34 protein-coding genes, 1 tRNA gene and 1 pseudogene are annotated in these 42675 nt (G+C 72.3%); 21 read left to right on the top strand and 15 right to left on the bottom strand.

Annotation, left to right across the window (positions count from 1 at the left end; all coding sequences use genetic code 11):
• Positions 1–84, top strand: a pseudogene (locus ACGF5U_RS31515) (IS5/IS1182 family transposase); the annotation flags it as partial.
• A 91-nt stretch (positions 85–175) separates the two neighbouring features.
• On the opposite strand, the gene ACGF5U_RS31510 reads toward ACGF5U_RS31515, so the two are convergent.
• The 4 genes from ACGF5U_RS31510 to ACGF5U_RS31495 form a co-directional block, all read right to left on the bottom strand.
• A tRNA-OTHER gene (locus ACGF5U_RS31510) sits at positions 176–278 on the bottom strand.
• Positions 279–580: 302 nt separating this feature from the next.
• Positions 581–952 carry a hypothetical protein gene (locus ACGF5U_RS31505; RefSeq protein WP_392818960.1) on the bottom strand — a complete coding sequence of 124 codons (372 nt, stop codon included), beginning with the start codon at positions 950–952 and terminating at the stop codon, positions 581–583.
• A 26-nt stretch (positions 953–978) separates the two neighbouring features.
• Positions 979–1173 (bottom strand): hypothetical protein, encoded by a 195-nt coding sequence (locus ACGF5U_RS31500; RefSeq protein WP_392718616.1) that lies wholly within the window; start codon positions 1171–1173, stop codon positions 979–981.
• The gene (locus ACGF5U_RS31495) at positions 1170–1382 is read right to left on the bottom strand and encodes a hypothetical protein (protein ID WP_392718614.1); all 213 of its coding nucleotides are present in this window, start codon (positions 1380–1382) and stop codon (positions 1170–1172) included. The genes ACGF5U_RS31500 and ACGF5U_RS31495 overlap by 4 nt, the downstream gene beginning before the upstream one ends.
• A 157-nt stretch (positions 1383–1539) precedes the next feature.
• On the opposite strand from ACGF5U_RS31495, the gene ACGF5U_RS31490 reads away from it, so the two are divergent.
• From ACGF5U_RS31490 to ACGF5U_RS31480, 3 genes are all read left to right on the top strand, one after another.
• Complete coding sequence (locus tag ACGF5U_RS31490; RefSeq protein WP_392718612.1) at positions 1540–2646, top strand: helix-turn-helix domain-containing protein; 1107 nt, start codon at positions 1540–1542, stop codon at positions 2644–2646.
• Positions 2647–3460: 814 nt separating this feature from the next.
• Entirely contained in the window at positions 3461–4009 is a 549-nt protein-coding gene (locus ACGF5U_RS31485) for a CchlQ (protein WP_392718610.1), read from the top strand.
• Between the two features lie 279 nt (positions 4010–4288).
• Positions 4289–4936, top strand: coding sequence for a hypothetical protein (locus tag ACGF5U_RS31480; RefSeq protein WP_392718608.1), 648 nt, complete (start codon positions 4289–4291; stop codon positions 4934–4936).
• A gap of 106 nt (positions 4937–5042) precedes the next feature.
• On the opposite strand, the gene ACGF5U_RS31475 is transcribed toward ACGF5U_RS31480, so the two are convergent.
• Positions 5043–6350 carry an LCP family protein gene (locus ACGF5U_RS31475; protein WP_392718606.1) on the bottom strand — a complete coding sequence of 436 codons (1308 nt, stop codon included), beginning with the start codon at positions 6348–6350 and terminating at the stop codon, positions 5043–5045.
• A gap of 129 nt (positions 6351–6479) precedes the next feature.
• Between ACGF5U_RS31475 and ACGF5U_RS31470 the strand changes: the two genes are divergently transcribed.
• Positions 6480–7013, top strand: a complete 534-nt coding sequence (locus ACGF5U_RS31470; protein WP_392718604.1) for an acyl-CoA thioesterase — start codon at positions 6480–6482, stop codon at positions 7011–7013.
• 320 nt (positions 7014–7333) lie between these two features.
• Here ACGF5U_RS31470 and ACGF5U_RS31465 read toward each other — a convergent pair whose 3' ends face one another.
• Complete coding sequence (locus ACGF5U_RS31465; RefSeq protein ID WP_392718602.1) at positions 7334–8701, bottom strand: LCP family protein; 1368 nt, start codon at positions 8699–8701, stop codon at positions 7334–7336.
• 330 nt (positions 8702–9031) lie between these two features.
• Here ACGF5U_RS31465 and ACGF5U_RS31460 point away from each other — a divergent pair, with 330 nt between their 5' ends.
• Positions 9032–10048 carry a glycosyltransferase family 2 protein gene (locus ACGF5U_RS31460; RefSeq protein WP_392718600.1) on the top strand — a complete coding sequence of 339 codons (1017 nt, stop codon included), beginning with the start codon at positions 9032–9034 and terminating at the stop codon, positions 10046–10048.
• Between the two features lie 169 nt (positions 10049–10217).
• Here ACGF5U_RS31460 and ACGF5U_RS31455 read toward each other — a convergent pair whose 3' ends face one another.
• The 4 genes from ACGF5U_RS31455 to ACGF5U_RS31440 all read right to left on the bottom strand — a co-directional run bounded on the left by ACGF5U_RS31455 (position 10218) and on the right by ACGF5U_RS31440 (position 16520).
• On the bottom strand, positions 10218–12053 hold the full coding sequence (locus tag ACGF5U_RS31455; RefSeq protein ID WP_392718598.1) for an LCP family protein: 1836 nt from the start codon (positions 12051–12053) through the stop codon (positions 10218–10220).
• A gap of 30 nt (positions 12054–12083) precedes the next feature.
• Positions 12084–13871 (bottom strand): LCP family protein, encoded by a 1788-nt coding sequence (locus ACGF5U_RS31450; protein ID WP_392718624.1) that lies wholly within the window; start codon positions 13869–13871, stop codon positions 12084–12086.
• A 236-nt stretch (positions 13872–14107) separates the two neighbouring features.
• Positions 14108–15589 (bottom strand): LCP family protein, encoded by a 1482-nt coding sequence (locus tag ACGF5U_RS31445; protein WP_392718596.1) that lies wholly within the window; start codon positions 15587–15589, stop codon positions 14108–14110.
• Between the two features lie 175 nt (positions 15590–15764).
• Positions 15765–16520: a TIGR03089 family protein gene (locus tag ACGF5U_RS31440; protein WP_392718594.1), complete on the bottom strand. Its 756-nt coding sequence runs from the start codon at positions 16518–16520 to the stop codon at positions 15765–15767.
• A gap of 126 nt (positions 16521–16646) precedes the next feature.
• Between ACGF5U_RS31440 and ACGF5U_RS31435 the strand changes: the two genes are divergently transcribed.
• The 3 genes from ACGF5U_RS31435 to ACGF5U_RS31425 all read left to right on the top strand — a co-directional run bounded on the left by ACGF5U_RS31435 (position 16647) and on the right by ACGF5U_RS31425 (position 20620).
• Entirely contained in the window at positions 16647–18164 is a 1518-nt protein-coding gene (locus ACGF5U_RS31435; RefSeq protein ID WP_392718592.1) for a peptidoglycan recognition protein, read from the top strand.
• A gap of 112 nt (positions 18165–18276) precedes the next feature.
• The gene (locus ACGF5U_RS31430) at positions 18277–19359 is read left to right on the top strand and encodes a sugar phosphate nucleotidyltransferase (RefSeq protein WP_392718590.1); all 1083 of its coding nucleotides are present in this window, start codon (positions 18277–18279) and stop codon (positions 19357–19359) included.
• A gap of 172 nt (positions 19360–19531) precedes the next feature.
• Entirely contained in the window at positions 19532–20620 is a 1089-nt protein-coding gene (locus ACGF5U_RS31425) for a DNA-3-methyladenine glycosylase 2 family protein (protein WP_392718588.1), read from the top strand.
• Between the two features lie 93 nt (positions 20621–20713).
• Here the strand turns inward: ACGF5U_RS31425 and ACGF5U_RS31420 are convergent, their stop codons facing one another.
• Genes ACGF5U_RS31420 through ACGF5U_RS31410 form a run of 3 tightly spaced genes read right to left on the bottom strand, consistent with a single transcriptional unit; the run spans position 20714 to position 23650 of the window.
• On the bottom strand, positions 20714–22120 hold the full coding sequence (locus ACGF5U_RS31420) for a coenzyme F420-0:L-glutamate ligase (protein ID WP_392718586.1): 1407 nt from the start codon (positions 22118–22120) through the stop codon (positions 20714–20716).
• Complete coding sequence (gene cofD, locus ACGF5U_RS31415; RefSeq protein WP_392718584.1) at positions 22117–23073, bottom strand: 2-phospho-L-lactate transferase; 957 nt, start codon at positions 23071–23073, stop codon at positions 22117–22119. Before cofD ends, ACGF5U_RS31420 begins: the two co-directional genes overlap by 4 nt.
• A 31-nt stretch (positions 23074–23104) precedes the next feature.
• Positions 23105–23650, bottom strand: coding sequence for a cysteine dioxygenase (locus ACGF5U_RS31410; RefSeq protein ID WP_392718582.1), 546 nt, complete (start codon positions 23648–23650; stop codon positions 23105–23107).
• A 709-nt stretch (positions 23651–24359) separates the two neighbouring features.
• On the opposite strand from ACGF5U_RS31410, the gene ACGF5U_RS31405 reads away from it, so the two are divergent.
• The 3 genes from ACGF5U_RS31405 to ACGF5U_RS31395 all read left to right on the top strand — a co-directional run bounded on the left by ACGF5U_RS31405 (position 24360) and on the right by ACGF5U_RS31395 (position 30525).
• Positions 24360–24623: a WhiB family transcriptional regulator gene (locus ACGF5U_RS31405; RefSeq protein ID WP_023588371.1), complete on the top strand. Its 264-nt coding sequence runs from the start codon at positions 24360–24362 to the stop codon at positions 24621–24623.
• A 398-nt stretch (positions 24624–25021) separates the two neighbouring features.
• Entirely contained in the window at positions 25022–28942 is a 3921-nt protein-coding gene (locus ACGF5U_RS31400) for a glycosyltransferase (protein ID WP_392718579.1), read from the top strand.
• Positions 28939–30525 carry a DUF5719 family protein gene (locus ACGF5U_RS31395; RefSeq protein ID WP_392718577.1) on the top strand — a complete coding sequence of 529 codons (1587 nt, stop codon included), beginning with the start codon at positions 28939–28941 and terminating at the stop codon, positions 30523–30525. Before ACGF5U_RS31400 ends, ACGF5U_RS31395 begins: the two co-directional genes overlap by 4 nt.
• A gap of 156 nt (positions 30526–30681) precedes the next feature.
• On the opposite strand, the gene ACGF5U_RS31390 is transcribed toward ACGF5U_RS31395, so the two are convergent.
• Complete coding sequence (locus ACGF5U_RS31390) at positions 30682–31131, bottom strand: metallopeptidase family protein (protein ID WP_392718622.1); 450 nt, start codon at positions 31129–31131, stop codon at positions 30682–30684.
• A 275-nt stretch (positions 31132–31406) separates the two neighbouring features.
• Here ACGF5U_RS31390 and ACGF5U_RS31385 point away from each other — a divergent pair, with 275 nt between their 5' ends.
• The 8 genes from ACGF5U_RS31385 to ACGF5U_RS31350 all read left to right on the top strand — a co-directional run bounded on the left by ACGF5U_RS31385 (position 31407) and on the right by ACGF5U_RS31350 (position 40136).
• Positions 31407–31835 carry a DUF3499 domain-containing protein gene (locus ACGF5U_RS31385; RefSeq protein WP_392718575.1) on the top strand — a complete coding sequence of 143 codons (429 nt, stop codon included), beginning with the start codon at positions 31407–31409 and terminating at the stop codon, positions 31833–31835.
• Positions 31836–32069: 234 nt separating this feature from the next.
• Complete coding sequence (locus ACGF5U_RS31380) at positions 32070–33434, top strand: phosphomannomutase/phosphoglucomutase (protein WP_392718573.1); 1365 nt, start codon at positions 32070–32072, stop codon at positions 33432–33434.
• A 211-nt stretch (positions 33435–33645) separates the two neighbouring features.
• A complete protein-coding gene (locus ACGF5U_RS31375) occupies positions 33646–33828 on the top strand; it encodes a Trm112 family protein (protein ID WP_392718571.1) in 183 nt (60 codons plus the stop codon).
• A gap of 130 nt (positions 33829–33958) precedes the next feature.
• A complete protein-coding gene (locus ACGF5U_RS31370) occupies positions 33959–35092 on the top strand; it encodes an SIS domain-containing protein (RefSeq protein ID WP_392718569.1) in 1134 nt (377 codons plus the stop codon).
• A gap of 214 nt (positions 35093–35306) precedes the next feature.
• Positions 35307–36473: a mannose-6-phosphate isomerase, class I gene (manA, locus tag ACGF5U_RS31365; RefSeq protein ID WP_392718567.1), complete on the top strand. Its 1167-nt coding sequence runs from the start codon at positions 35307–35309 to the stop codon at positions 36471–36473.
• Between the two features lie 81 nt (positions 36474–36554).
• A complete protein-coding gene (locus tag ACGF5U_RS31360; protein ID WP_392718564.1) occupies positions 36555–37526 on the top strand; it encodes a cation diffusion facilitator family transporter in 972 nt (323 codons plus the stop codon).
• Positions 37527–37864: 338 nt separating this feature from the next.
• Positions 37865–39322 (top strand): adenosylhomocysteinase, encoded by a 1458-nt coding sequence (gene ahcY, locus ACGF5U_RS31355; protein ID WP_392718562.1) that lies wholly within the window; start codon positions 37865–37867, stop codon positions 39320–39322.
• A gap of 199 nt (positions 39323–39521) precedes the next feature.
• Entirely contained in the window at positions 39522–40136 is a 615-nt protein-coding gene (locus tag ACGF5U_RS31350) for a hypothetical protein (RefSeq protein ID WP_392718560.1), read from the top strand.
• 81 nt (positions 40137–40217) lie between these two features.
• Here ACGF5U_RS31350 and ACGF5U_RS31345 read toward each other — a convergent pair whose 3' ends face one another.
• Positions 40218–41207 (bottom strand): RDD family protein, encoded by a 990-nt coding sequence (locus ACGF5U_RS31345; RefSeq protein WP_392718620.1) that lies wholly within the window; start codon positions 41205–41207, stop codon positions 40218–40220.
• A gap of 119 nt (positions 41208–41326) precedes the next feature.
• Here ACGF5U_RS31345 and ACGF5U_RS31340 point away from each other — a divergent pair, with 119 nt between their 5' ends.
• Positions 41327–42334: a stage II sporulation protein M gene (locus ACGF5U_RS31340; protein WP_392718558.1), complete on the top strand. Its 1008-nt coding sequence runs from the start codon at positions 41327–41329 to the stop codon at positions 42332–42334.
• The last annotated feature ends 341 nt before the right edge of the window (positions 42335–42675 follow it).

The following is a 42675-nucleotide window of genomic DNA, read 5'->3' as shown; positions in this document are numbered from 1 at the left end:
CGGATCTTCCGCAGGTCCCGCTGCAGCCCCAACCGCATGACGTCAATCGCCAAGGCCGTCCTCACCCTGGAGTTGCAACGCTGAAGAAGCTCAGTAAGGCCAGTGCGTCTCGCATGTGCGTGCCTCCGCTTTTTGTTGGAAACCCTTAGCCGATTGGTCGTTGGCCATGGGGCAGTGCCCTCGCCCGGATTCGAACCGGGTCCTCCTGCGCCCCTCCGAAAGGAATGCAAAACTGAGGGTCGCCTTGTTGGTGCTCTGCCGAAATGAGCTACGGGGGCAAACCGGGTTGGAGTCTGGGTTCTAGCGGGCGGACGTGAATACGGCGGCCAGTGCGACGCCGATGCCGAGGCACACCGCGAACGCGTACAGGAGGCCGGTAAAGCGGCCGATCGCGCGCCGTACGCGTTTGCCTACCGCCATAGCGTCGGTTGCACCTTTCCGCCCTCACACCGAGGGCAATCGACCTTGCGGGTGAAGCGGCATTCGGAGCACCCCTTGAAGCCCCAACAGGCGTAACACCACACCCGGTTGTGGCCTGCGCATAGGCCGCAGTACAGAATCCGTTTCGGGCGCTCGGCGCTCATTGCGGCTGAGCGGACCGGGCGGGGCGGTACACCGTGCGCGTGCCGGTCGGCATGACCCACGGGCGGGGCCAGTCGGCCAGGTGCAGCACCCTGCCGCCCGCCCCGGCGGCACGCATGTCACGTACCTCGTAGGCGTTGCCGTCCTCCAGCCGCACCCAGTCGCCGACCATCACGGCATAGGGGGTGGCCGTGACGGGGATCAGGTGCCCCGGAAGCGGACGCGCCGGCGGGGGCGCCACCTGCACCCGCACGCATTTGTCGGCGACGGCCCGCCAGGTGTAGCCGTTGGGCGCCTGCAACTCCAGGACCCCGCCGCCCATGGCCATGCGCCAGACGGTCCCCTCGCGGCGCCGGAAGGTGTCCTTCACGGTGTCCCCAACTTCGAACCTGGTGGTCACTGTGTCCCCTCCCTGTCGCTCCCCCGGCGGTGGGGGTGGTTGCCGATCTGCTCGTTGAGGCCCTGCACCGTGACGTGGCTGCCGCGCGACCGTCCCCGCGCCGCCGCCAAGGCGCCGCACGTCGTGCATCCGGGCACCGGCACCGGTTCGAGGGCGGGCGTCACCGGGACCGTGGCGAGCGTGCCGTTCATCGGCCCGCCGCCCGTCCGGTGTAGAGCTGCCGCAGAAGACCCCGGTGCGCCGCCTCCAGGACCGGGCGCGTCGGCTCCCCGAGGGCGGGGAAGTGCTCCGGACGGAACCTCCAGAACTCGCCCGCGAGGAACGCGGCCGAGACCTCCCGCAACTGGGCGTCGGCCCCCCTCTGCGGGTCGGCGGACGGCACGGCGGCCGGATCATCCATGTCGGGGTCCTTCGCTGCGGCGGTGTTGCCTTCTACCGGAATGGGGGGATCGTCTCGCGGCGTCATGGCGCGACCTAGTGGCAGCGTTAGGGGCAAGTCAGCCCCGAACTGGTGTACTTGACGGCGATGGTGGCAGATGTAGGGGCAAGATGGGCTCATGGCCATCGGGGTATTGATCAAGGACCTACGCGAAGCGCGAGGATGGTCCCAGGGACGCCTGGCGGACGAGGTCAACGAGGCCTTCGGGACGAACCTCAACCGCGAGTACGTCAGCCGTTGGGAGCGTTCCAAAGTTGCACCGGGGGCCTTCTACCTCCGGTGCCTGTCGGCCGTCCTAGACGTGCCCCTAGCGGTTCTAGAGGGTGAAGTGAAGCGCCGTACATTTCTGTCTGACGTTGCAGCCACTGCCATAGCTCCGGTCGTTGCCTCCGACCTTCTCAGCGTCGGATTCGCTGCCAAGCTCCGTGGTGGTCCCTCACTGGACGACTGGGAAGGAAAGCTGGCGGAGTACGGCACCGAGTACATGAGTCTCGGTGCGGCCGACATTCAGCGCCGCGTATCGCGAGAACTCGTTATCGTCCAGCAGCAGCTAGACACACCCCGACTTTGGGCGGTGGCCTCCCGCCTCATGACCTTGTACGCGAAGACCGTCCCCGGTTCGGATGGAACCAAGGCGGTGAACTGGTATCGGCTTGCAGCCGAGGCCGCAGATCAGTCGGGCGACGAGGACGCCCGTGTCTGGGTGCGGGGGCGCGCGGCAATCGCTCTGGGCTACGAGGGCGCCGCCTTGGGGGTCGCTGATCTTCTTGCCGATCAGGCAATGGCGATCAGCGAGAAGCCGTCCCTCGGGCTGCTCAACGCCATCATGGGCAAGGCGCACGCCGCAGCCATCCGGGGGGATTCCAAGACCGCGCGGAGGCTCATGGACGACGGACGGAGGGTGTTCGACAAGGCAGGGTCGAGTGAACAGACCTCGGACTATGCCGTTCCCTGGTGGCGCATGAACGTGTTCGTCTCGCTGCTGGCCGCCCGCCTCGGCGACGAATCGACAGCGGTCGCAGCCCAGGAAGCCGCACGTCGGGAACTGCCGGATTCCTTGCCGAGATTCGCGACGCACCTTGAAATGCATCGAGGCTTGATGCTCGCGCGATCCGGGGACAAGCGTGGAGGAACTGCCTACGCTCGCGCGGCCTTGGACGCGCTGCCGCCCGAGAAGCACTCACTGACGCTGAGGCTTCTCATGGCCGAGGTCGAGCACTCCTGAACGGAAGGTGATCATGGGGGAATCCTGGGGAGGGCCCTTCCTGGAAGGTGTTTGTGCAGGTCAGGGCGATGCGTGCTGTAAAGCACCCAGATCTACGAAGGCACGAACCAGGTCCAGCGGATCGTGATGGCCAGGAACCTGCCGTAAGGCCCTGTGGTGATGCCCCCGGCGGCCCGCTCGCCGGGGGCATCACCGTACGCGCCACCGACCGGCGCGGGCGCACGCGCGAGTGCCGTCCGCCCGCCCCGATCACGTGGCCGCCTGCTGGTGCGGGGGCGCATGCCCGGCTGACCGGCCCTCGGCCAGGCACCGCGTCGTGAACGGCCCCCGGCGGCGACACCGCTGCGGGGCCGTCTCCGTACGCGCTACCGGCTGTGGCGGGCGCACACGCAGGTGATCGAGAAGAACGGCCGCTCGCCCGGGGGCGGGTCGGCCGACGCGTACACCTCCATGGGGTGGCAGAACGAGTGCTCACCCCACGGGCTCGTTCGTCACCGAGCAGTCCCCGGGGCGCGCGGCCCACGAGGGCGGCGAGTCGGACGGCTTACTCGCGAGGCGTACGCCCCGACCGCCGGGCCCCTGCGATCCGCGAGTTCACGGATCATGGCCGTGGCACCGGCCGCCGCCCCTGGCCCGGCCGCCCGGGGCATGGCCGCCCGGGGCATGGCCGCCCGGGGGCCCGTGGGGCGCCGGACGGCCGTGGCGGCGGGCGTGGTCGCGGGTGGGGAGAAGCGGGGGACTGCCTGTTCTTCGCGTGGACTCGCGGGTAGATTCCGGAGTTCGACGTCGTGATCACCGGGGGAGGGGTTGACGCGTGGAATGGGGGACGCTCGTCGCGACGGTCAGCGGTGGCTCCATCGCCCTGTGCGGGACGGTTCTGGCCGACTACCTACGCCATCGCCACGAGGTCGGCCGGGGAGAGGGGGAGCGGCGGAGGGCGGTGTACCTCGAGTTCATCACCGCCGCTGAGGCGTGCCACTCACGGTTGCGTCAGATCGCCCAGGACCCCGGCTCCGAAGCCGACCTGGAGGCGGCGACGCGGGCGGCGCTGAGCGATGCCGCCGTCTATGAGGCGCGCGAGCGGCTGTTCATCGAGGCGACCACCGCCGTCGCCGGTGCCGGGCAGGCGATGTTCGAGCGGCTCCGCGCACTGCAGCGTGCCGTCGCCGCGGGCGCCGGGCCGGCGTCGCCCGGCTTCCATGACGCCCACCACCCCTACATCGGCGCGGTCTGGGCCTACCGTGTCGCGGTGCGCCAGGAGTTGGAGGGCCAGTCCCTCTCGCCGACGGCCTTCGGATGGGACCGGTGGGACGGCACGGACCGGTGCGCGATGTGCCGAAGGGCGGTCGGCGCCGGGACGTGACGGCTGGATGGCGGACCGGCACGGTCGGCGATCCCTCGGACATGACCTCCCCGGCACGGTCGGCGATCCATCGGACATGACCTCCCCGGCACGGTCGGCGATCCATCGGACATGACCTCCCCGGGCACGGTCGGCCCCACCGGTCTTCCCCGGGCCCGGTCGGCACCACGCGCCCGGGCGGCCTCCCTGGTCGGCGCCTGCCCTGCCGGTGCCGGTCGGTTAGGCTGCGCTGCCGCCGGGATCCAGCCGGTGGGCCGAACCACCGCAGGGATGAGGAACATGAGCGCGGACCGTATGATCTCGGGCGTTCTCCGGCAGATCGCCACCGAGGACGTCGTGGAACTCAACGGCAGTTCCAGCTCCCCGGGCCGGGCCGCCGCCCTCGTTCACCTGGTCGAGCAGTACGGCTTCACCTACGGGGAGGCCCACCGGCACGGCCCCAACAAGTCGCTGCTCACCGTGTTCCTGTACCGCGACCCCGCCCCCGAGGCGCGCGCCCGCGAGGCGGCGACCATCGCCGCCTACCCGCAGGCGGGCAATGGCGGCGCCGCCCCCGGCCTGCGGCCCGGAACGCTGAAGCCGCTCCCCGAGGCGGAGGCGGCCGTCGCGCTCGCCAAGGACCGGATCGTTCTCGACGTGATGGCGGGGGCCGCCGAGCCGCGGCAGAAGGCGTTCGTGTGGGCCCTGATCGGCGTCGTCGCGGTCGTCATGCTGATCGCCGAGAAGTACCTCATGGCTCTCGGTACCGGTGCCGTCTTGAGCGCCCTCTTCGTGGTCGCCGTGAAGGTGGCCGAGGTCCGCCGCGGCCGGCTCGCCCAGCGGCTGGTGGCCGCCGGGCTCATCGCCGTACGGGACGAAGAGGGCAGGCAGCGGTTCCTGCGGCCCGGACAGCAACTGCCCGGCCACGCGAACCCGTTCGCCGGCTGACGGCGACGCCGCCGGGCCGACCGCCGCCGCCGCCGGGCCGACCGCCGCCCCCTACGGGCGGCGGCGTACCGGCGTACCGGCGTACCGGCGTACCGGCGTACCGGCGTCAGCGGTTGCTGGTGACGGTGACCTTCTCGTCGTTCTGGATCTGCTGCACCAGCTGCTTCACCTTGGCCTTGTCCCAGACCAGATTGCCGCCGCGGCTGCCGGAGATGGGCATGTTCATGGACGTGCCGTCGCCGCTGTTGACGCCCTTCATCGCGAAGAACATCTCGCCTAGGTCGAACAGCGACATCTCCTTGTCCACGATCAGCGTGTCCAGGCCCGCGCCCAGCGTCGGGTAGAGCTTGAAGGGGTTCATGACCGTGCCGGGCGTCGCCGCCTGGCTCGCCAGCGCCGCCAGGAACTTCTGCTGGTTCTTCGTGCGGGCCAGGTCCGACTCCGCGAAGGCGTACCGGGTACGGACGAAGGCCAGCGCCTGCTCGCCGTCGAGGGTCTGCTTGCCCGCCTGGAAGTCCGCGCCGGACTTCTTGTCCTTGAAGCCCTTCTCGATGTTCAGCTCGACGCCGCCGAGCGCGTCCACGATGTTGGCGAAGCCGGCGAACCCGATCTCCGCGTAGTGGTCGATGCGCAACCCCGTGTTGTGCTCGACGGTCCGTACCAGCAGCTCGGGGCCGTCCTCCGCGTACGCGGCGTTCAGCTTCACCCGCCGGCCCTTGGCCGGGAACGTCTTGCCGGACTCCGAGCCGACGAAGGACGGGATCTCCACGTCCGAGTCGCGCGGCAGCGAGATCATGGTGTTCCCGCTGGAGCAGGCGGCCAGGATCATCATCGAGTCGGTGCGCTTGCCGTCGGCGGAGCCGGTGTGCAGACGCTGCTTGTCCTCGGAGGTCAGGCCCTCACGGCTGTCCGAGCCGACGATCAGGTACGTCGTGCAGTCGCCCTCCTGCGGGCGTTCGATGACCTTGGCGAGATCCACCTCACGGCGCATCTTGCCGTCGGCCCAGAAGTACGTGCCGATCGTCGTGCCGAGGACGGCCACGACCAGGACGATCGAGCCGATCTTGATACGGCGGCGCCAGTCCGGGGCCTGCCCCGGGTTGTGCGGGGGCATCGGAGGCACCCCGCCGGGACCGCCCGGGGCACCGTGTCCGTAGCCGTCTCCGTAACCGCCGGGGCCGCCGGGCGCGGCGCCGCGCTGCCGGGGAGCGCCGTAGACCTGGCCCGTGTTGTAGCCGCTGTCGTAGGCCGGGGCGGACTGGCCGTAGGCGTCGTACCCCTGCGCGGGCTGCGGGGGGACCGCTTCGCGCCGCACGTGCGGCATCACCCGGTGGCCCTCGGGCTGGGCCCCGGCGCTGCCACGGCCGTGGCGCGGGTTGCGATCGTCGGACCATCCTTCAGGCCAGTCATTCATGCGGACCAGTGTGCCGCCCGCCCTGACACCCCTGACAGGGCGGGTGGAGGTTCGGGGCGGTGCTGTTGCCAACCTGATGCAATGGGCGCGCGCCCGGGTTCCGCGCAGGTGGGGCATATGGTGGAGGGCATGACAGATCAGGCCATGCTCGAGGGCAAGCCCACGGCGGCGTCCCGCACCACCCTCAGCCACATCATGACCGGCAGCGACACCAACCTCCTCGGTACGGTGCACGGCGGCGTGATCATGAAGCTGGTGGACGACGCCGCCGGGGCCGTCGCGGGCCGCCACTCCGGAGGCCCCGCCGTCACCGCGTCGATGGACGAGATGGTCTTCCTGGAGCCGGTCAGGGTCGGCGACCTCGTCCATGTGAAGGCCCAGGTCAACTGGACCGGCCGGTCCTCCATGGAGGTCGGCGTCCGGGTCCTGGCCGAGCGCTGGAACGAGTCGACGCCCGCCACCCAGGTCGGCTCGGCCTACCTGGTGTTCGCCGCGGTCGACGCCGACGGCAAGCCCCGTCCCGTACCGCCGGTCCTCCCGCAGACCGAGCAGGACAAGCGCCGCTACCAGGAGGCCCAGATCCGGCGCACGCACCGGCTGGCCCGCCGCCGGGCGATCCGCGAACTCCGCGAGAAGCGTGCCGCGGAGGGCATCAGCGACTGAGGGCCCCGCACGCGGCCGCACCGGGCGACATCCGCCGCGTCGCCCCGTACCCCGCCGCCCCGTGCCCCGCCGCACCCGCACCCGCCGCCGCGCCCCGCACCGGGCGGCACCCGCCCCGCGCCCGCCCGCGCCCTGTCGCCCTGCGTCCCGCCCCCGGCCGTACCGCCGCGCACCCCGCGCGCCGCACCGGGCGGCACCCGCCCCGCGCCCGCCCCGCCCCGCGCCCGCCCCGCGCCCGCCCCGCGCCCGCCCCGCGCCCGCCCGCACCCTGTCGCCCTGCGTCCCGCCCCCCGGCCGCACCCCGCCGCGCCGCCCCGTGGTCAGGGGCAGACGACCTGGTCGCCGGTGACCGCGCCGAACTCGCCCGGCGGCGGGGTGTCCGCGCGGACCGGCGCCACCGCCTTGAAGTCCGTGCCCGCCGTCACCTTCAGCGTCGGGCCCTGGCCCGGCACCGGGCGGAGTTCGCAGCCGGGCAGCGCCGTCGCCAGGGACCGCGCCGACCGGTCCCAGCGCGGGTCGAACGCCACGACGGTCCTCGTCACGTCCCGGCGGTCCGCGTTGAACGGCGTCCTCGTCGTCTGGAAGCCCGTCGCCCGCAGCGCCGCGTCGACCCGCGCGCCGAGCCCGGTCAGCAGCGTCCCGTTGTAGACCTGCACCCGGATCTGCCGCGGCGCGACCGGAACGGGTTTCTTCCGGGGGCCGGAATCCGGCCGCTGCGCCGCCAGCGGCTTGTCCTCGCGCAGCGCCCGGAACAGCTTCTCCGACTTCACCGGGTCCCACTTCACCGTCGAGCCGAGGTTCTTCACCTGGTGGCGGGTGTCGGCCAGCGGGACGGACGTGAACTCCGAGGACGCCGCGGTGAAACCGCGCATCGCCCTGGCCAGCGCCAGCATCTCGTCCGTGCCGAACGCCTCGTCGGCCCGTACCGAGCCCAGCATCGAGGACACGACCTGCCGGAACCGCACCGGGTTGAGCAGGACCCCGTTGCTGGTCGCCCGGTCGATCAGGGCCGCGGTGAACCGCTGCTGGCGTTCCATCCGGCCCAGGTCGGACGCCCCGTCGACATGGCGTGACCGCACGTACTGCAGCGCCTGGCCGCCGTCGAGCTTGTGCGTGCCCGCCGGCAGGTCGAGCGCCGTGTACGGGTCCTTCATCGGGCGGGCGGTGCAGATGTCGACGCCCCCGACCGCGTCCACCGTCCGCATGAAGCTGGTGAAGTCGACCTCCAGATAGTGGTCGATCTTGACGCCGGTGACGTGCTCCACGGTCCGTACGGTGAGGTTCGGCCCGCCCTCGGCGTAGGCGGCGTTCAGCTTCACCGGGTGCGCGTCATGGCGCTCGCCGGTCGTGGCGTCGGTGTGCGGCGGGATCTCCGCGTAGCTGTCCCGGGGCAGGGACACGACACTGGCCCGCTTCCGGTCGGCGGAGACGTGCACCAGCATCATCGTGTCGGTGCAGTGGCAGGGAGCGCCGCCCAGCCGGTACTTGATCTTCTCCGCCATCGTGATCTTGTCGCGGCCGTCGGTGCCAACGAGCAGGATGTTGGTGCCATGGCCCGCCTTCGGGCGGTTCTTCATGTCCTTGAACGGGTCGACCCGGCTGATCCCGGTGTCCAGGCTCGTCATCACCGCGTGCCCGATCCCGCCCGCGCCCAGCACCAGCACCGACAGCGTCGTCGCCATCCGCATCCCCCACCGCGGCCGGGGCCTCGGCCGGGGCTGCGGCCGCGCGGCCGGCCGTCTCGCGCCGCTCCGGACGGGGGGCCGGGGAGCGGGGCGGGCGGGGCGGCTGCGGGGCGGCGTGGGCACGAAAGGACACCTCCGCGGGCGACTGGGGGAATCATGAGCACAGTAGGCCCATACGATCAGCGACGGCCCGTATCGCCCGGGCGGCGCGCACCGGTGTCCCCCGTTCGCGGTAACGTGGCGGGCGCACCGCCGTCTCCGGGGACGACACCCCTCGTAGCCCCGGGGCTCGCCGTCTTCCGGGGGACGACCCCCCGTACCCCCGAAGGAACCATGTCCACGCCACCGGTCTCAGTGATCATGCCGGTCCTCAACGAGGAGCGGCACCTGCGCGACGCGGTCCGTCACATCCTCCAGCAGGAGTACGACGGCGAGATGGAGGTGGTGATCGCCCTCGGCCCCTCCACGGACCGTACGGACGAGATCGCCGCCGAACTCGTACGGGAGGACGCGCGGGTCCACACCGTGCCGAACCCGACCGGTCGCACCCCCGCCGCGCTGAACGCCGCCATCAAGGCGTCGCGCCACCCGATCGTGGTGCGGGTCGACGGCCACGGCATGCTGTCGCCGAACTACATCGCGACGGCCGTGCGGCTCCTGGAGGAGACCGGCGCGCAGAACGTCGGCGGCATCATGCACGCCGAGGGCGAGAACGCCTGGGAGGAAGCGGTCGCGGCCGCGATGACCTCCCGCATCGGCGTCGGCAACGCGGCCTTCCACACGGGCGGCGAGGCCGGCCCCGCCGAGACCGTGTACCTGGGCGTGTTCCGCCGTGAGGCGCTGGAGCGACAGGGCGGCTACAACGAGGAGTTCATCCGCGCCCAGGACTGGGAGCTGAACTTCCGCATCCGCGAGGCCGGCGGGCTCATCTGGTTCTCGCCCGAGCTGCGCGTCCAGTACCGGCCGCGCCCGTCCGTGCGGGCGCTGGCCAAGCAGTACAAGGACTACGGCCGCTGGCGCCATGTCGTCGCCCGCTACCACCAGGGCTCCATCAACCTCCGCTACCTGGCCCCGCCGACGGCCGTCTGCGCCATCGCCGCAGGGCTCGTGGTGGGCGCCGCGCTCAGCCCGCTCGGCTTCGTGATCCCGGGCGGCTACCTCGCCGCGATCGTCCTGGGCTCCGTCCCGGCCGGCCGGGGGCTGCCGCTGAAGGCCCGCGTCCGGATCCCGGTCGCGCTCGCCACGATGCACATGTCGTGGGGCTTCGGCTTCCTCACGAGCCCGCGCGCGCTCGCCCGGAAGGTCATCGCCAGCCGCCGCCCGGCCGTACTCGCGGAAGCCGACAACTGACGGCGACCGACTCCGTACGCGCGTCACACGGGCACGCGTCACACGGGCACGCGTCACACGGCACACGTCGCCACAAGCGGCTTCCGGGCGTGGCGCGTCGGCGCGGATACGTGGAGGAGCCGGGGGACATCACGTCCCCGGCCCCGCCACGTAAGGGCTGCCGCCACGTCTACCAGGTGAAGTCCGGGTGGACCTCCATGCACGCCCCGTCCTCGTCGGCGCGCAGCGCCTTCGCCGACTCGGGCGTCTTGGCGTCGGCCGTGGAACCCGCGGGCTTCGGGTAGCCGTCGCCCTCGCGCCAGTCCGCGCCCACGATCAGGGTGATCGCCGAGACGTCGGACGACTTCTTCACCGAACCGGCCGGAATCCCGAGGGCCTTGGCGACCGCACGCGCGTCACCCTCCAGGTCCGCGCTGGGGAACCAGACGACCGTCTTGGCCTGCGGGTTCTGGGTCCTGTCCGCCTTCGCCAGGGTGAAGCCCTTGCCGGTGAGCACCTCGGCGACCGCCGTGGCCCGGCCCATCACCCAGCCCGACTGGGCGGTGTACGTGCCGTTCTGCACCGAGACGGCGATCTCGGCGGCCGGTGCCGCCGGGTCCTTGGGCGTGGCGGACGGGGTGCGCTTCGACGCCTTGCCGTCCAGCGGAATGTCCTCGCGGATCATCTCGAAGAGCTGCTCGGCGTCGCCGGGCTGCGGCTCGACCTTCCCCTTGACGCGCGAGGAGTAGAAGTTCGGCATCGTCGTCATGGTGATGCGCTCGGTCGGCACGCTCTTGAGCTGCTCGGCCAGGTCGTACAGCTTCTTGATGGTGTCGATGCCGGTGTCGACGGTGAGCGCCTCGGTCGCCGCCTCCGCGAGCTTGCGCAGCTTGTTCGGGTCGGTGAGCTTGGTGTTGGCCCGCAGCTCGCGGACCATCGAGTTCATGTACATGTGCTGGGCCCGCGTACGCCCCAGGTCGCTGCCGTCACCGAAGCCGTACCGGGTGCGCAGCCACTGCAGCGCCTGCTCGCCCTTGACCGGGTGCGTGCCCTTGGGCAGCTTCAGACCCGAGCCCTGGCCCTTGCTGTTGCGGGAGTGGATGTTCTTGTCGACACAGACCGGTACGCCGCCGATGGCGTCGGCCATCGACACGACCCCCGCGAAGTCGATCATCATGAAGTGATCGATGGGGATGCCGGTCAGTTCGTACCAGGTGGCCACGGTGCAGCCGGGACCACCGCGCATCAGGGACTCGTTGGTCGGCGCGAACTGCCGCTCGTGGAACGTCTCGTTCGTCTTCGGGTCCTGGCACTCCGGGATCTTCAGCATCGTGTCGCGGGGCATGCTCACCACGGAGATGTTGCTGCGGTCGGCCGAGAGGTGGACCAGCATCTGCACATCCGCGAGCGGCGGCGAGTCGAACGTCTCCCGGGCGCCGCCGAGTTTCTGGTTCGCCTTGTTGTTCCGGGCGTCCGAGCCGATCAGCAGGATGTTCAGCGGCGTCTGGCCGGCCGCGTTCGCCTTGTGCTCGGCCATCCTGTTCTTGCCGAGGTTGAGCGGGTCCTTCTTGATGTTGCCGTTGAGGTGCTCGTAGTAGAGGTAGCCGGCTCCCGCCGTCCCGAGTATCAGCAGGGACAGTACGGAGGCACCCCAGCGGAGCACCCGCCGCTTGCCGCCCTTGGGCGCGTTGGCGCCCTTGCCGCGCCGACGGGAGCCGCCGCGCCGACGGCCTCCGCCGCCGGCCGCCGCGCGCCCCTCGGCCCGGGTCGCCGCGCGCCCCTCGGCCCGGGTCACCGCCCGCGCGCCTGTCCCCTCATCTGAACCCGCACCCGCACCCTCATCTGAACCCGCACCCGTACCTGAACCCGCGCCCGTTCCTGCACCTGCACCTGCACCTGAACCTGATGTCGCCGTGCCGCCGTCCAGGCTGTCGTCCCAGCCGAGTTCGGCGGCGGCGTCACGCGCATGCGGAACACCGCCTCGGGTGCTCTGGGTTCCCTCCCCACGCACGCTGCTTCGTCCCACCCCTGGTCTCCCCTGTTGTTCAGTCCCGCGTCATTGCGCGCAGACCTGCTTGTCCGCCTCTACCTTCTGCACACCCTCCGGCGCCTTCGCCGGTCCGGTGATGGGTACTCCCGCGCCCTTGAAGTCCTTGCCGAGCGTGAGTGTCATCGCCTGAAGCCCCTCGGCGTCCGAGGTCCCCTGCTTCAGCGCGGTCGCGGGCAGCCCCATCATGTCCGCGAGCGCGCGGGCCTGATCGGCCTGGTTCGGCGCGAACTCCAGCGTCGTCTTGGCGATCTTGTCCGGAGCGTTCGCCTTGTTCGTGGACTTCAGGACGCCCTGGTCGTTCTGGAGCCAGTTGATCGTCGACTGGGCCGCGCCCTGCTGGCCGCTGCCGTTGTAGACGTCGACCCGTACCTCGGACGCCTTGGCGCGCGGGCCCTTCAACAGGGCCGCCTGGGCGTTCTTGGCGTCCTTCTCCTTCTGCTTCACCTCGGTCAGCGAGATGTCGTTCTCCAGCATGCTGAAGAGCTGCGGCGCCTGTGTCGGGTGCGGTACGACGGTGACGGGCGTCGGCTCGTTCGGGTTGTCGATGACCGGAAGCGTCGTGAAGGTGATGTTCTTCATGTCGATCTTGCTGAGTTCCTCGGCAAGAGCGGTGAGCTTCTTGATGCTGCCTATACCGGAGTCGACGGTCAGCGCCTTCGTCACGGCGTCCGCCAGGTCGTACATCTTGGTCGGACTGGTCAGCGTCTCGTCGGACTTCATCTGCCGCAGCATGGAACTCATGAACTGCTGCTGGATCTTGATCCGGTCGAGGTCGCTCTTGTTGCCGAAGCTGGAGCGCGTCCTGACGAACGCGAGCGCCTGCTCGCCCTCGATGACGGACTCGCCGGCCGGCAGTTGAAGGTGCGACTTCTTGTCGTGCACGGGCTTGGCCAGGCAGACCTTGACGCCGCCGACCGCCGAGGAGAGCGTCTTGACCGCGTTGAAGTCGGCCATCATGAAGTGGTCGACGGTCAGCCCGGTCAGCTCGTGCACCGTCTTCATGGTGCAGCCCGGGTCACGGCCCGACTGGCCGAGGCTCGTGTTGAACCGGACGGCCCGCTCACCGGGGATGACCTTCTCGCCCTCCTCCGTCTTCGACGTGCACTCCGGGATGTCCGTGACCAGGTCGCGCGGGATGGACATCGCGGTCGCGTTCGTACGGTCCTTGGAGACGTGGAACAGGATCGTGGTGTCGGCGTGACCGGGGCTGTTCCTGTCGCCGTAGCCCTGGTTGCCGTCGCCGGTCCGCTTGTCCGTGCCGATCACCAGGATGTTGATCGGCTGGTCCTTCTTGAAGCCGGTGCTGCCTCCGGCGCCCGCCACGTCGACCGTGCTGATGTTGCCGTCGAGCGAGCTGTAGAGCGAGTACACGACGGCACCGGTGGCGACCAGCGCGAACGCCATGACGCCGCCGGTCCACAGCAGAACCTTCTTCTTACGGGACTTGCGAGGCTTGCGCTTACGGCGCCCGGGCGGTGCCTGCGCGGTCCCCGCCTGTGCCTCCTCCGGTGCTCCCGCCGCGCGACGCCTGCGCTGGCCCGGGACCTCGGCCGTACGGCGGCGCGATCCGGGCACGGACGGGGACGCGGCCGTCGACGTGGATGTGGCCGTCCTGGCCGCGGCCGACGTCCCCGTAACACCGGAGGTGGAGGTGCCGCGTGGGCCTGGGGTCCTGGCCGGTGGCTGCCCTGCGGAGTGGTCCAGTCGCAGTTCGTAATTGCCGGTCTGCGGGTTGAGCACCCACTGGTCGGCGGGGTCGATGTCGTCCGCCTGTCCACGGCTGTGCGCGTCCACGGTTGCTGAGTCCTCCGTCGGTGCCACGCGAGGCGCCTCTCCCCATCAGGCGCTCGGTTCTTCCATCCGTGAGTGCGCGACCAGACGGTCGCTAGCACCGGATCGCGTCACACTATCCGTCCAGTTCAGCGTGGGGCGACGTCCGTGACAAATTCCACGTACCTTACAACCGGGCATTCCGCGCAATAGGCATAGACTGCCGCCTCTTGGCACACTCTTTTCTCACATCTCACGCGCTACCGGCACGTCCCCCTGGCCGCGTTAGTGCCGGTGAACGTGGGGACGGCGGACGGACTGGAGGACGCCCCGCCGTCGAGGTCGTCCCTGCCGGACGGGCCGTTCGGCTCGTCCGGCCGTGCCGGCACGACGGCGACGGGGGCGTCCTGGCGGAGCCGCGCGAACAGTCGGTCCGCGGCCGGCCGCACCACCTCGTCCCGGTTCGGGTCCGCGCTGTACGGCCGCCTCGGCAGGGTCAGGAACTGCACCTTCTCCGTCGGTACGCTCCGCATCACCCGCGCCAGGTCGTACAGGTCCTTCAGCGAGTCGAGACCGGGATCGGTGGTGATGGACTTCGTCGCCGCGTCCAGCACCGGATAGAGCCGCGCCGGGTTCAGCAGTACGCCGTTGCTCTGCACCTTGTTGATCAGCGCGCCAAGGAACCGCTGCTGGCGGTCCATGCGCTCGGTGTCGCTGCCGTTGCCGAGCGACTTGCGGGCCCGTACGTAACCGAGGGCCTGCTCGCCGTTGAGCGTCTGCGCCCCCGCCTTCAGCCTGAGGTGGGCGTCCGGGTCGTCGATGGGCTCCTCGACGCACACCCGGACACCGCCGACGGCGTCCACCATGTCCTTGAACCCACGGAAGTCGATCACCATGTGATGGTCGATCCGGATGCCCGTCAGCTTCTCCACCGTACGGATCGTGCACGCCGTCCCGCCGGACTCGAACGCCCCGTTGAACTGGGCGAAGCGCGGGGCGCTGCGGGAACCGTCGGCGGTACGGCAGCGGGGGATGTGGACCATCAGGTCGCGCGGCACCGACACGGCCGTCGCGCTGCCCCGGTCCGCCGCGAGGTGCAGCAGGATCGTGGTGTCGGACCGCTGGGTGCCCTTGTCCCGCCCGTACTTGGTGTTGCCGTCCCCGGAGCGGGTGTCCGAGCCGATGAGGAGGATGTTCCGGGCGCCGGGCGCCAGCGCGGAGGGGCGCTCCTTCTCGTACCTGCGCAGCTCGTCGGCGGCGGTGGTGTCGGTGGTGATGTTGTCGTCGAGCTTCCGGTAGAGCCACCACCCGAGCCCGGCGGCCACCATCACGAGGAAGGCCGACCCGAACGCCGCCCAACGCAGCCACGGCCGCGAGCGGTTCAGGCGCGAGCGGCCTTGGCTTTCGCCCTCGTGCTCGCCGTCGCCTTCGTCTGTGCTTTCCCCTGTGCCCGCGCCCTCGGGTGCGGGGTCCTCGTCGGCTGACCGTACGGCTTCGTCCGCGTCCTCGGGGGTCTCGCCGTCCCCGGGGGGTTCGGCGACTGCGGCACCGTCACCGTCTCCGGAGGTGTCACCGTTGCCGGAGGTGGCACCGTCTCCGGAGGTGGCACCGTTCCCGGGGGTGTTGTCGTCTCCGGGGGCGTTGTCGGCGGGGGCCGGTTCCGGCCGGCCGGGCGCGGCGCTCGCTGCGGGGTCTCCGGCGGGGGGCTCCGGTTCCCCGGGAGTGCCGGCACTGTCCGTCACGTCTGAGTCCGTCCTTGAGGCGTCGGCGGCGCGCCCGGCGGCCGCCGCCCGTCGCGGGGGCGGACGGCTGAGCCCGGTGCTTGTGCTCAACGCCGATCATGTACCGGGGGCGGGCCCGCGACGTGGCGGACTCGGCGCGGGGTGCGCCGGACGGGTGGACTTGGGCCGCGGTGCGTCACACGGCCGTGTCCGTGACGCGTTCGCTCTCGACGCGCTTGGCCAGCCCGTCCGGGCCCAGCCGGTCGAGGTTCCGGCAGAGGACGACCGCGCCTCCGCCCGCGAGCGGGGCGTACAGCCCGGCCGACACGCCCTCCCAGGTGTCCCAGGCCAGCCCCGACAGCAGACGCGAACCGCTGGTCAGCCCGCGCCGCGCGGCGTCCTCGCGGGCCCGCGCGACGACCTGGGCGCCGGTCAGCTCCGTACCGCCGACCCGCAGTGCGGGCCCGTCGGGGTCGACCGGGACGTACGGGGCGAACCGGTCGCCCTGGGACGGCACCGCTACCGCGTAGTCGTCGTAGCCCGGGGGTGGCGCCGGCAGGAACCGGCGGCCGAGCGGGGCGAGGGACAGGGCGAGCCGTTCGCCGGAGCAGGCCAGACCGTCGTCGAGCCGGTCCGGGCCCGCGACCACATGGTCGGCGGATGCCGGGTCGCCGTCCAGGTCGGCGACCACGCCCACCGACGAGCAGGCGAGCAGCCATACGGCCGTCTGCCAGTGGGCGGGCAGCAGCAGGGCGAGCCGTTCGCCGGGCTCGGCGGACAGGCCGTCCTGGATGAGGTTGGCCGTCTTGGCCACCCAGTTGGCGAACGTGGCCACCGACAATTCGACGCGCTCTCCGGTGGCGTCGTCGTAGAAGGTGACCAAGGGGCGGGCCGGGTCCGCGGCGAGCGCGGATCGCAGCAGGTCGGCGGGGGTACGGTCGCTGGCGTTCACCCGCGCAAGGGTACGCGCGCGGGCTCGGCGGGGCTGTCCGTACCGGTGACCGGGTCCACCGGACGGACCGATGGACCGTCATTTTCCCAAGAGGCGCCTTACGCCTGGAATGTCCAGGATCTCGGTATGCGTGCTTCCCTTGCTTCCTCGATCGGTGTGGTGTGCGGCGCGGCACTCGTACTGCCGCTGGCCCGGCCCGCCGTCCCGGCCCCGACCCAAGTCACCGCATCCGCCACAGCCGCCACGGCCGTCACGGCCACCACTGCCCTCGACAGGGCCGATCGGGCGTTGCCCGGCTCCACCCAGTCCCTTCCGCTGGCCCCCCTGCCGCAGGACCGCTCGGCCGGGGGCGCGGCACAACGCGGCCTGCCCGAACGGGACGTCGAACCGTTCTCGCTGGTCGGCGTGGTGTGGGAGGACCCTGACGCGGAACTGCGCGGCACCGTCCAGGTGCGTACCCGGTCCACCGGCACGGCCACCTGGACCGGCTGGCAGGACCTGGAGGTCCACAACCACGAGCATGCCGCCGACCCCGGCACGCCGGAACGTACGTCCGGCCGGGTGCGCGGTGCCACCGCCCCGCTGTGGGTGGGGGATTCGAACGGCGTCGAGGTCCGCGTACGGAGCGCGGAACCCGCCTCGGAACGCGGCGCGGACGACCTCCCGCGCGGCCTGCGCGTGGAGTTGGTCGACCCGGGTGACGAGCCAGGGGGCACGGGTACGGGATCCGGCACGGGTACGGGATCCGGCACCGCCACCTCCACCGTGCCCGGCACCGGATCCGGGACGCCACCCGACAAAACCACTGAAACCAGCACGAACACGGGCACAGGCGCTGGAACCGCCACCGACACCGCGGCCGACACCGCCACCGACACCGCGGCCGACACCCCTCAAGGCGCCGGCGCCGTGCTCACCGCGGAGGAGTCCGCCACGTCCGCCGTCAACGCGGACCTGGCCGCACTCGGCGCGACCGAGATCCCGGAGCTGTCCAAGGCCGAGACGGAGGCCACCCTCGTCGGTTTCGCGAAGCCCTACATCGGGCCGAGGCCCGCCATCGTCACCCGCAAGGGCTGGGGCGCCGACGAGAAGCTGCGCGAGCGCGACTTCGTCTACACCAAGTCCGTCCAGGCGGCGTTCGTCCACCACAGCGCGACGGGGAACAACTACACCTGCGCTCAGGCGCCCTCCGTCCTTCGCGGTATTTACCGCTACCACGTGCAGAGCATGGGCTGGCGTGACTTCGGCTACAACTTCGCCGTCGACAAGTGCGGAAAGATCTACGAAGGCCGGGCAGGAGGCGTGGCCAAGCCGGTGCTCGGCGCGCACACGCTCGGTTTCAACACCAACAGCATGGGCGTGGCCGTGCTCGGCACGTACAGTTCCACCACCCCTCCCGCCGCGACCGTGACCGCTGTCGCGAAGCTCACGGCATGGAAACTCGGCCTGTACGGAATGGATCCCCGCGCGAAGACCACGCTGACCTCCGGCGGCGGCAACCTCTACAAGAAAGGCACCAAGGTTCAACTGAATGTCATCTCCGGGCACAGGGACGGTTTCGCCACCGAATGCCCTGGAGAACGCCTCTACACGAAGCTCGGAACCGCCCGGACCTCGTCCGCCAAATACCAGGGGAGACAGTGATCGGGGTGGCTGTACCGAACGATCTGCACAACGTCTGCATACACTGTCCGGTCGTATCGATCATATGAACTGATCTCCATCGACCGGCCCCAGCAGGAAGCAGAGACGACAGGTGACAGAAGCGATCCTCCTGGTCGGTGGCAAAGGCACCCGGCTGCGGCCGGTGACCGTCAACACCCCCAAACCGATGGTGCCCGCGGCCGGTGTCCCGTTCCTGACGCATCAGCTGGCCCGCGCCAGAGCGGCGGGCGTCGACCACATCGTGCTGGCGACCTCGTACCTCGCCGAGGTCTTCGAGCCCCACTTCGGTGACGGCTCATCGCTCGGACTGCACCTGGAGTACGTCACCGAACGGGAGCCCCTGGGCACCGGCGGAGCCATCCGCAACGTCGCCTCCCGGCTGCGCTCGGGACCGGACGAGCCGGTCCTCATCTTCAACGGCGACATCCTGACCGGCCTCGACATCCGCGCACTGGTCCGTACCCACGAGACGTCCGGTGCCGATGTGTCCCTGCACCTCACCCGGGTCGAGGACCCCAGGGCGTTCGGGCTCGTCCCGACCGACGGCACGGGCCGGGTCACCGCCTTCCTGGAGAAGCCGCAGACGCCCGAGGAGATCGTCACCGACCAGATCAACGCCGGCGCCTACGTCTTCCGCCGGTCCGTCATCGACACCATCCCCACGGGCCGCCCCGTCTCCGTCGAACGCGAGACCTTCCCCGATCTGCTGGCGGCCGGCGCGCACCTCCAGGGCATGGTCGACTCCACGTACTGGCTCGACCTCGGCACGCCGCAGGCGTTCGTCCGGGGCTCGGCCGACCTGGTGCTCGGCCGGGCCCCGTCGCCGGCCGTCCCCGGCCGCTGCGGCGACCGGCTGGTGCTGGAGGGCGCGACGGTCGCCCAGGACGCCAAGCTGACGGGCGGCACGGTCATCGGCGCCGGTGCGACCGTCGGCGAGGGCGCCAGGATCGACGGGAGCGCCGTGATGGCGGGCGCCGTCGTGGAGCCGGGCGCGGTGATCACCGACTCGCTCGTCGGCGAGGGTGCCCGGATCGGGGCGCGGACGATCCTGCACGACGCGGTCATCGGCGACGGCGCGCGGATCGGCGCCGACAACGAACTGCGCGGCGGCATACGGGTGTGGTGCGGCGCCTGCCTCCCGGACGGCGCCGTCCGCTTCTCCTCGGACCAGTAGGGGTGTCCTGCGGACCTGTAGGGGTGTCCTGCGGACCCGTCGGGTGCCCTGCGGACCGGTAGGGGCGCCGGTCATCGCGGGCTAGGCTGAATCCCGACCCACGCCCCTACTCCACGCCCCAGCCGCACGCGCCGAGCATCAGGCCCGCACCAGAGGAACCCGGACCGTACCCGTGGCAGGCCGCTACGCCCCTCGCCCCGCGCCCGACCGCGCCGCCGCGCGCGCCGGGCACCTCGGCGTACCCGCGTCCCGGCCCGCCCCCGGCCCCACCCCACCCTCCGCGACGGCCCCCGCCACGACCCCACCCTCCGCGACGGCCCCCGCCGCGACCTCTCCCGGCGCGGGCGCGCCGGGCCGGACCCGGGTCTGGACGCCGCCCTGGCCCCTGGACCTCGGGCTCACCCTCGGCGTGCTGCGGCGCGGCCCCGCCGACCCCACGTTCCGTACGGCACCCGACGGTTCCGTGTGGCGGGCCAGCCGCACGCCCGAGGGCCCCGGCACGCTGCGGGTCGCCCGGCGCGGCGGCACCGTCGAGGCGGAGGCGTGGGGGAGCGGCGCCGACTGGCTCCTGGAACGGCTGCCCGAGCTGCTGGGCGAACGGGACGACCCGGACGCCTTCACACCCCGCCACCGGCTGCTCGCCGTGACCCGGCACCGCCGTCCCGGCCTGCGGCTCGCCCGCACCGGCCTGGTGCTGGAGGCCCTGATCCCGTCCGTGCTGGAGCAGAAGGTCACGACGGACGAGGCGTACCGGGCGTGGCGGCTGCTGGTACGGAAGTACGGCGAGCCCGCGCCCGGCCCGGCCGCCGGACTGCGGCTGTACGTCATGCCCGAGCCGCGCGCCTGGGCGCTCGTACCGTCCTGGGAGTGGCACCGCGCGGGCGTCGACGCCAAACGGTCGGCGACGGTCCTGCGCGCCGTGCGGGTCGCGCGGCGGCTGGAGGAGGCCGCGGCCATGGAGCCGGAGGACGCCCAGCGGCGCCTGGAGCTGATCCCGGGCATCGGACCCTGGACGTCGGCCGAGGTGGTGCAGCGCAGCAACGGCGCCCCCGACGCAGTCACCGTCGGCGACTACCACCTGCCCGGCATCGTCGGCCACGCCCTCGCCGGGCGCCGGGACGCGGACGACACGGAGATGCTGGAGCTGCTGGAGCCGTACGCCGGGCAGCGTCACCGCGCCGCCCGGCTGATCCTGCTCAGCGGCCGAATCCCGCCGCGCCGCGCGCCCCGCATGACGCCCGGGAACATCGCGGCGCTCTAGGTGTATTGACCCGCGTCAACAACCTCGCGGGTCAATACACCTAGCCAAGGCCGGCCACGGTCACGGGCGCGGCCACCGCCCTCGCCCCGGGCTTCACCGCACCGTGACGAAGTCCTCCGGGTCCCGGCCCGGCCGCTCCTTCGGCGGCCGCGCCGCGCGGCCCACGGCGACCGCGCCCATCGGGTCCCAGTTCTCCGGCAGGTCCAGCACCTCCCGCACGACGTCGCGGCAGAACATCGTGGACGACACCCACGCCGAGCCGAGCCGCTCACCGGCCAGCGCGACCAGCAGGTTCTGCACCCCGGCGCCCGCGGCGACCACGAACATCTCCCGTTCGGCGGTGTCGCGCCGAGCGTCGCCGTAGTGGTGCGCGCCGTCCGTCACCAGGCACGGCACCACCAGGTACGGCGCGTTCCGCAGGACGTCGCCCCGCTTCACGCGGCGGGCGACGGCGTCCTCGCTCCTGCCGTCCCGGCGGAGATCGGCGATCCACGCCTCGCGCATGGCGTCCAGCAGCCGCTTGCGCGACTCCGCCGACTCCAGCAGGACGAACCGCCACGGCGTGGTGTGGTGCGGCGCGGGCGCCGTCAGCGCGGCGGCCACCGCCCGCCGTACCGCCCCCGGGTCCACGGGGTCGTCCGTGAACTCCCGGACGGTACGCCGCAGCGTCACGGCCTCCCGCACGGCCTCGGACGTACCCAGCCGGAACATGTCGTTCTCGGGCGCCCGCCGGATCAACGGCTGGACGCCCAGGTCCGCGCCGCCGTCCAGGTCACCGTCCGCGTCGCCGTCCGCGTCGCCGTTCCGGTCGTCGGCTCGGTCACCGCCCCGGTCGCCGGCCCCGAGCACCAGGTGCGGCAGCCCCCGGACGACGGCGAAGGGCAGCCCGGCCGCCTTGCCCTTCACCAGGTCACCGGCGGCGGCCAGTTCGTCGGCGCTCGCGACCACGGTCACGTTGAGCGGGTTGCCGTGGGCGTCGGTGCCGCCCCGCAGGTCGTCCAGGACGCGTACGCCCGCCGCGCCGACGGCGACGTCGGTCAGCCCGGAGCGCCACGGCCGGCCGAAGGTGTCGGTGATGACGACGCCCACGTCGACGCCGAGGCCGTCGCGCAGCCCGGCACGGATCGCCCGGGCCGACGCGTCCGGGTCCTCGGGGAGCAGCAGCACCGTCCCGGCGGGGGTGTTGGACGCGTCGACCCCGGCCGCGGCCATGATCAGGCCCTGTCGGTTCTCGACGATCCGGAGGGTCCCGCGCCGCGCCACCACCCGCACCGTCTCGGCGTCGATGGCCGCCTCACGGTCGTCTGCGGCGACGATCCGGCCCTCCGCCTTGCTGACGATCTTGGAGGTGACGAGCAGGACGTCTCCGTCCGCCAGTTCCGGCTCGGCGGCGGCGATCAGCTTGGCCAGGTCGTCGCCCGGCCGGACCTCGGGAACCCCGGCGGGCGCCCAGACCCGGTAGGCGGGCGACGGTCCCGCCGCGGTGGTGAAGGCGGTCACGCCCGGACCTCTTCGGCGAGCGTCAGCGCCTCACGCGCCATCGCCGCCGCCGCGTCGACGTCGGTCATCATCAGCGGTACGGCCCGGCAGCGGATGCCGGCCGCCTCGACCTCCGTGACCGCGCCCGCGTCGACCGTGTCCACCAGCCAGCCGTCCAGCAGCCCGGAGCCGTAGTGCCGGGCGACCGCGGCCGCCGTGGCCTCGACGCCCACCGCGGCGAGCACCTTGTCCGCCATGCCGCGCACCGGGGCGTCGCCGACGATCGGCGAGAGCCCCACGACGGGCACCCCGGCAGCGGCGACGGCCTCCCGGATGCCGGGCACCGCGAGGATGGTCCCGATGCTCACCACCGGGTTGGACGGCGGGAACAGCACCACGTCGGCGGCGGCGATCGCGTCCAGCACACCGGGTGCGGGCTTGGCCTGCTCGGCGCCGACCGGGACCACGGCGTGCGCGTCGACGGAGGCGCGGAGCCGCACCCAGTACTCCTGGAAGTGCACGGCCTTGCGCTCGCCGTCCACCTCGACGGCCACATGCGTCTCGACGCGGTCGTCGGACATCGGCAGCAGCCGCACGCCCGGCCGCCAGCGGGCGCACAGCGCCTCGGTCACGGCGCTCAGCGGATAGCCGGCGCCGAGCATCTGCGTACGGACGATGTGCGTGGCGAAGTCGCGGTCGCCGAGGCCGAACCACTCCGGCCCGACGCCGTAGGCGGCGAGCTCGCTCTTCACATGGAAGGTCTCGTCCGCCCGTCCCCAGCCCTGTTCCTCGTCGATGCCACCGCCGAGGGTGTACATCACCGTGTCCAGGTCCGGGCAGACCTTCAGCCCGAACAGATGGATGTCGTCACCGGTGTTGCCGATGACCGTGATGTCCGCGTCCGGCGCGGCCTGCTTGAGGCCGCGCAGGAAACGGGCACCGCCGATGCCGCCGGCCAGAACCACAATGCGCATGGAGACAGTCTGTCAGCCGAAGCCTGATCCTCTAAGGGGCGGTGGCCGGGGAGAGTTCCCGGGCAGCCGTGTGCGGGGCGTGCATCGGCATGTCGGTCAGGCCCGGGTAGTAGATGTGCAGGCTGACGGCCGGTTCGAGGGAGTCGTTGACGATGTCGTGCGCGAATCCGGGCGCGAGGATCCGGTGCGCGCCCCCGCGGAGCGTCCGTGCGCCCCTTTCCGTACGTTCCGTCAGTTCGCCCTGGAGGACGGTCAGTACGCCGGACGAGCGACCGTGGTCGTGGAGGCCCGTGCCCTGGCCGGGGACCCAGGACAGCAGCCAGACCTCGTAGCCCGGCCCCGTGCGCAGCCGGTGGTACCAGCGGGTCGTGGCGTCGTACTGGACGAGCGGCGCCCACTGGGCGCGGTCGGCGGCGATGGCGCGGGCGAGCCCGGCGAACTCGGCGACGGTGGTGGGGTGTGCCTTGGCGGGCTGGAGCAGGTGCTGGACGGCGAGGATGTCGCCGGCGATCTGGAGGTCGCTGTCACCGGTGGTGAGGGCGGGGGTGGGGGTGAGGGTGCGGCTGTCGCTGTTCATGGGGTGCGGTGGTTCCTCAGCAGGGAGCAAGCGCGGAAACGAGCAGTGCGGGGGATGTCGCGCGAGGCGGCGGACGGCGGCTTCGCGCGGGCGGGGCGCAGGGACGCGCGCCGGAGGGTCGCTGGAGCGCTAGGGCGTCAACAGCTGGAACAACAACAGCAACAGCGCGCCTGGACAGCGCTGCGGTACCCACGGGTGTGGGTCGCGGAGGGCGCTGTGGTCGCTGGCATGCCTTCAAAGGTGGCTGCCCACGGTCCCCTCTGTCAACCCAATGACCGGTTTGGTGGAATTGTTTCACCTCATCCGGTTACTGGGTCCGGAGAAAGGTTTGTGCACAGGCCGCTCGGGACACATGGCGCTGCATCCACCCGTGCAAACGTGGTCGCGGTCTCGTGACCTGACTGTGATCCGGGTCGCTTCGCCGGCTCGACCGCAACAAGATCGAAGTCGTGGACGTCCTCCTCTGTAGTTCGTGGCGTGAGCTGCCGAAAGAGAGGAGGTAGGGCTGAGGCCGTGCGATGTGTCTTGTTTTTGGTGATTTGAACACTTTCCGCATAGCCTTGGTTCCGCAGAGTGAATACCGGGCCCAATAGCAGATCTCGGCTTGACTGGCCCGGATCCACACACTTGTAATTTCACTCGTGTCGTTCGGCCGGAAATGCTGGAAACGGCGACATCACGGGGACGTAAAGACAGACGAGGGGCGCACATGACCGAGTTGTTCCAGGAACTGCTGGTCGAGGACGCGGACGAAGAACTCGGCTGGCAGGAGCGCGCGTTGTGCGCCCAGACCGATCCCGAGTCCTTCTTCCCCGAGAAGGGCGGATCCACCCGCGAGGCCAAGAAGGTCTGTCTCGCCTGCGAAGTCCGCTCGGAATGCCTCGAATACGCCCTGGCGAATGACGAAAGATTCGGTATCTGGGGTGGTCTGTCCGAACGTGAGCGCCGTCGTCTGAAGAAGGCCGCCGTCTGACACGCCGCAGGTCGCCCCGCGACCGCCGTCGGACCGTGAACGGTCATGTAGGGCCACGTATGGGCGCGACTGGGCGTGGATCGGGCGTGGACGGCCGTGGGCGACGGCCATAAGTGCCGCGACTGCCGTGGGCGGCCGCTTCTCCGCCGGATGACACCGGATGGCGCCGGATGGCGCCGGATGGCGCCGGATGCCGCCCCGTCGACCGCGCCGCCCCCATCGACCGCCCCCCGACCGCGCCAATCGGCACACACATGTACGTAAAGAACGGTCCGCCGCCTGTGCTCCGTCCACAGGCGGCGGACCGCTGTCGTGCCAGCCATTAGTGTGGAGCCCCGTCCGAGACGCTCCGACGCCCCCCGCGGGGGCGACCCCCTGGCCGGAGGGCCCGTACCTCGATGTCCGCCACCACCGCCGTGTTCTCCGCGGCCTCCTCAAGCCGGCAGCCCGAGTTCCCGCGGCATGTCGTCACCGCCGTACTCGTCTCCCACGACGGGGCGCGCTGGCTGCCGGACGCCCTCGCCGGACTGCTCGGCCAGGAACGCCCCGTACAGAACGCCGTCGCCGCCGACACCGGCAGCGCCGACGACTCCGCGCGGCTGGTCACCGAGGCGCTCGGCGACGACCGGGTGCTGCACCTCGCCCGCCGTACCGGCTTCGGCACCGCCGTCGACGAGGCCGCGCGCACCGCCCCCCTGCTCGGCCCGGACGACCTGCCGTACCTGAAGCGCCCCAGCGGCTGGGACCCGGTCAGCCGCACCTGGCGCGACGACGCCTACGACATGCCCGAGCTGCCGCACGGCGAACCCGTCCAGTGGCTCTGGCTGCTCCACGACGACTGCGCCCCCGAACCCGACGCCCTCGCCGAACTGCTGCGCGTCGCCGACGCCGACGAGTACGCCGCCGTCGTCGGACCCAAGCTGCTCGGCTGGTACGACCGCAAGCAGCTCCTTGAAGTCGGTGTCTCCATCGCCAACAGCGGCCGCCGCTGGACCGGCCTCGACCGGCGCGAACAGGATCAGGGCCAGCACGACCAGGTCCGCTCCGTCCTGTCCGTCTCCACCGCCGGCATGCTCATCCGCCGCGACGTCTTCGAGGAGCTCGGCGGCTTCGACCGGCGCCTGCCCCTCATGCGCGACGACGTCGACCTGTGCTGGCGCGCCCACGCCGCCGGCCACCGCGTCCTCGTCGCCCCCGACGCCGTCCTGCGCCACGCCGAGGCCGCGTCCCGTGAGCGCCGCACCGTCGACTGCGCGGGCCGCTCCGTCGCCAACCCGCACCGCGTCGACAAGGCGGGCGCCGTCTACACGCTGCTCGCCAACGCGCGCGGCGCGGCCCTCCCGTACGTCTTCGCCCGGCTCGTCGTCGGCACGCTCCTGCGGACCCTCGCCTACCTCGTCGGCAAGGCGCCCATCCAGGCCGTCGACGAGGTCATGGGCCTGTTCGGCACGCTCCTGCGACCCGAGAGGATCATCGCGGCGCGGCGAGCGCGCGCCCGGAGAGCCGTCGAACCCGCCGAGCTGCGGCCGCTGTTCCCGCCGCCCGGCGCCACCGTCCGCGCCACCGTCGAACAGGTCGCGTCCAACTTCGGCGGTTCCGACGCCGACGCGGGCGGCTCCCGGCACGGCGCCGTCGAATCCGGCCCGGGCGGCGACGACGCCGAGTTCCTGGAGGTCGAGCAGTTCGCCCGGCTGAAGAAGATCGCCCGCAAGCCGGGCCCCGTCCTCTTCGCCCTGCTCCTGCTCGTCTCCCTGGTCGCCTGCCGGGAACTCTTCGGCGGCGGCTCGCTCGCCGGCGGCGCGCTCCTGCCCGTCCCCGACGGCGTCGGCGACCTGTGGGGGCGGTACGCGGACGCCTGGCACCCCGTCGGCACGGGGGGCACCCAGAGCGCGCCGCCCTACCTGGCCGCGCTCGCCGCGCTCGCCGCGCTGTTCCTCGGCTCCACCGGCTTCGCGCTCACCCTGCTGCTGGTCTGCTCCGTGCCCCTGGCCGGCTTCACCGCGTACTTCGCGTCCCGCTCCCTCGTCGAGTCCCGGCTCCTGCGCGCCTGGGGCGCCATCGCCTACGCGTTCCTGCCCGCCACCACCGGCGCCCTGGCCACCGGCCGGCTCGGCACCGCCGTCCTCGCCATCCTGCTCCCGCTCATCGCCCGCGCGGCCGTCGCCGCGTACGGGCTGCGCGGCGGCGGGCCGGGCGCCGCGCGCGGCAGCTGGCGCGCCACCTGGGCGTACACCTTCCTCCTGACCTTCGTGATGGCGTTCACGCCCATCGTGTGGCCGCTCGCCGTCGTCCTCGGCGTGGCCGCCCTGGCACTGCGCCGCGACGACATCACCGCCTACGGGCTGCGCCTCCTCGCCGTCGCGGGAACCCCCCTGCTGATCCTCGCCCCCTGGTCGCTGTCGCTGCTCACCGAGCCGGCCACCCTCCTCAGGGAAGCCGGCATGGACATCCGTACCGGCACGGCGTCCGCGCTCGACCTGCTCGGCATCAGCCCCGGCGGCCCCCGGACCGTCGGCGGCCTGGTCCTCGTGGGACTCGTCCTGGCGGCCCTCGCCGCGCTCCTGCGCGGCCAGCGGGCCTTCGCGATCCGCACCGCATGGGCCGTGGCTCTGACCGCCCTCCTCTTCGCCGTGCTCAGCAACGGCTCCGGCGCGTCCGCCACCGGGTGGGCCGGCCCCGCCACGCTCGTCTACGGCATCGCCCTCATCGCCGCCGGCATGCTCGGCGCCGAGGGCGGCCGCACCCGGGTCGCCGCGCAGAGCTTCGGCTGGCGCCAGCCCGTCGCCGCGCTCATCGCCCTCGCCGCCGCCGTCGGCCCCCTCGTGTCGGCCGGCGGCTGGATGCTCGGCGGCGCGGACGGGCCCGTGGAGCGGCGCGACCCCGCCCAGGTGCCGGCGTTCGTCGCCGAGGAGAGCACCACCCGCGACCAGCCCCGCACCCTCATCCTCGGCGGCACGTCCCGCGACAAGGTCTCCTACACGCTGGTCCGCGGCTCCGGCGCCCGCCTCGGCGACGCCGAGCTGACCGAGGCCGGCGGCGGGGACGCCCGCCTCGACAAGGTCGTCGCGCACCTGGTCGCGGGCTCCGGCGCCGACCAGACGGACCAGCTCAGCGGCTTCGCCATCCGGTACGTCCTGGTGCGGGACGGCGCGCCCCGCGAGATGAGCCGCGTCCTGGACGCCACACCGGGGCTCAGCCGCCTCAGCCAGCTGGACGGCAGCGCCCTGTGGCGCGTCGACCGGCAGGTGGCGCGGGTGGTGATCGTCCCCGCGGCCCCGGGCCAGGACGGTTCCGCCACCGCCGAGCCGCTGCCGGTCGCCGCCGGACCCGTCGAGGCGCACACCGACGTTCCGTCGGGCGGTGCCGGCCGGATCCTGCGCGTCGCGGACAGGGCGGACGACGGCTGGCAGGCCACGCTCGACGGCAAGCCGCTGAAGAAGACGACCGTCGACGACTGGGCGCAGGGCTTCGAGCTGCCCGCCGGAGGCGGCCGCCTCGACCTGACGTACGAGGCGCCCCTCACCCACACGCTGTGGATCTGGGGCCAGTGCCTGCTCGGTGTCGTCCTGCTGGTGCTCGCGCTGCCGGGGCGGCGCCGGGACGTGGACGACGACCTGCCCGACGAGGAGCTCGTGGTCCCCGCGCAGGACGTGTCGGGCGACGGCCGCCGTGCCCGCCGGCTGCGGGCCGCGGCGGAGGCCGAGGCGGCGGCAGCCGCTGAGGCGGAGGCGGCGGGTCCGGACGCGGAGCCGGTCCCGGTCGCCGTACCGGCGGCGTCGCAGGACGCCGACCCGTACGTCGACCCGTACGCCGAGATGCCGGGGCAGCAGACGTACGGCGACCAGGGCTACGCGGCCCCGGCCACGTACGGCGAGCAGCCGCAGTACGGCGAGCAGCGGCAGTACGGCGAGCAGCCGTACGACACCGGTCAGGCGTACCCGGGCGAGCAGCAGCAGTACGACCAGTACCAGCAGTCGCAGCAGTCCCAGCAGTACGACGAGTACCAGCAGTACGACCCCTACGGGCAGCAGCAGGGCCAGTACGACGGGCAGCAGCAGGGCCAGTACGACCCCCAGCAGCCGTACGACCCCCAGCAGTACGGGCAGCAGCAGTACGACCAGCAGTACGACCAGCAGCAGTACGGCCAGCCCTTCGAAGGGCAGGCGTACGACGGTCAGACGCACGACGGGCAGGCGTACGACGGTCAGTACCCGTATCCGCAGGGTCAGTACGACCCGTACACCGGCCAGGCCGCCCCGCAGCCGTACACCGACGGCCGTGAGAACGAGCAGCGTCCCGACGGGAGCAGCAACCAGTGAACCGCAGCACCCTCTCCCTTCTCGCCGCCGCCACCGCGCTCGCCGCCGTCACCGGCTTCGCCGCGCTGACCGCCCCGGACGACGCCGCGACGGTGCCGACCCCGGCGATCGGCACCTCCCGGCTGCCGGTGGAGCGCACCAGCCTGCTGTGCCCGGCGCCGAGCACCTCGGAGGTCGCCGAGACGGTGTACACCTCCTTCACGCCGGCCGCGAAGTCCCCCGGCGGGACCGGGGGCGGTGCGGCCGGGGGCGGTGAGGCCGGCCGGGCCGAGCTGAAGGCGTCCGCCACCACGCCCGACTCGATCACGGCGGACACCAAGAAGAAGGAAGAGAAGAAGGCGGACGACAAGGCCGGTACGAAGAAGCCCGCCGCCGCCGACAAGCCCGTCGTCGCGCTCGCCCAGCCCGGCAAACCGGTCTCGGCCGAGGCGGACGGCGCCGACGCCCCCGCCCTGATCGGACTGGCCTCCGGCAGGCTCGCCCCCGGCTGGACCACCCAGCAGACCACCGTGGTCCCGGCGGGCGGCGCGCGCGGTCTGCTCGGCGTCGGCTGCACGGCCCCCGACACGGACTTCTGGTTCCCCGGCGCCTCCACCGCGGAGCAGCGCCGCGACTACGTCCACCTCACCAACCCGGACGACACCGCCGCCGTCGCGGACATCGAGCTGTACGGCCCCGAGGGCGCACTCAAGTCGCAGCTGACCGAGGGCATCCCGGTACCGGCCAGGTCCACCGTGCCGGTGCTGCTGTCCACGCTCACGTCCGACCCGGCCGCGGCCGACGTCACCGTCCATGTGACGACCCGCAGCGGGCGCGTCGGCGCCGTCGTGCGGTCGGCCGAGGACAAGGCGGGCAGCGACTGGCTGCCCGCGTCGACCGACCCGGCCGGCACGCTGGTGCTGCCCGGCATCCCGGCGGACGCCACGTCGGTGCGGCTCGTGGCGTACGCGCCCGGCGAGGACGACGCCGAGCTGAAGATCCAGGTCGTCGGCGCCGGCGGCACGATCACCCCGGCCGTGCAGCAGTCGCTGCGGGTGAAGTCGAGGATGACCGCCACCGCCGACCTCAAGAACGTCACCATGGGCGAGGCCGGCTCGCTGCTGCTGTCCCCGGCGCAGGGAGGGCGGGCCACGCCGGTGGTCGCCGCGCTGCGCGTCGTACGCGGCAAGGGCGACAAGCAGGAGGTCGCGTTCATCCCGGCGACCGCGCCGGTCGGTGCGCGCGCGACCGTCGCCGACAACCGGGCCAAGGACGCCACCCTGTCGCTGACAGCCCCGGGTGAGGCGGCGGAGGTGCGGGTGACCGCGTCGGCGGGCACCGAGGGCGGTACGCCGGTCACCAAGACGTACACCGTCAAGGCGGGTACGACGCTGGCGATCGCGACGCCGCCGGTGCCGGCCGGGCTGAAGGGCTCCTACGCGCTGACGGTCGAGACGCTCTCGGGCGGGCCCGTGCACGCGGCCCGCACCCTGGCGCGGCCGCAGAACGGCATCCCGATGTTCACCGTCCAGACGCTGTCGGACGACCGGGGAACGGTCGAGGTGCCGACCGCCGAGCAGGACCTGTCCGTCCTGGGCGACTAGGGGTGTCCGGCAGGACCCGCCGGACACCCCCCTGGCCGACGGCGGCGGTACGGGCGGAGCGGCGGCGGTACGGCCGACTGCGGCGGGCGGTACGGGCGACGGCGGCGGTACGGGCGGGGCGGCGGTACGGGCCGACTTCGCGGTGTGCGCCGGGCGTCAGTCCTGCCCGTACCGGGGGTCCACGGACTCCGGGGCCAGGCCCAGCAGCTCCGCCACCTGCTCCACGACGACCTCGTGCACGAGCAGCGCCCGCTCGTCGCGGTTCTTGGCGCGCAGCTCCACCGGCCGCCGGTAGACGACGACGCGGGCGGGGCGGTCGCGGCCGGCCGGGAGCGAGGTGCCGAGCGGTACGGACTCGTCCGGCGCCGACGGCACCTCCAGCACGTGGAAGTCCACGTCGGCCAGTTGCGGCCAGCGCCGCTCCAGCCGTTCGACCGAGTCCCGCACGAGATCGCGGAAGGTGTCCCCCCGGCTCGCTGACAGCGGCACTTGAGGCGGGGCCACGGGCCCGCGCATACCGCGGCCGTGGCGGTCGCGACGGCGCGGCCGGGGCTCGGTCGGACTGGGGGTCCCCCCGGCGGCCGGGGGAGGCACGGGACTGTCCATCACTTGACGCAGGGTAGCTCGCCCCGGCGCACGGCGATCCCGCCAGTGCGCCGCCCCCACGGCGTGTCGCTAATTGAGCATTTCGGCCAAGCTTGGGCTCGATTCGGTACGCCTGCCCGATCGGGCCACTCATGACGAATGACCGGATTCGTACCGCGCGCTGTTCGGCGGCTCGATCGCCCCGCCCCCCGAATCCTTTCTCCCACGCAGGTCAGACCGGCCCCCACGGAGGCCGCTGTGCGGGACGTCACACCGCGACACGGGCGAGTGACCTGGTGGAGAGTCGTCGCGGCCCGCTCAAGAGTGCGGTACCGTCCAACGTCGTGAGCCCTGTACGTCGCTGTTCGCGCACCGCGTGCGGCCGCCCTGCCGTCGCGACACTGACGTACGTCTATGCCGACTCGACCGCGGTCCTCGGCCCGCTCGCGACCTACGCCGAGCCCCACTGCTACGACCTGTGCGCCGAGCACAGCGAGCGCCTCACCGCGCCGCGCGGCTGGGAGGTCGTCCGGCTCTCCGACGGCTCCGCGCCCTCCCGCCCCAGCGGCGACGACCTCGAAGCGCTCGCCAACGCCGTCCGCGAGGCGGCACGCCCCCAGGAACGCGCGGCGCAGGCCGGCGGCAAGGGCGGCGGACGCGGCGGCGACCCGGTGGAGGTCGGCCGGCGCGGCCACCTGCGGGTCCTGCGTTCCCCCGATTCCTGACCCCCCCCCCGCGGACCAGCCCGGCCCCGCTGCCGGACGCCTCGCGAACCCTTCCGCCCGGCACGCCCCCGACCCCTGCTCCGGACGCCCGTGAGTCCGGTGTCCCGGACGCCCCGTGAGTCCGGTGTCCCGGCCGCCGCCCCGCGCGGCCGCCGGGCGTCCTGGTCCCGACCCCCACCTCCGCCCCGGCCGGTAGTTTGTGTACTCCACACAGGGCTTGCAGGAGGTTGGGCAGTGGCTGCTGATCTGTCGCAGATCGTCAAGGCGTACGACGTACGCGGAGTGGTGCCGGACCAGTGGGACGAGCCGCTGGCCGAGCTGTTCGGCGCCGCCTTCGTACGGGTCACCGGGGCCGACGCGATCGTGGTGGGCCACGACATGCGCCCGTCGTCGCCCGGTCTCTCCGCCGCGTTCGCGCGGGGCGCGGCCGCCCAGGGAGCCGACGTCACGCTCATCGGTCTGTGCTCCACGGACCAGCTCTACTTCGCGTCGGGCCGGCTCGGGCTGCCCGGCGCCATGTTCACGGCGTCGCATAACCCGGCCCGGTACAACGGGATCAAGATGTGCCGGGCGGGCGCGGCCCCCATCGGTCAGGACACCGGCCTCGGCGACATCCGCGCACTGGTGGAGAACTGGTCCGACACCGGCGCCCCGGCCCCGGCCGGCACCACCGGCACCGTCACCGAGCAGGACACGCTCACCGACTACGCCGCGCACCTGAAGTCCCTCGTGGACCTCACCGCCATCCGCCCGCTGAAGGTCGTCGTGGACGCGGGGAACGGCATGGGCGGCCACACGGTCCCCACCGTCTTCGACGGGCTGCCGCTGACGCTCGTCCCGATGTACTTCGAGCTCGACGGCACGTTCCCGAACCACGAGGCGAACCCGCTGGACCCGGCCAACATCGTGGACCTCCAGCAGCGGGTGCGCGAGGAGCGCGCGGACCTCGGTCTCGCCTTCGACGGCGACGCCGACCGCTGCTTCGTCGTGGACGAGCGGGGCGAGCCGGTGTCGCCGTCGGCGATCACGGCGCTGGTGGCGGCGCGTGAGCTGGTCCGGCATCCGGGTGGCACGGTGATCCACAACCTGATCACGTCCTGGTCGGTACCGGAGGTGGTGCGGGAGAGCGGCGGTACGCCGGTGCGCACGCGCGTGGGTCACTCGTTCATCAAGGAGGAGATGGCGCGTACGGGCGCGATCTTCGGTGGTGAGCACTCGGCGCACTACTACTTCAAGGACTTCTGGAACGCCGACACGGGGATGCTGGCCGCGCTGCACGTGCTGGCGGCGCTGGGCGGCCAGGACGGGACGCTGTCGGCGCTGGTCTCCTCGTACGACCGGTACACCGGCTCCGGCGAGATCAACTCCACCGTCGCCGACCAGGCGGCGAGCACGGCCGCCGTACGCGCCGCCTTCGCGTCCCGGGACGGTGTGACGACCGACGAGCTCGACGGGCTGACCGTGACCTCGAACGACTGGTGGTTCAACCTCCGCGCCTCCAACACCGAGCCGCTGCTCCGCCTGAACGTCGAGGCACGGGACGAGGTGACCATGGCGAAGATCCGCGACGAGGTCCTCGCCCTGGTCCGCGGCTCCTGATCCACCCGCCCCGCGACGAGCCGTGCGCGCCGGGTGCCGCCTGCCCGGCGCCCGGCCGTACGTGCCGGGTACCACCCGCCCCGCGACGAGCCGTGCGCCCGGACACCCCGGCGCACGGCCAAGCCGCGCCGCACCGTGCCCGGCGGTAGGCTGACGTGGCCACAGCGCACCGCGCCGGTCACGTCACACCGCGTTCGAAGGGACCCACCCCATGCCGCTCGAAGCCGGCCTCCTCGAGATCCTCGCCTGCCCGGCCTGCCACGCCCCGCTGACCGACCGCACGGCGGACGAGACGCCCGAGCTGGTCTGCACGGGCGACGCCTGCGGCCTCGCCTACCCCGTACGGGACGGCATCCCGGTCCTGCTCGTGGACGAGGCGCGCCGCCCCGCCTGACGCGCGCCGCGCCCGCCGAGCACCCCGGCCACCGGCGCACCGGCACACGGCACCCCCCGGCACACGGCACACCGGCACCGCACCGGCACCACAGGCCACACCCCGCACCGGCGATCGGAGGCCCCACCCCATGCTCGACGAGTCGCTGCTCGACGCCCCCGATGACCTGGCCCGAGCCGACCGCCGCGGTCTGCTGCGCGGAGCCGCCGAAACGGGCGCCCGAGTCCGCACCGCCGCACGGCACGCCGCCGAAGCCGGCGTCACCGAGCTGAAACCCGAGGGCCGCCCCCGCGCCGTCCTGGTCGCGGGCCCCGGCACCGCCGCCACCGGCGTCGCCGACCTGATCGGCGCCCTCGCGGGCGCTTCCGCACCGGTCACGCGCCTGCACCCGACGGGCGTCGCGTTCGCCGCCGGCGCGCTGCGCTGGACGCTGCCGGGCTGGGCGGGCCCCGTGGACCTGCTCCTCGTCGTCACGACGGACGGGGGCGAACCCGGCCTGGCCCTCCTCGCCGAGCAGGCGTACCGCAGGGGCGTCACCGTCGTCGCCGTCGCCCCCGTGGGAACCCCGCTCGCCGAGGCGGTCGGGGAACGGCACGGGCTCGCCGTCCCCATGGCGACCCCGCCCACGGAGCTGTACGACGAGACGCCCGCCGCCAGCTCCGGCGCGCTCTGGGCGCTGTTCACCCCGCTGCTGGTCCTCCTCGACCGCCTCGGCCTCGTCGCCGCCCCCGCCGACACCCTGGAGAAGGTCGCCGACCGGCTCGACGGCATGGCCGAACGCTGCGGCCCCGCCATCGCCACGTACAGCAACCCCGCCAAGACACTGGCCGCCGAACTGGCCGACACGCTGCCGCTCATCTGGACGGAGGGCGTCGGCGCGGGCCCGGTGGGGCGCCGTTTCGCCGCCGTACTCGCCGAGCTGGCCGGGCTGCCCGCCGTCGCCGCGGAACTGCCCGAGGCGCTCCCCGCGCACGGGGTGCTGCTCGCGGGCGTCTTCGCGGCAGGCGCCGACCCCGACGACTTCTTCCGCGACCGGGTGGAGGAGGCGCGGGCCCTGCACACCCGGGTGGTGCTCCTCCGGGACCGCCCGGCCGGCGGCCTGACCGCCGCGCCCGCCGCCCGCGAACTCGCCCTGAGCCATGACACCGCGATCAGCGAACTGGAGCCGGAGGAGGGCAGCGAACTGGAAACGCTTGCCGAGCTCCTCGCCGTCACCGACTTCGCGACCGTGTATCTGGCCCTGGCGTCGGGCAACCACGCCTGACCACGCCGATCCCGTCCGACCACCCATCCCAGCACCCCGTCCCAGCACCCCACCCCACCCACATCCAACGGGCGCCCCACCGGCAGCCGGGGCCCACCCCGCCCCACCGGTCCCGCCCCACCGGTCCCGCCCCACCGATCCCGCCCCACCGCCCCGACCCGCAACCCCGCCCACACCGCGCGCACCGCATCGGCCGCAACCCGCGAGGAAGCACATGGACCGCCTCTCCAACACCGTCCGGCCCTACGCCTGGGGTTCCACGACGGCCATCCCGGAACTCCTCGGCGTCGCCCCCACCGGCGAGCCCCAGGCCGAGATGTGGATGGGAGCCCACCCCGGCGCACCTTCCCGGGTGACCAGGGACGACGGCGCCGAACAGGCCCTGTCCGACGTCATCGCGGCCGCGCCCGAGCGGGAACTCGGCCCCGCCGCCGTCGAGAGGTTCGGCCCCCGCCTGCCCTTCCTGCTGAAGCTGCTCGCCGCCGGCGCCCCCCTGTCGCTGCAGGTCCACCCCGACCTCGCGCAGGCCCGCGAGGGCTACGCCGCCGAGGAGCGCGCGGGCGTCCCGATCGACGCGCCGCACCGCAACTACAAGGACGCCAACCACAAGCCCGAACTCATCTGCGCGCTCACCCCCTTCGACGGCCTGTGCGGCTTCCGCCCGCCCGTCGAGACGGCCGACATCATCGCCGCCCTCGACGTCGACTCCCTCAAGCCGTACGTCGACCTCCTCCACGCCCACCCCGAGGAGGGCGCTCTGCGCGAGGTCCTGACGGCCGTGCTCGCCGCCGACCCGGACGAGATCGCCGCCACCGTCACCGACGCGGCCACCGCCTGCGAACGCCTCGGCGGCGTCTTCACCCCGTACGCCCTCCTCGCCCACCACTTCCCCGGCGACCCCGGCGTCATCGCCGCCATGCTCCTCAACCCCGTACGGCTCCAGCCCGGCGAGGCCCTCTACCTCGGCGCCGGTGTCCCGCACGCCTACCTCGGCGGCCTCGGCGTCGAGATCATGGCCAACTCCGACAACGTCCTGCGCTGCGGCCTCACCCCCAAGCACATCGACGTCCCCGAACTCCTCCGCGTCGTCCGCTTCGAGGCCACCGACCCGGGCGTGCTCCGCCCCGAGGCGTCCCCCTCGGGCGAGGAGGTCTACGAGACCCCGACCGACGAGTTCCGCCTCTCCCGGTTCGTACGGGCCGAAGGCGCGGCCCCGGTCGACGTCACCGCGCCCACGCCGCAGATCCTGCTCGCCACCGCCGGCACCCCCCGGGCCGGCGACCTCACCCTCGGCCCCGGCCAGTCGGTGTTCGTACCGGCGGGCGAGACGACCGAACTGTCCGGCACGGGCACGCTCTTCCGGGCCTCGGTGCGGCCGTGAGACACCCCGCCTCCCCGGTGCTGCAACAATGTGCCGCCGTACGCGGCAACACCGACACCACCAGGGAAGGACCCCGCACCCATGAGCGCGTCAGGCGGAACCAAGGCGATCGTGGCGGCGCTCGTCGCCAACCTCGCGATCGCGGTCAGCAAGTTCGTGGCGTTCCTTTTCAGTGGCTCGTCGTCCATGCTCGCCGAGAGCGTCCACTCGCTCGCCGACTCCGGCAACCAGGGCCTCCTGCTGCTCGGCGGCAAGAAGGCACAGCGCGAGGCCACCCCGCAGCACCCCTTCGGCTACGGCCGTGAGCGCTACATCTACGCCTTCCTCGTCTCCATCGTCCTGTTCTCGGTCGGTGGCATGTTCGCCATCTACGAGGGCTACGAGAAGATCAAGCACCCGCACGAGATCGAGGCCTGGTACTGGCCGGTCGGCGTCCTCGTCTTCGCGATCATCGCTGAGACGTTCTCGTTCCGCACCGCCATCAAGGAGTCCAACGAGCTGCGCGGCGACCGTTCGTGGAAGGACTTTGTCCGCCACGCCAAGGCGCCCGAGCTGCCGGTCGTCCTCCTGGAGGACCTCGGCGCCCTCGTCGGCCTGATCCTCGCCCTGCTCGGCGTCAGCCTCGCCATCGTCACGGGCGACGGCGTCTGGGACGGCATCGGCACCCTCTGCATCGGTGTCCTGCTGATCCTGATCGCGATCGTCCTCGCCGCCGAGACCAAGTCGCTGCTGCTCGGCGAGGCCGCCGGCGTCGACGAGGTGAAGAAGATCGAGGCGGCCCTGGTCGACGGCGTCTCCGTCACCCGCATCATCCACATGCGTACGCTCCACCTGGGCCCGGACGAGCTGCTCGTCGCCGCCAAGATCGCCGTCGAGCACGACGACACGGCCGCCGAGGTCGCCACCGCGATCAACACCGCCGAGGACCGCATCCGCGCCGCCGTCCCCATCGCCCGCGTGATCTACCTGGAGCCGGACGTCTACCGCTCCACCGCCCCGGCGGCCGGCGACACCCCGGCAGCCCCCGCAGCCCCGGACACCACACCGCTCTGACCCCCGGGGGCGTCCATGACCGGCGCCCCGCACAGGAGAACCCGAAGGCCCCCGAAACCACTCGGGGGCCTTCCTCATGCCCCCCGTACGGCCCCCGCCCCACCGCCCCGAACCCGGCCGGATCCGACCCCGCGGACTGTGGGCGGCCCGGACGCTCGGTGTAGATTCGTCAGGAGAGTCAGACGTCGCTGCTGATGGCGGTCGGGCGGTCCCACGGTGGACCGGCCGAGGGAGAGAGGGCCTCCGACGACTGCGCTGCGCGTGCTCGGGCATCCTTGTGTCCGCCACCGCAGAGCCAGCCGTACCCACCCTCGACCGATTACGAGGAGCAGCTCGATATGACGAGTGCCGCCGACCGACAGGACTTCAAGGTCGCCGATCTCTCCCTGGCCGAGTTCGGCCGCAAGGAGATCACCCTGGCCGAGCACGAGATGCCGGGCCTCATGGCGATCCGCAGGGAGTACGCCGAGGCACAGCCCCTGGCCGGCGCCCGCATCACCGGCTCCCTGCACATGACCGTGCAGACCGCCGTCCTCATCGAGACCCTGGCCGCCCTCGGCGCCGAGGTCCGCTGGGCGTCCTGCAACATCTTCTCCACCCAGGACCACGCCGCCGCCGCGATCGCCGTCGGCCCGAACGGCACCCCGGACAACCCCCAGGGCGTTCCGGTCTTCGCCTGGAAGGGCGAGACGCTGGAGGAGTACTGGTGGTGCACCGAGCAGGCCCTGACCTGGCCGGACTCCCCGACCGGCGGCCCGAACATGATCCTGGACGACGGTGGTGACGCCACCCTCCTCGTCCACAAGGGCGTCGAGTTCGAGAAGGCGGGCGAGGCCCCGGACCCGTCCACCGCGGACAGCGAGGAGTACGGCCACATCCTGCGCCTCCTCAACCGCACCCTCACCGAGAACCCGCAGAAGTGGACGCTCCTCGCCTCCGAGATCCGCGGTGTCACCGAGGAGACCACGACCGGCGTCCACCGCCTGTACGAGATGCACCGTGACGGCACGCTGCTCTTCCCGGCGATCAACGTCAACGACGCGGTCACCAAGTCGAAGTTCGACAACAAGTACGGCTGCCGGCACTCGCTGGTCGACGGCATCAACCGCGCCACCGACGTCCTCATCGGCGGCAAGGTCGCGGTCGTCTGCGGCTACGGCGATGTCGGCAAGGGCTGCGCCGAGTCCCTGCGCGGCCAGGGCGCCCGCGTGATCGTCACCGAGATCGACCCGATCTGCGCCCTCCAGGCGGCGATGGACGGCTACCAGGTCACGACCCTCGACGAGGTCGTCGGCCAGGCCGACATCTTCATCACCACGACGGGCAACAAGGACATCATCATGGCCGCGGACATGGCCAAGATGAAGCACCAGGCGATCGTCGGCAACATCGGCCACTTCGACAACGAGATCGACATGGCCGGCCTCGCGCAGATCCCGGGCATCGTCAAGGACGAGGTCAAGCCGCAGGTCCACACCTGGACGTTCCCCGACGGCAAGACGATCATCGTGCTGTCCGAGGGCCGCCTGCTGAACCTGGGCAACGCCACGGGCCACCCGTCCTTCGTGATGTCCAACAGCTTCGCGGACCAGACGCTGGCCCAGATCGAGCTGTTCACGAAGCCCGAGGAGTACCCGACCGACGTCTACGTGCTGCCCAAGCACCTCGACGAGAAGGTCGCCCGCCTCCACCTCGACGCGCTCGGCGTGAAGCTCACGACGCTCCGCCCCGAGCAGGCCGCCTACATCGGCGTCGAGGTCGAGGGCCCGTACAAGCCGGACCACTACCGGTACTGACGGTCACCGCCCGGTGGCCGTCCCGCCGCCGCCGCTGACGGCAGCCGCCGACGGCCCCGGGCGCCCGTGACGACGGCGCCCGTGCACTGACGCACCCGTCGACCGGTACTCGGCGAAACAGGCAGGCCCCCGCACCCCCGTGCCGGGGGCCTGCCCGTTCCTACCGCCGCCGCCCCCGAAGACCCAGACCCGAGGACCCATGCCCCGCGGCCGCTATTCGCTCCATGATCCGCACGATCACACCCCCCTCGGTGAAGAGCACTTCCACTGCGCCCCCGGCCCCTCCGGCTGGCGCTACGTCTCCCAGATCGTCACCCCCTCCGGCGACCACGCCGGCTCTGTCGATCTCACCCTCGACGACCTCGGCCGCCCCATCCGCCTCGAACTGCACTCCGCGAGCTGGCAGGTACGCGGTGCCGCCCTCGAAGGCGTCACCTGGGTCCGTACCGACCCCACCGGAACCCACGCCACGGAAGGCAATGTGCGCGCCCACGCCTTCACCGGCACGTCCCCGGCGTTCCTCATCGCGACATCTCGTCTGCTGCGCCTCACCCCCGGTTCCCCCGCGACCCGCGTCCGGCTCGTCGCCTTCACGGATCCGGTCCTCGCCCCCCTCACCGTCGACCAGTCCTGGGCCCTGAGGAAAAGTGAAGCGCACACCACTGACAACGGCCCCCTGACCGTGGACGAATACCAGGTCAGCGCCCTGGACACGGGGGAGCAGCACACCATCCACATCGCCGGCGACGTCGTCCTCGCGGCCCCCGGCATCGAACTCGAAGACCTCGACACCCCGCCGTCGGTCTTCCCCTGACGACGCTCGCTCCGCCGGCAGCCGCAGCCGCCGGCCACGGCTGTCCAGCAGCCGAGCCCGGCTGTCGGGAGCCGACCCCGGCTATCCGGGAGGCGCGAACCCGGTCGTGGGCGACGCCTTCGCCCGCCCATCAGGTGCCGCACCCGTACCGGCGGCCCCATCCACATCCGTCCCCGGCACTTCGGCCGGGGCCGTCCCGGGACCCACACCCACGTCGGCAGCCGAGGCCGCACCCGCACCCGGGGCCACACCCACGCCGACGCCCACCCCCGAAGCCGAAGCCGAAGCCGAAGCCGAATCAGCAGCCGGAGCCGGAGCCGCAGTCTTGGCGAAAGCCCGCCGGGCATCCCGCGCCTGTCGCTCGTGAACGATTCCAGCCAGGTAGGCCGCGGCGGGAACCCCCGGCGGTGCCGGCGTCCCGGTCCGGGCGACCATGTCATCGGCGAGCCGCTCCGCGAGCGCCCGACCCACCTCCGGGTCCAGCTGACGCATCCGCGTCAGGTACTGCCGTATCGCCAGCCACAGCTCGTCCGGCACCCCGGACAGATCGACCTGGGCGAAGCGCCCCACCAGCCAGGGCGGCGGAGGCGGTACGACAGTCGTCCGCGCCGCGGCCACCCTCTCCCGTATCACCAGCGTGCCCGCGAACACGTCGCCGATCCGCCGCCCCTGGCCGGATATCAGCGAAGCGATAACCGCGATGACACCGAAGGACATCAGGATCTCCACGACCCCGATCGAGCCGCGCACCAGTGCATGCCGGAACCGGATCGGGCCGCCGTCGTCCCGTACGACCCGCAGGCCGCACGCGAGTTTGCCGAGCGAACGCCCGTGACTCAGCGTCTCGACGGCGATCGGCCCACCGACCAGCAACAGCACGAAGGAAGCGATCGACACGGCCATGGCCGCAGCCTCGTCGAGCGACGCCGTCGCGAGCGCCAGCCCGAGCGAGATGGGAATGTACGCCGCCCACACGACCGCGAGATCGATGATCACCGCCAGGGCACGACTGGGCAGCCTGGCAGGCCGCAGCCCGAGTACGACGGCATCCCCCGTCACAACCCCACTCACGGCGCCCACCCTTCCTCCACCTTGCCCGACCCCTCCGAACGCCAGTCTGCCAAGCTGACCGACAGCGCGCCGCAGTAGTACGAACCGTACGCACCCAGTGCCTGGAGCAGCAGCCGATCATGGACCTCGACGTCTACGTCACCGCCCACCGCGCCGAGTGGGACCGTCTGGACGACCTCCTGCGCCGTGGCAGAAGCCTGACCGGCGCCGAGGCCGACGAACTCGTCGCCCTCTACCAGCGCACCGCGACCCACCTGTCCCTGATCCAGTCCAGCGCGCCCGACCCCGCGCTCACCGCCCGACTGACCCAGCTCGTGGCACGCGCGCGTGCCACCGTCACGGGCACCCGTCGAGCGTCGTGGCGCGACGCCGCCCGCTTCCTCACCGCCGGTTTCCCCGCGGCGGTCTACCGCTCGCGGCACTGGTGGATCCCCACGGCGGTGCTCTCCACCCTGCTCGCCGCGATCATCGGCTGGTGGATCGGTACGCACCCCGAGGTCCAGGCCGCGATCGCCGCGCCCGAGGAGCTCCGCAGCCTGACCCGCCCCGGAGGGGAGTACGAGACGTACTACTCCAGTCACCCGGCCGCCTCCTTCGCGGCCCAGGTCTGGACGAACAACGCCAGAGCGGCCGCCATGTGCCTGGTACTCGGTGCCTTCCTCTGCGTGCCGGTGCTCTGGATCCTGTTCGCCAACATGCTGAACCTGGGCGTCGGGATCGGCCTCATGGCCTCGGCCGGCCGCCTCGACGTCTTCCTCGGCCTGGTGCTTCCGCACGGCCTGCTGGAACTCACGGCCGTGTTCGTCGCCGCCGGTACGGGCCTCCGCCTCGGCTGGACGCTGATCGACCCGGGCCCGCGGTCCCGCCGCGCCGCCCTCGCCCAGCGGGGCCGCGCGGCCATCGGCATGGCCATCGGCCTCGCCCTGGTGCTCTTCGTGTCGGGCGTGATCGAAGGCTTCGTCACCCCCTCGGGCCTGCCCACCTGGGCCCGCATCGCCATCGGAGTCGCCGCCGAGGCCGCGTTCCTCCTGTACGTGTACGTACTCGGCGGCCGCGCGGCCAGGGCGGGTGACGCCGGGGACGTGGACGCGACCGACCGCAGCGCCGAGCTCCCCACGGCGGCCTGATGTGCGGACGACCCCTCCGACCTGCTACTGTCCTCTCCGCCCGCAAAAACCGTTGACACGGTGGCTGTGGGGAGGTAGATTCAAACGGTTGCCTGGACTGGACACAGTCGCAGCGCAGGCGCTAACGTCTCTCTCGCTCCGACCGGAAGTCACTTCCGGGGAGCCACCTCCGATTCCCTTTCCGGATCACGAAGCCGATTAGCTCGGCGGAAATGATTCTGATAAAGTCGGAAAAGTCGAAAGGCAAAAGGCCCTCCAACGGCCACCGGAAACAGAATCCGACCGGAAACGGAACGGGAAAAGGATCTGGTAAGGTTGGAAACACCGAAGGGAAGCGCCCG

The sequence above is a fragment of the Streptomyces sp. NPDC047886 genome (genome assembly GCF_043204435.1).
Classification (GTDB): domain Bacteria; phylum Actinomycetota; class Actinomycetes; order Streptomycetales; family Streptomycetaceae; genus Streptomyces.
The sequence above is the reverse complement of the archived record's forward strand: the minus strand, read 5'-3'. Positions and strand labels throughout refer to the sequence as shown.

Bases quoted from the DNA above. Each gene is read 5' to 3' on its own strand.
- ACGF5U_RS31390 (WP_392718622.1), bottom strand. From the start codon at position 31,131: ATGGACAGTCCCGTGCCTCCCCCGGCCGCCGGGGGGACCCCCAGTCCG.
- ACGF5U_RS31340 (WP_392718558.1), top strand. From the start codon at position 41,327: ATGGACCTCGACGTCTACGTCACCGCCCACCGCGCCGAGTGGGACCGT.
- ACGF5U_RS31490 (WP_392718612.1), top strand. From the start codon at position 1,540: ATGGCCATCGGGGTATTGATCAAGGACCTACGCGAAGCGCGAGGATGG.
- ACGF5U_RS31410 (WP_392718582.1), bottom strand. From the start codon at position 23,650: ATGAACAGCGACAGCCGCACCCTCACCCCCACCCCCGCCCTCACCACC.
- ACGF5U_RS31495 (WP_392718614.1), bottom strand. From the start codon at position 1,382: ATGGATGATCCGGCCGCCGTGCCGTCCGCCGACCCGCAGAGGGGGGCC.
- ACGF5U_RS31400 (WP_392718579.1), top strand. From the start codon at position 25,022: ATGTCCGCCACCACCGCCGTGTTCTCCGCGGCCTCCTCAAGCCGGCAG.
- ACGF5U_RS31475 (WP_392718606.1), bottom strand. From the start codon at position 6,350: ATGAATGACTGGCCTGAAGGATGGTCCGACGATCGCAACCCGCGCCAC.
- ACGF5U_RS31480 (WP_392718608.1), top strand. From the start codon at position 4,289: ATGAGCGCGGACCGTATGATCTCGGGCGTTCTCCGGCAGATCGCCACC.
- ACGF5U_RS31435 (WP_392718592.1), top strand. From the start codon at position 16,647: ATGCGTGCTTCCCTTGCTTCCTCGATCGGTGTGGTGTGCGGCGCGGCA.
- ACGF5U_RS31465 (WP_392718602.1), bottom strand. From the start codon at position 8,701: ATGCGGATGGCGACGACGCTGTCGGTGCTGGTGCTGGGCGCGGGCGGG.
- ACGF5U_RS31375 (WP_392718571.1), top strand. From the start codon at position 33,646: ATGCCGCTCGAAGCCGGCCTCCTCGAGATCCTCGCCTGCCCGGCCTGC.
- cofD (WP_392718584.1), bottom strand. From the start codon at position 23,073: ATGCGCATTGTGGTTCTGGCCGGCGGCATCGGCGGTGCCCGTTTCCTG.
- ACGF5U_RS31470 (WP_392718604.1), top strand. From the start codon at position 6,480: ATGACAGATCAGGCCATGCTCGAGGGCAAGCCCACGGCGGCGTCCCGC.
- manA (WP_392718567.1), top strand. From the start codon at position 35,307: ATGGACCGCCTCTCCAACACCGTCCGGCCCTACGCCTGGGGTTCCACG.
- ACGF5U_RS31405 (WP_023588371.1), top strand. From the start codon at position 24,360: ATGACCGAGTTGTTCCAGGAACTGCTGGTCGAGGACGCGGACGAAGAA.
- ACGF5U_RS31460 (WP_392718600.1), top strand. From the start codon at position 9,032: ATGTCCACGCCACCGGTCTCAGTGATCATGCCGGTCCTCAACGAGGAG.
- ACGF5U_RS31350 (WP_392718560.1), top strand. From the start codon at position 39,522: ATGCCCCGCGGCCGCTATTCGCTCCATGATCCGCACGATCACACCCCC.
- ahcY (WP_392718562.1), top strand. From the start codon at position 37,865: ATGACGAGTGCCGCCGACCGACAGGACTTCAAGGTCGCCGATCTCTCC.
- ACGF5U_RS31360 (WP_392718564.1), top strand. From the start codon at position 36,555: ATGAGCGCGTCAGGCGGAACCAAGGCGATCGTGGCGGCGCTCGTCGCC.
- ACGF5U_RS31500 (WP_392718616.1), bottom strand. From the start codon at position 1,173: ATGAACGGCACGCTCGCCACGGTCCCGGTGACGCCCGCCCTCGAACCG.
- ACGF5U_RS31370 (WP_392718569.1), top strand. From the start codon at position 33,959: ATGCTCGACGAGTCGCTGCTCGACGCCCCCGATGACCTGGCCCGAGCC.